The organism is Paenibacillus sp. SYP-B3998, from assembly GCF_010820665.1.
In the GTDB taxonomy this organism is placed as follows: Bacteria; Bacillota; Bacilli; order Paenibacillales; family NBRC-103111; genus Paenibacillus_E.
The window spans coordinates 115,343-172,060 of sequence record NZ_JAAIKC010000009.1 but is presented as its reverse complement, the minus strand read 5'-3'; the positions used below and the strand labels follow the sequence as shown (position 1 = coordinate 172,060).

General features: G+C 45.2%; 62 protein-coding genes, 1 tRNA gene and 1 other annotated feature (2 of these 64 only partly in view). Of the genes, 24 read left to right on the top strand and 39 right to left on the bottom strand.

Annotation, left to right across the window (positions count from 1 at the left end; genetic code table 11):
• Positions 1–122 carry the 3' portion of a mechanosensitive ion channel protein MscL gene (locus GK047_RS21015; RefSeq protein ID WP_163951359.1) on the top strand. Its footprint begins 40 nt before the window's first position, so the window shows 122 of its 162 coding nt (coding positions 41–162); its start codon lies off the left edge, out of view; it ends in the stop codon at positions 120–122.
• Positions 123–178: 56 nt separating this feature from the next.
• Here GK047_RS21015 and GK047_RS21010 read toward each other — a convergent pair whose 3' ends face one another.
• The 7 genes from GK047_RS21010 to GK047_RS20980 form a co-directional block, all read right to left on the bottom strand.
• Complete coding sequence (locus GK047_RS21010; protein ID WP_163951354.1) at positions 179–856, bottom strand: glycoside hydrolase family 73 protein; 678 nt, start codon at positions 854–856, stop codon at positions 179–181.
• A gap of 162 nt (positions 857–1,018) precedes the next feature.
• On the bottom strand, positions 1,019–1,192 hold the full coding sequence (locus tag GK047_RS21005; RefSeq protein ID WP_163951352.1) for a hypothetical protein: 174 nt from the start codon (positions 1,190–1,192) through the stop codon (positions 1,019–1,021).
• A complete protein-coding gene (locus GK047_RS21000; protein ID WP_163951348.1) occupies positions 1,182–1,556 on the bottom strand; it encodes a hypothetical protein in 375 nt (124 codons plus the stop codon). The genes GK047_RS21005 and GK047_RS21000 overlap by 11 nt, the downstream gene beginning before the upstream one ends.
• A gap of 6 nt (positions 1,557–1,562) precedes the next feature.
• Entirely contained in the window at positions 1,563–2,954 is a 1,392-nt protein-coding gene (gene fumC / locus GK047_RS20995; protein WP_163951346.1) for a class II fumarate hydratase, read from the bottom strand.
• A 47-nt stretch (positions 2,955–3,001) separates the two neighbouring features.
• Positions 3,002–5,119, bottom strand: coding sequence for a sensor domain-containing protein (locus GK047_RS20990; RefSeq protein ID WP_163951343.1), 2,118 nt, complete (start codon positions 5,117–5,119; stop codon positions 3,002–3,004).
• 237 nt (positions 5,120–5,356) lie between these two features.
• The gene (locus GK047_RS20985; RefSeq protein WP_163951340.1) at positions 5,357–5,716 is read right to left on the bottom strand and encodes a HesB/IscA family protein; all 360 of its coding nucleotides are present in this window, start codon (positions 5,714–5,716) and stop codon (positions 5,357–5,359) included.
• Positions 5,717–5,835: 119 nt separating this feature from the next.
• The gene (locus GK047_RS20980) at positions 5,836–6,015 is read right to left on the bottom strand and encodes a Spo0E family sporulation regulatory protein-aspartic acid phosphatase (RefSeq protein WP_346010369.1); all 180 of its coding nucleotides are present in this window, start codon (positions 6,013–6,015) and stop codon (positions 5,836–5,838) included.
• A 338-nt stretch (positions 6,016–6,353) separates the two neighbouring features.
• Between GK047_RS20980 and mqnE the strand changes: the two genes are divergently transcribed.
• Complete coding sequence (gene mqnE / locus GK047_RS20975; RefSeq protein ID WP_163951336.1) at positions 6,354–7,454, top strand: aminofutalosine synthase MqnE; 1,101 nt, start codon at positions 6,354–6,356, stop codon at positions 7,452–7,454.
• 45 nt (positions 7,455–7,499) lie between these two features.
• The gene (locus tag GK047_RS20970) at positions 7,500–8,564 is read left to right on the top strand and encodes an NAD(P)/FAD-dependent oxidoreductase (RefSeq protein ID WP_163951333.1); all 1,065 of its coding nucleotides are present in this window, start codon (positions 7,500–7,502) and stop codon (positions 8,562–8,564) included.
• Between the two features lie 13 nt (positions 8,565–8,577).
• Here GK047_RS20970 and GK047_RS20965 read toward each other — a convergent pair whose 3' ends face one another.
• Positions 8,578–8,832, bottom strand: a complete 255-nt coding sequence (locus tag GK047_RS20965) for a YuzB family protein (protein WP_163951330.1) — start codon at positions 8,830–8,832, stop codon at positions 8,578–8,580.
• 98 nt (positions 8,833–8,930) lie between these two features.
• Here GK047_RS20965 and GK047_RS20960 point away from each other — a divergent pair, with 98 nt between their 5' ends.
• A complete protein-coding gene (locus GK047_RS20960) occupies positions 8,931–9,176 on the top strand; it encodes a NifU family protein (RefSeq protein WP_163951327.1) in 246 nt (81 codons plus the stop codon).
• Between the two features lie 82 nt (positions 9,177–9,258).
• Here the strand turns inward: GK047_RS20960 and GK047_RS20955 are convergent, their stop codons facing one another.
• The 6 genes from GK047_RS20955 to GK047_RS20930 form a co-directional block, all read right to left on the bottom strand.
• Positions 9,259–10,068: an SDR family oxidoreductase gene (locus tag GK047_RS20955; protein ID WP_163951325.1), complete on the bottom strand. Its 810-nt coding sequence runs from the start codon at positions 10,066–10,068 to the stop codon at positions 9,259–9,261.
• Positions 10,069–10,075: 7 nt separating this feature from the next.
• Positions 10,076–10,786, bottom strand: coding sequence for a Cthe_2314 family HEPN domain-containing protein (locus tag GK047_RS20950; RefSeq protein WP_163951322.1), 711 nt, complete (start codon positions 10,784–10,786; stop codon positions 10,076–10,078).
• A gap of 32 nt (positions 10,787–10,818) precedes the next feature.
• Complete coding sequence (locus tag GK047_RS20945) at positions 10,819–11,058, bottom strand: hypothetical protein (RefSeq protein WP_163951319.1); 240 nt, start codon at positions 11,056–11,058, stop codon at positions 10,819–10,821.
• 54 nt (positions 11,059–11,112) lie between these two features.
• Positions 11,113–12,876, bottom strand: a complete 1,764-nt coding sequence (locus GK047_RS20940) for a UbiD family decarboxylase (RefSeq protein ID WP_163951316.1) — start codon at positions 12,874–12,876, stop codon at positions 11,113–11,115.
• A 129-nt stretch (positions 12,877–13,005) separates the two neighbouring features.
• Positions 13,006–13,908 (bottom strand): COX15/CtaA family protein, encoded by a 903-nt coding sequence (locus GK047_RS20935; RefSeq protein WP_163951311.1) that lies wholly within the window; start codon positions 13,906–13,908, stop codon positions 13,006–13,008.
• Between the two features lie 189 nt (positions 13,909–14,097).
• Positions 14,098–14,442: a thioredoxin family protein gene (locus GK047_RS20930; protein ID WP_163951309.1), complete on the bottom strand. Its 345-nt coding sequence runs from the start codon at positions 14,440–14,442 to the stop codon at positions 14,098–14,100.
• A gap of 167 nt (positions 14,443–14,609) precedes the next feature.
• Between GK047_RS20930 and GK047_RS20925 the strand changes: the two genes are divergently transcribed.
• From GK047_RS20925 to GK047_RS20915, 3 genes are all read left to right on the top strand, one after another.
• Positions 14,610–15,449, top strand: a complete 840-nt coding sequence (locus tag GK047_RS20925; protein WP_163951307.1) for an SPFH domain-containing protein — start codon at positions 14,610–14,612, stop codon at positions 15,447–15,449.
• 13 nt (positions 15,450–15,462) lie between these two features.
• A complete protein-coding gene (locus tag GK047_RS20920; RefSeq protein ID WP_163951303.1) occupies positions 15,463–15,702 on the top strand; it encodes a type II toxin-antitoxin system antitoxin in 240 nt (79 codons plus the stop codon).
• Between the two features lie 171 nt (positions 15,703–15,873).
• A complete protein-coding gene (locus tag GK047_RS20915) occupies positions 15,874–17,187 on the top strand; it encodes a DUF2515 family protein (RefSeq protein WP_163951300.1) in 1,314 nt (437 codons plus the stop codon).
• Here the strand turns inward: GK047_RS20915 and GK047_RS20910 are convergent.
• From GK047_RS20910 to GK047_RS20865, 10 genes are all read right to left on the bottom strand, one after another.
• Positions 17,184–18,872 (bottom strand): putative polysaccharide biosynthesis protein, encoded by a 1,689-nt coding sequence (locus GK047_RS20910; protein ID WP_163951297.1) that lies wholly within the window; start codon positions 18,870–18,872, stop codon positions 17,184–17,186. The two genes, GK047_RS20915 and GK047_RS20910, sit on opposite strands and share 4 nt — an antisense overlap.
• Before the next feature lie 20 nt (positions 18,873–18,892).
• Entirely contained in the window at positions 18,893–19,612 is a 720-nt protein-coding gene (locus GK047_RS20905; protein WP_163951294.1) for a ThuA domain-containing protein, read from the bottom strand.
• A gap of 56 nt (positions 19,613–19,668) precedes the next feature.
• On the bottom strand, positions 19,669–20,154 hold the full coding sequence (locus tag GK047_RS20900; protein WP_163951291.1) for a DUF456 domain-containing protein: 486 nt from the start codon (positions 20,152–20,154) through the stop codon (positions 19,669–19,671).
• Positions 20,155–20,190: 36 nt separating this feature from the next.
• Positions 20,191–20,946 (bottom strand): Cof-type HAD-IIB family hydrolase, encoded by a 756-nt coding sequence (locus GK047_RS20895; RefSeq protein ID WP_163951289.1) that lies wholly within the window; start codon positions 20,944–20,946, stop codon positions 20,191–20,193.
• A 13-nt stretch (positions 20,947–20,959) separates the two neighbouring features.
• The gene (gene asnB / locus GK047_RS20890; protein ID WP_163951286.1) at positions 20,960–22,834 is read right to left on the bottom strand and encodes an asparagine synthase (glutamine-hydrolyzing); all 1,875 of its coding nucleotides are present in this window, start codon (positions 22,832–22,834) and stop codon (positions 20,960–20,962) included.
• 341 nt (positions 22,835–23,175) lie between these two features.
• On the bottom strand, positions 23,176–25,245 hold the full coding sequence (locus tag GK047_RS20885) for a peptidoglycan D,D-transpeptidase FtsI family protein (RefSeq protein WP_163951283.1): 2,070 nt from the start codon (positions 25,243–25,245) through the stop codon (positions 23,176–23,178).
• An 18-nt stretch (positions 25,246–25,263) separates the two neighbouring features.
• Positions 25,264–25,986, bottom strand: coding sequence for an HAD-IA family hydrolase (locus tag GK047_RS20880; RefSeq protein WP_163951280.1), 723 nt, complete (start codon positions 25,984–25,986; stop codon positions 25,264–25,266).
• Positions 25,987–26,107: 121 nt separating this feature from the next.
• Positions 26,108–27,256, bottom strand: coding sequence for a transglutaminase domain-containing protein (locus tag GK047_RS20875; protein WP_163951277.1), 1,149 nt, complete (start codon positions 27,254–27,256; stop codon positions 26,108–26,110).
• A gap of 10 nt (positions 27,257–27,266) precedes the next feature.
• On the bottom strand, positions 27,267–27,731 hold the full coding sequence (locus GK047_RS20870; protein WP_240344073.1) for a hypothetical protein: 465 nt from the start codon (positions 27,729–27,731) through the stop codon (positions 27,267–27,269).
• Positions 27,732–27,754: 23 nt separating this feature from the next.
• Positions 27,755–27,910, bottom strand: coding sequence for a hypothetical protein (locus tag GK047_RS20865; protein ID WP_163951271.1), 156 nt, complete (start codon positions 27,908–27,910; stop codon positions 27,755–27,757).
• Between the two features lie 109 nt (positions 27,911–28,019).
• On the opposite strand from GK047_RS20865, the gene GK047_RS20860 reads away from it, so the two are divergent.
• On the top strand, positions 28,020–29,186 hold the full coding sequence (locus GK047_RS20860; RefSeq protein ID WP_163951268.1) for an MFS transporter: 1,167 nt from the start codon (positions 28,020–28,022) through the stop codon (positions 29,184–29,186).
• A gap of 175 nt (positions 29,187–29,361) precedes the next feature.
• Positions 29,362–29,715 carry a toprim domain-containing protein gene (locus GK047_RS20855; RefSeq protein ID WP_163951264.1) on the top strand — a complete coding sequence of 118 codons (354 nt, stop codon included), beginning with the start codon at positions 29,362–29,364 and terminating at the stop codon, positions 29,713–29,715.
• A 25-nt stretch (positions 29,716–29,740) separates the two neighbouring features.
• Here GK047_RS20855 and GK047_RS20850 read toward each other — a convergent pair whose 3' ends face one another.
• Together GK047_RS20850 and cyoE are read right to left on the bottom strand one after the other, a co-directional pair.
• Positions 29,741–30,376: an SCO family protein gene (locus GK047_RS20850; RefSeq protein WP_163951262.1), complete on the bottom strand. Its 636-nt coding sequence runs from the start codon at positions 30,374–30,376 to the stop codon at positions 29,741–29,743.
• A gap of 80 nt (positions 30,377–30,456) precedes the next feature.
• A complete protein-coding gene (cyoE, locus tag GK047_RS20845) occupies positions 30,457–31,419 on the bottom strand; it encodes a heme o synthase (RefSeq protein WP_163951259.1) in 963 nt (320 codons plus the stop codon).
• A gap of 524 nt (positions 31,420–31,943) precedes the next feature.
• Here cyoE and GK047_RS20840 point away from each other — a divergent pair.
• The 3 genes from GK047_RS20840 (at position 31,944) to gerQ (ending at position 33,462) form a co-directional block, all read left to right on the top strand.
• Positions 31,944–32,633: a response regulator transcription factor gene (locus tag GK047_RS20840; RefSeq protein WP_163951256.1), complete on the top strand. Its 690-nt coding sequence runs from the start codon at positions 31,944–31,946 to the stop codon at positions 32,631–32,633.
• A gap of 133 nt (positions 32,634–32,766) precedes the next feature.
• Positions 32,767–32,892, top strand: a complete 126-nt coding sequence (locus tag GK047_RS20835; RefSeq protein WP_481856028.1) for a hypothetical protein — start codon at positions 32,767–32,769, stop codon at positions 32,890–32,892.
• A 123-nt stretch (positions 32,893–33,015) separates the two neighbouring features.
• Positions 33,016–33,462, top strand: a complete 447-nt coding sequence (gene gerQ / locus GK047_RS20830; protein WP_163951252.1) for a spore coat protein GerQ — start codon at positions 33,016–33,018, stop codon at positions 33,460–33,462.
• 59 nt (positions 33,463–33,521) lie between these two features.
• On the opposite strand, the gene GK047_RS20825 is transcribed toward gerQ, so the two are convergent.
• Positions 33,522–33,809 carry a hypothetical protein gene (locus GK047_RS20825; protein WP_163951249.1) on the bottom strand — a complete coding sequence of 96 codons (288 nt, stop codon included), beginning with the start codon at positions 33,807–33,809 and terminating at the stop codon, positions 33,522–33,524.
• A 106-nt stretch (positions 33,810–33,915) separates the two neighbouring features.
• Between GK047_RS20825 and GK047_RS20820 the strand changes: the two genes are divergently transcribed.
• A complete protein-coding gene (locus GK047_RS20820; RefSeq protein ID WP_163951245.1) occupies positions 33,916–34,899 on the top strand; it encodes a metal-dependent hydrolase in 984 nt (327 codons plus the stop codon).
• A gap of 109 nt (positions 34,900–35,008) precedes the next feature.
• On the opposite strand, the gene GK047_RS20815 is transcribed toward GK047_RS20820, so the two are convergent.
• Positions 35,009–35,242, bottom strand: coding sequence for an alpha/beta-type small acid-soluble spore protein (locus GK047_RS20815; protein WP_163951242.1), 234 nt, complete (start codon positions 35,240–35,242; stop codon positions 35,009–35,011).
• A 151-nt stretch (positions 35,243–35,393) separates the two neighbouring features.
• Here GK047_RS20815 and GK047_RS20810 point away from each other — a divergent pair, with 151 nt between their 5' ends.
• Both GK047_RS20810 and bshA read left to right on the top strand, forming a co-directional pair.
• On the top strand, positions 35,394–35,579 hold the full coding sequence (locus tag GK047_RS20810) for a DUF5325 family protein (RefSeq protein ID WP_163951240.1): 186 nt from the start codon (positions 35,394–35,396) through the stop codon (positions 35,577–35,579).
• 161 nt (positions 35,580–35,740) lie between these two features.
• Positions 35,741–36,898 (top strand): N-acetyl-alpha-D-glucosaminyl L-malate synthase BshA, encoded by a 1,158-nt coding sequence (bshA, locus tag GK047_RS20805; protein WP_163951237.1) that lies wholly within the window; start codon positions 35,741–35,743, stop codon positions 36,896–36,898.
• A 73-nt stretch (positions 36,899–36,971) separates the two neighbouring features.
• Here bshA and trpS read toward each other — a convergent pair whose 3' ends face one another.
• Positions 36,972–37,952, bottom strand: coding sequence for a tryptophan--tRNA ligase (trpS, locus tag GK047_RS20800; protein ID WP_163951234.1), 981 nt, complete (start codon positions 37,950–37,952; stop codon positions 36,972–36,974).
• A gap of 84 nt (positions 37,953–38,036) precedes the next feature.
• Positions 38,037–38,312, bottom strand: a binding site (T-box leader).
• 119 nt (positions 38,313–38,431) lie between these two features.
• Between trpS and GK047_RS20795 the strand changes: the two genes are divergently transcribed.
• Positions 38,432–39,598 (top strand): permease, encoded by a 1,167-nt coding sequence (locus GK047_RS20795; RefSeq protein ID WP_240344072.1) that lies wholly within the window; start codon positions 38,432–38,434, stop codon positions 39,596–39,598.
• A 58-nt stretch (positions 39,599–39,656) separates the two neighbouring features.
• Here the strand turns inward: GK047_RS20795 and ilvD are convergent, their stop codons facing one another.
• The 6 genes from ilvD to GK047_RS20765 form a co-directional block, all read right to left on the bottom strand.
• Positions 39,657–41,342, bottom strand: coding sequence for a dihydroxy-acid dehydratase (ilvD, locus tag GK047_RS20790; protein ID WP_163951231.1), 1,686 nt, complete (start codon positions 41,340–41,342; stop codon positions 39,657–39,659).
• A gap of 187 nt (positions 41,343–41,529) precedes the next feature.
• Complete coding sequence (locus GK047_RS20785) at positions 41,530–42,516, bottom strand: ABC transporter permease (RefSeq protein ID WP_163951228.1); 987 nt, start codon at positions 42,514–42,516, stop codon at positions 41,530–41,532.
• 1 nt (position 42,517) lies between these two features.
• Complete coding sequence (locus GK047_RS20780; protein ID WP_163951225.1) at positions 42,518–44,026, bottom strand: sugar ABC transporter ATP-binding protein; 1,509 nt, start codon at positions 44,024–44,026, stop codon at positions 42,518–42,520.
• A gap of 65 nt (positions 44,027–44,091) precedes the next feature.
• Complete coding sequence (locus tag GK047_RS20775; RefSeq protein WP_163951222.1) at positions 44,092–45,201, bottom strand: sugar ABC transporter substrate-binding protein; 1,110 nt, start codon at positions 45,199–45,201, stop codon at positions 44,092–44,094.
• 147 nt (positions 45,202–45,348) lie between these two features.
• The gene (gene rnhA, locus GK047_RS20770; protein ID WP_163951219.1) at positions 45,349–45,993 is read right to left on the bottom strand and encodes a ribonuclease H; all 645 of its coding nucleotides are present in this window, start codon (positions 45,991–45,993) and stop codon (positions 45,349–45,351) included.
• A gap of 2 nt (positions 45,994–45,995) precedes the next feature.
• Positions 45,996–46,493, bottom strand: coding sequence for a hypothetical protein (locus GK047_RS20765; protein WP_163951217.1), 498 nt, complete (start codon positions 46,491–46,493; stop codon positions 45,996–45,998).
• A gap of 156 nt (positions 46,494–46,649) precedes the next feature.
• Here GK047_RS20765 and GK047_RS20760 point away from each other — a divergent pair, with 156 nt between their 5' ends.
• Positions 46,650–46,877: an alpha/beta-type small acid-soluble spore protein gene (locus tag GK047_RS20760; RefSeq protein WP_163951215.1), complete on the top strand. Its 228-nt coding sequence runs from the start codon at positions 46,650–46,652 to the stop codon at positions 46,875–46,877.
• A gap of 146 nt (positions 46,878–47,023) precedes the next feature.
• Here the strand turns inward: GK047_RS20760 and GK047_RS20755 are convergent, their stop codons facing one another.
• Positions 47,024–48,022, bottom strand: a complete 999-nt coding sequence (locus GK047_RS20755) for an ABC transporter substrate-binding protein (RefSeq protein ID WP_163951214.1) — start codon at positions 48,020–48,022, stop codon at positions 47,024–47,026.
• A gap of 205 nt (positions 48,023–48,227) precedes the next feature.
• Here GK047_RS20755 and GK047_RS20750 point away from each other — a divergent pair, with 205 nt between their 5' ends.
• From GK047_RS20750 to GK047_RS20735, 4 genes are all read left to right on the top strand, one after another.
• Positions 48,228–49,247, top strand: a complete 1,020-nt coding sequence (locus tag GK047_RS20750) for a FecCD family ABC transporter permease (RefSeq protein ID WP_240344071.1) — start codon at positions 48,228–48,230, stop codon at positions 49,245–49,247.
• Positions 49,244–50,293 carry a FecCD family ABC transporter permease gene (locus GK047_RS20745; protein ID WP_163951212.1) on the top strand — a complete coding sequence of 350 codons (1,050 nt, stop codon included), beginning with the start codon at positions 49,244–49,246 and terminating at the stop codon, positions 50,291–50,293. The genes GK047_RS20750 and GK047_RS20745 overlap by 4 nt, the downstream gene beginning before the upstream one ends.
• A gap of 32 nt (positions 50,294–50,325) precedes the next feature.
• Complete coding sequence (locus GK047_RS20740; protein ID WP_163951210.1) at positions 50,326–51,135, top strand: ABC transporter ATP-binding protein; 810 nt, start codon at positions 50,326–50,328, stop codon at positions 51,133–51,135.
• A gap of 146 nt (positions 51,136–51,281) precedes the next feature.
• The gene (locus GK047_RS20735; RefSeq protein WP_163951209.1) at positions 51,282–52,085 is read left to right on the top strand and encodes a Calx-beta domain-containing protein; all 804 of its coding nucleotides are present in this window, start codon (positions 51,282–51,284) and stop codon (positions 52,083–52,085) included.
• A 55-nt stretch (positions 52,086–52,140) separates the two neighbouring features.
• On the opposite strand, the gene GK047_RS20730 is transcribed toward GK047_RS20735, so the two are convergent.
• Positions 52,141–52,212 (bottom strand) — tRNA-Lys (locus tag GK047_RS20730).
• A 279-nt stretch (positions 52,213–52,491) separates the two neighbouring features.
• Between GK047_RS20730 and GK047_RS20725 the strand changes: the two genes are divergently transcribed.
• A complete protein-coding gene (locus GK047_RS20725; protein ID WP_163951207.1) occupies positions 52,492–52,839 on the top strand; it encodes a hypothetical protein in 348 nt (115 codons plus the stop codon).
• A 269-nt stretch (positions 52,840–53,108) separates the two neighbouring features.
• Here GK047_RS20725 and GK047_RS20720 read toward each other — a convergent pair whose 3' ends face one another.
• Together GK047_RS20720 and GK047_RS20715 are read right to left on the bottom strand one after the other, a co-directional pair.
• Positions 53,109–55,067 carry a fibronectin type III domain-containing protein gene (locus GK047_RS20720; protein WP_163951206.1) on the bottom strand — a complete coding sequence of 653 codons (1,959 nt, stop codon included), beginning with the start codon at positions 55,065–55,067 and terminating at the stop codon, positions 53,109–53,111.
• Positions 55,068–55,260: 193 nt separating this feature from the next.
• Complete coding sequence (locus GK047_RS20715; protein WP_163951205.1) at positions 55,261–55,629, bottom strand: O-methyltransferase; 369 nt, start codon at positions 55,627–55,629, stop codon at positions 55,261–55,263.
• 301 nt (positions 55,630–55,930) lie between these two features.
• Here GK047_RS20715 and GK047_RS30420 point away from each other — a divergent pair, with 301 nt between their 5' ends.
• Together GK047_RS30420 and GK047_RS20710 are read left to right on the top strand one after the other, a co-directional pair.
• On the top strand, positions 55,931–56,104 hold the full coding sequence (locus GK047_RS30420; RefSeq protein WP_346010368.1) for a hypothetical protein: 174 nt from the start codon (positions 55,931–55,933) through the stop codon (positions 56,102–56,104).
• 8 nt (positions 56,105–56,112) lie between these two features.
• Positions 56,113–56,718: the 5' portion of a methyl-accepting chemotaxis protein gene (locus GK047_RS20710; protein WP_346010367.1), read on the top strand. 453 nt of this gene lie beyond the right edge of the window; 606 of the gene's 1,059 nt are visible here — the first part of the coding sequence; its start codon is at positions 56,113–56,115; the stop codon falls past the right edge of the window.

Sequence of the window (56,718 nt, the reverse complement as noted above, 5' to 3'; positions counted from 1 at the left end):
AAACAATTAAACCTCGCAAAAATCGCTTAAAAGAGATTTATGCTTATATGCTCGAGCAGAGCAAACTAATGAAGGTTAAATACGGTGAGAACGTCAAAATTAAAGGCCGCATGGTGTATTAAGGGAATCCCCTCACCTGTGGCCTTTTTTTTCTTTGACTGCTCAGCAGCCAACTAAGCTAAACAATGCCTTTACGATGGAGGACCGTAAGCAGCCTATAGAAATCATGACTGCCCCCAGACGGCGTATCGATAAGGCCAGCTGAAGCTGCAGCGTCCACGGCCGCTTGAGCCCATTGTGGAATCGTATCAAGCGATGTCATCCTCTCTAATGCTGAAACCTGCTTCTGTAAGGCTTCAACTTGCTTCTGCAGCTCCTCCAGCATGTGAATAACCTCCTCGTCATATCGTTTTAATTGATATATCTGAATCATCCTGCTTAACTTGGTGGCATATGCTGGGTCTGTGGCATACCCGCTGCTCTGCAGCGCGGCTGCTTGGGAATCAGGATCGGCTGCCTGTCTTACACTTGAATAACGAGACGATTGGAAAAGCAAATCTTGATCCCGAAAGCCAGCCTCTATCGTCGGATAAGCGCGAAAATCACCCGGCACCTTATCGTAGCGAGCTCCATTCACAACTTCCCAGGTTGTCCTTGAGACCCAATCCCCGTTCCAGTAAGGGGTAAGCTTGCCGCTTCCCACTTTGTACCCAACTAAGTTGTTCCACGCATTCACATTGCCGCCCGTTTCGAGTATCGCTTGAGCAATTCGGACAGAAGGATAGATCGAGGAACCGTTCAGACGCAATTTAACCGCAATTGGCACTAGCAATTCAATAAACTGTTGTCTTGTCATCTATCACCCTCCCTTCTGATCTCTTCTACTATCTTATTCTCTAACTATTAAAAGCGTGTGCTTTTCCATTGGAAATCCGCCGAAAGGTCTGAATATAGCAAAAAAACCCAACCTGTATCATAGAAGATACAGATTAGGATTTTCAGTAGAAAATATGCCTTGTTAAGCTTTACGCTTCATCTCGTAGCTGTTAGCATCCTGCAGCATGAAGTCTCTCAGCTTCTGATCAGCCAAATCATGGCTCAACCGCATGATGTCCTCTATCTCCTGGATCGACAAAGGATGTGCTTCATCTGTTACCTGCTGCTTCGAGCAACTCAGGATTTCATATAACATGCCCAATGTGCTTCACCCATTCTTCCTCAACGAATTCATAATCGACAGCCAACATACCGCTGGTATGTAGCGTTGTAGGTAAAGGCAAGCCCGCCTCTTCTTCAATGAGGCCCTTGCAATTGAACCTGATTTTAAACGAGGAAAAACCGAGCGCCACAGCTTTATTTCTCAAAAATTCACGAACAGCATCAAGCAATTTCTCATATTGTTCCCGAGACTCCACTTCAAGTAAGAATAAATCGACAAGCAACACTAGTTCTCTCTGCACAGTTGTAATTTGCCCGACAGCCGCCCATGGCTCCAGATAACCTTGCTCTAACTGAAAACCATATAAATTATCAGATATACGAATCGCATTCCACATGTCTCATCAATCCCCCTTCGGTTCTATCATAAGTTCAGGACGAACTAAGCGATCAAACTGCTCTTCGGTCAATAGATTGCTTCTCAGAGCAGCTTCCTTTAACGTAATGCCTTCTTTGTGAGCGAGCTTAGCAACCGCAGCAGCGTTATCGTACCCGATATGCGGGTTTAGCGCTGTGACAAGCATAAGAGAACGTTCCAAATGTTCCCGGATAACAGTGAGATTCGGCTCAATTCCGACCGCGCAATGGGTATTAAATGAGTTGATGCTATCCGTGAGCAGTCGTGCGGATTGCAAGAAATTATAAATAATCACAGGCTTGAACACGTTCAACTCGAAATTACCTTGGCTAGCGGCAAAGCCAATCGTTGCGTCATTGCCCATAACCTGACAGACCACCATCGTCAGCGCTTCACTCTGTGTCGGGTTCACTTTACCCGGCATGATGGAACTGCCCGGCTCGTTCGCAGGAATGATCAACTCACCAATTCCACTGCGCGGCCCGCTGGATAGCCATCTAACATCGTTGGCAATCTTCATCAGATCGGCCGCCAATGCTTTGAAGGCCCCATGTACATACACAAGCTCGTCATGGCTCGTCAGCGCGTGGAACTTATTCGATGCGCTAATAAAGGAGGACCCTGTTAGCTTGCTAATCTCGTGGGCTACACGATCACCGAACTCAGGATGCGCGTTAATCCCCGTTCCGACCGCAGTCCCGCCGATAGCCAACTCTCTGAGCGATTTGGCACTCTGACGAATCATGGCTCCAGATTTATCTAACATGCGGACCCAACCGCTGATCTCCTGCCCTAGTGTTATTGGCGTTGCATCCTGTAAATGTGTTCGTCCAATTTTGATGATATCAGCGAAGCTTTCGCACTTCTCACGAAACGTGCGCTGGAGCTCTCCAATGGCTGGCAGCAATTCTTCTTCAACTGCAAGTAATGCAGCTACGTGCATCGCCGTAGGGAACGTATCATTGGAGCTCTGCGAACGATTCACATCATCGTTGGGATGAATGCGCAGATCGCTACCCTGCTTCTCCAACAGTTGGTTACCGCGATTGGCGATCACCTCATTCACGTTCATGTTCGACTGTGTGCCGCTGCCCGTCTGCCATACAACGAGCGGGAAATGCTCGTCCAGCTCTCCTCTAATAATTTCATCCGCAGCAGCTTCAATGGCCTGCGCTTTCTCCGGCAATAATTTGCCTAAATGATGATTAACCGTCGCCGCACTTTTTTTCAAAATGCCGAATGCTTTAATAAGCGCTATTGGCATTCTCTCGGCGCCGATCTGAAAATTAACGAAACTTCGTTGGGTCTGTGCAGCCCACAATTTATCAGCAGGTACTTGAACTTCCCCTAATGTATCTCTTTCAATGCGATAAGCCATCTTCAGCCTCCATCATCTTTTTCCAATTGAAGTATTTGCTTCCTCCTCTATAATAAATGAGAATGATTATCAATGTCAATTGAATAAATGACTATAGCTGCATAGAATTCCTTTTCGATTTGCCATGCTGGTTTTGGCTTACTGTACCAATAGCCTTGAATATCGTCGCAACCCAACTGTTGAAGCATCATTAGCTGATTCTCTGTCTCAACCCCTTCTGCAATGATCGTCAAGTGTAAGCTTTTCGCCAGCGCGATAACAGCTTTAACAATGTAATAATCTTCTTCGCGTTCGGTCATCTCACGAATAAAAGATCGGTCGATCTTCAGCTTGTCGATCGGATACTTTCGAAGATAGCTCAAAGAGCTATAGCCCGTGCCAAAATCGTCAATCGCGATCTGGATCCCAACTTGCTTAAGAGCGTCTAGCTTTTTTTGTACAAAATCAAATCGATACATCGCTATGCTCTCAGTGATTTCCAACTCCAAAAAATTCGGGTCCATGCCGGATTCTTTCAGAGCAGATACGATCATCTCTTGCAGCCCCTCATGTTGGAATTGGCTGGCTGAGAGATTAACCGCTATATGGACGGGAGGGTAGCCCTTCTTTTTCCAAGCCATGTGCTGGAGACAGGAAGAACGCAAAATCCACTCTCCTATTGAAATAATTAAACCTGTTTCTTCTGCTAGCGGGATAAAATCCACTGGCGAGATCATCCCTAATTCCGGATGCTTCCAACGAATCAACGCTTCCATACCAGAAAGCTGCCCGTTCTTAGCGCTTATTTGCGGCTGATAATGAATTTCCAACTCGCCCCGTTCCAATGCTTTCCTCAATTCACTTTCAAGCAGCATTTTATGATGAACATGTTCATTCAGTTCGGGCTTATAAAATTGAAAGTTGTTACGTCCCTTCTCTTTGGCACGATACATTGCCAAATCGGCATGGCGAATCATCGTTTCGGCATCGACACCATCCTGCGGATATAAGCTGATCCCAATACTCGGGGTGATATGTAGATCATGGCCCTCTAAAGAAAAAGCAGGTGTCAAACATTCGAAAATCCGTTGTGCCATTCCCGTAATTTGCCGTGCAGACGATCTACGAACAATAAATGTGAATTCGTCCCCGCCAAGACGGGATATCGTGTCCGTTTCATCCTGAAGAAGCAAGAGCCGTTCAGAAATGTTTTGCAGCAGCTTATCACCCACGGAATGCCCCAACGTATCGTTAATCCATTTAAAACGATCTAAATCCATAAAAATAACCGCAACTGTCGAAGCCTCTTCATCTGCAGCCTTGATCGCATCCTGCAAACGTTCCTGAAACATTCGACGGTTCGGTAAATTTGTTAAAGTATCATGATAAGCTAGATAATGGTTCATGATTTCGGTTCGCTTCCGATTCGATATGTCCTTAGCTATAGCATATACGCCTATGATTTGGCCGTTAACGACAATAGGTAATATTGTGACATGCAAATCTATGAGACTGTCGCTCCGATGGATAGCCTTCATTTCAAAGTTTTGCGGCTTTCCTTTGCAAGCAAGAAAGAATCTTTTCTGTGCCTTCACTAAATCATCAACCGCAATAAACTTCATGATGTTATGGCCTTGTATGCTTTCTGAAGAATGACCAGCCAGCTTCTCCAACGCGGGGTTCACTTTTAATACCGAGCCTCGGAGATCGATCCAGCACACGATATCAGGGTTATGCTCAAATAACGATTTGTATCGTTGTTCACTAACCTCTAGCCTCTGCTCAGCCCACTTACGCTTTGTAATATCATGCGATACGATAAGCGAACCAACTTGTCCATGGCCTTCCGTATAAATAGGACTTCCATTTACGAGTTGAATAGAGGCTTGGTTTTTTTTAACATAAATCCAAATCTCTTCATTATGAACCTGCTCACCCCGTAAAATCTTCTGGAGGGGCGCCTCCCCATTGGCAATAGGCGTCTGCCCATCTGCATGCAATAATTGTTGCTGATTGGAAAAAGCATGAACTAAGCCTGATTTATCGGCAGCTGAATTGTAATAAAGCAGAGTGCCTTCCTGGTCGTACACCGTTATACTTTCCTGCATATTGTCCAAAATGGCATTCATAATGAGGTTGGCAAACACCCCTCCTTCTTGTAAGAGAGGGTTCAATTCTTTATCCATATGTGACCACCTTAGATGTCGTTCCTGTTTGTCCCCCTATTATATTGATAATGATTCTCATTGTCAATATTTGCAAGATGCACGCCCACATTAGCTGTCGATAAACTAACCTATTTTCCTATTCACACCAGAAAAATAAACAAAAACCCTTTGAACTTGTGAAATTGAATCACACCTAAGTTCAAAAGGTTTTATTAAAAAAAATCTAAAAATAGCTAGTATGGAGCAAACACATTCTCAATCCTCACAAGGTTGAGCCAAGCCCTCTTCTTCCTTATGCTTGAACGACTGACCGCAACCACAGGAAGCAACAGCATTCGGGTTGTTAATGGAGAAGCCTCCGCCCATGCCCGCGTCTGTGTAGTCAATCTCAACGCCGTATAAATATTTGGAGCTATCTTCGTCCACAACGACCTTCAGGCCGTGAATGGTCAATATTTTATCGTCATCCTTCTGATCATCGTCGAAGCCCATACCGTAAGAAAAGCCGCTGCAACCTCCGGCCTTTACGCCTAGACGCAGAAACAAGTTTGGTGATTCTTCAGAAGCCAACAGCTCCTTGATTTTATCGCAAGCCGATTCACTAATCGTAATCATAAGGAAATCCCTCCTCAAAGTTCTCCGTATGGGAAAACTCCATCTTAAGTGCAAATAACACTTACTATTAGTATACCCCTAATCATCTCATAGCTCAAGGGCAGTCACATAGCCTTGCATTATTGCCTGCGGTTGATTTCATAAAATTGCAAAAGCAGCTGATCTAGCTGTCTGCTGCATTGCTGCACGGCAGGATGAAGAAATCCGTGAACATTGCCTAATAAAATCATCTTGCCACGCAACTGTTCAATCTCTATGTTCAATTGTTCCTGAGGTTCGGTCACAAATATAGGTAGCACGATTTAATCACCTTTTAGTCCTACGGAATCACATTGGAATAGTATACAGGAAATTGGCAATATTGGGAATATGTTTTACTAGATTCTGTCATCGATTTCTGGAATTGTGTCGAATGTCGATTTATCGTCGTGTATATATTGCCCCTCCCAACGCGTAGGTTTATAATAGGATGGATTGCTTGCGCGTTTTTTATCAAACAGGTGTGAATTCCTGAACCGAAATGGATCACTGGTACGCGAGCGACTCACACCACATGACGTATTCATTCCTTATTTTATCGAATTCGTCGATTTTTTGAGTTTAACTTAAACTTTTTCAACTTAAGGAGGAAGTAATCATGAGTTTTGTGATCACAGACCCAGACAAACGAATGGCTGAAATTGCCGATAAGGTTGAAAATGGTCAGCGTCTGTCTCTTGAGGATGGTCTGTTCTTGTATGAATCGAACGATTTGCTAACCATCGGTCAATTGGCGAACAAAGTAAATACGCGAATGAACGGAAACAAAGTTTATTTTGTGCAAAATATGAGTTTGTATTTTACTAACGTTTGTGAGGAGCACTGTGCCTTCTGTCATTTCCGCCGCGATGAGGGCGAAGAGGGTTCGTATACGCTCACTCCAAGTCAGATGCTAGAATATGTCGCTGAGAATTATCATCCGGAGATTCGTGAGTTTCATATCAGTCAGGGACACAATCCGCATTTGCCTTTCGAATATTACGTAGACTGCATCCGTCAGCTCAAACAAGCATACCCGGACGTTACGATTAAAGCTCATACCGCTGCTGAAATTGAATTTTTCTCTCGTATTAGCGGACTGAGCTTTCGAGATGTACTGAAAACACTCATGGACGCGGGTCTTTCTACTCTCCCAGGCGGAGGAGCGGAGATTCTGACGGAGCGTTACCGGTCTAAGATGAAAGTGGAAAAAGCATCGTCCGAAGAATGGCTGGACGTGCACCGGAGTGCCCATCAACTCGGTATGAAAACACATGCAACGATGTTGTATGGTTCCATCGAAACAATGGAAGAACGGATCCGCCATATGATACTACTGCGCGAATTGCAGGACGAGACAGGCGGTTTTCTTGTGTTCATCCCAAATTCAATTCAGCCAGCTAGCAAGAACGCTGGGCTCAAACGCCGGGTTCCGGCTTTCGATGAGTTGAAAACCATTGCGATCAGTCGCTTAATGTTGGATAATTTCCCACATATCAAGGCTTATTTCATTAACATCGGCACGAAGCTGACGCAATTGTCTTTCACCTTCGGCGCATCAGACGCTCACGGCACGATCATCAAAGAGAAGATCTCTCATGCAGCCGGGGCGCTCTCACCTGAAGGGTTAACTCGCGATGAGTTGGTCTGGTTGATCAATGGCGCAGGACGCACGCCTGTTGAACGAGACACTTTTTATAATGAAATTAAGGTTTATTAGTCATACTATATATAGAGATCAAGATCAGAAGGGATTTTGAGTGTAATGAAAAAGTTTGTCATTCTTGGAGGAGGTTATGGCGGTTTGACCATAGCCTTAAACATGCTGGAAAAGGATTTGCCTGAAGATACGATGCTAGTGCTAGTGGATCGGAGCCCTTTTCAAGGGTTAAAGACAGAGTACTATGCCTTGGCTTCAGGCACAATTGCTGAGACTCACATTCGTGTTGCTTACCCCGTTGACCCACGTTTAGAGCTTACGTATGGCGAGGTTACCGAGGTAGACCTGCCTAACAAGCAGATTTTATTTGCAGATAAAGAACCCCTTACTTACGATTGGTTAGCCATCGGTTTGGGCTGCGTGGATAGTTATCACGGTATTGTTGGAGCCGAAGAATATTCTCATAGCATACAAACGCTCTCCCAAACTCGTGCTACTTATCAACGTGTGAATGATATCGCACCTTACGGCCAAATTTCCATCATTGGAGGCGGCTTAAGTGGCGTCGAAATGGCCGCTGAACTGCGTGAAAGCCGCCCTGATTTGAATATCAGGCTGATTGACCGCGGCCCAAGCCTGCTTTCATCCTTTCCCAGCAACCTTCAGCAGTACGTGCGCGATTGGATGGTCGAACATCATATCGAGTTGCGTCCACAAGTCTCTCTTGTCCGTCTAGATGGAGGAGAGCTTTACAATCAAGAGGAGATTATCAAAACGGATGTCACCATCTGGACAGCGGGAATTCAGCCTACGCCTATCGTACAAGCATTGAATGTGCCCAAAGATAAACAAGGGCGCATCCTGCTCAATGAATTCCATCAAATTCCTGATTACCCGGAAGTCTATGTCGTTGGTGATTGCGCTTCACTGCCGTTCTCTCCAAGCGCACAAGCGGCTCAAGCACAAGGCAAGCAGATTGCCGAAGCTATGCAGTCTATCTGGAAGGGTGAAACCCCTCGCCTCGGTAAAATCAAGCTAAGAGGAACTCTGGGTTCCCTCGGCAAGAAAAGCGGCTTCGGCATCATGGGCAAACGCACGTTGATGACGGGCAAAATTGCTCGTGCCATTAAAAGTGGCGTGCTTTGGAAATCCAAACGCCACTTCGGATAGAATTTTTTAAAACTCAGTCGCCAAAAAGATCATACATAGCTTCAATTTCCTTGATTTTCTCAAGGATGCGCGCTAGAAGATGATCAGCGCTTTCGGCTGCTAGGATTTCACCATTTAATAACGCGAAGGGTTCCATATAGCACTGGCCGCAATTCCCGAGACAGCCGTATTCGATAACGTCAAAGTCGGGATTCTGCTCCAAGTTTTTCATTACTTTATCCGTTCCATGATGCATATTACTGGCACAAAATTCGATAATTGGTCTCATGATAAAAATTCCACCTTATGATCTATAGTTTCACGTTGAAAACCATTTTCATTTATTAAGTATTGTACTATAATAATAAAAGAAAGGAGATGAATCAAATGACTGAAAAAACGAAAGAAGTAATTTATGATGAAGTCCTTGAGGTTTTGGATAAACTCCGTCCTTTTCTACAACGCGATGGCGGTGACGTCGATCTTGTTGATGTGGAAGATGGTATCGTTAAGCTGAAACTTATGGGTGCCTGTGGCAGTTGCCCAAGCTCGACAATCACGCTTAAAGCTGGTATCGAGAGAGCGTTGGTTGAAGAAGTAGAAGGCATAATCGAGGTCGTTCAAGTATTCTAAGACGACTATATCATAAGAAGGAGCTTACCATGCGGTAAGCTCTTTTTGCTATACTTTTATATAGTTTGGCTATTATTACATACTAGGATTCTACTGAATACTCGTGTTTGCGTTGTTTAAGCACAGGTAAAGGTTGAATCGGGTCCAGACCGCCAGAAATATCCATAATATTTCCCGTTATGAAGTCTGATTCAGGCATGCATAAAAAGGCAATAACTCTGGCCACATCCTCGCCTGTGCCTGGCCGCCCTATCGGCGTTTCCCCATCTGCTTCCAGACGCGCCTCTTCTATCGTGCGTTCCTTATTCATGCCACGTATGTCGCCTGGGCAGATCATGTTAACCGTGATGCCATTACTGGCTTCTTCCTCAGCAAGCGTCTTGGTAAAAGAGACTAAACCAACCTTGGCAGCTGCATATACAGCACGATGTGTCCACCCTCTCGCTTCAGCTGCCTTCCCGAAGCCAAAGTGAATAATGCGCCCCCATCGTCTTTCTCTCATCATCGGCAGTACCAGATGATCAAGTTCCATAACACCTAGTAAATTACCGCGTGTTAAATACTCTATTTCATCAATCTGATAATCGGCAAAAAAACGCCTTTCTCTAAAAAAAGGACCGGCATTATTGACAAGAATATCAATCATTCCTAGCTTCGAGGTTGTCTCTTCCACCATTCGGATGATGTCCTCGCGCTTGGCTACATCGCCTTGAACAGCTATACTTCGCACACCGAGCTGCTCCAGCTGCCGTACAAGTTCGCTAGCTTCCTTTTCGCTGTTGACATAATTGACAGCCACATGACAGCCTTTATTCGCAAGCGTAATCGCGGTCATTTTCCCTAAACCTTTGGCACTGCCTGTAATCAGAACCGTTCGGTTTTTCAAATCCATGCTCCTTTTACCCCTTTGCGTTCTTCGCCGTAATATAACTAAAGGCTACTGTTAACGTTCGGCACGCCATGTCAAATCCCTGCTGCAAATCAGCAACATTCATCTTTACATTTTCAACGTGGATGCGTTCACCAGGTACAGGTTCTTTTTGCATCAGATCATCCAGCATTTCTGCATTAATATAGTGAATCTCCATATTACGTTGATTCCGAAGCCGATCGAGAGCAGATTTATAGTCCATTTTAAGATTATAGAGCTGAAGCTCAAGCGAGCTGTGAATGTGATGTTCATGCATTCGACGCAGTACGGTAAAGTAAGAAAAGCGCGACTTAACGGTTTCCGTTTTCATTTCAAACAGATCGTTCATGAACGTTCCTAGCTTATCCAAAATTGAAAACAAACGAATAAAAGCATTTTTATAAAAATAAACGAAGCGGTGATACGCTTCTATCTCAGCAGGATTCATTTCCTCCAGAAACGCTTTATTTATGTGCTGCGCGTAACGTTCGCAACAGTATTTGCTTTGCTCAAGCTCGTCGAGAGCATCAAGAAAGCCTTTGCTCCAGATGGCCAATCGATGCTGCTTCTTATATTCTGACGCGGGGTGGCTGCGGCCAGTCGCTTCCAATGATGCGATATATGCTCTCACTGCATGGCCTGCTTCCAGAAGGTGACCGCTATCCGTTCGCTTTGGTTCGTTAAACAGAAATCGCAACATGAGCGCACCCCCTTTTTTTGAAACATGGTTAATTACTGCTGGATAGTTGATCCACTTAGCGCAATGGCTTTTGTCGTTCGCGCGCGGTCTCGATGTACCCAATACATCGCACATAGAACGCCTATCCCCAGATGCATGGATAGAACGAAATCGATTGAATCCTCAAACGCGATATAAGGCTTACGTGTTCGTGAGCAATAATAGAAATAAGTATAGACCCACAGAATGCGAATCATACTTGCCATCAAGGCCAGATTGATTCCCCAAAGCATATAGACGGGAACAAATCCCTCTATGCGGATATAGCTTGCTTATGCCATCCGAACTCATGCAAAGTATTCCTTCCAACGTGTATCGACAAGTTCTACGATATCCTCCCGCGGGAAGAGTTCATCTGGATAACCTGGCTTCATCCGAGCATCAATAACGATCGGAAGTTCGTATGAAATATGATGACGGCTTACATTCGACTGGGCATACATATCCGTCGCTGGATTAAAGCGTGTAAACACCGTCCATAGGAATTTAGTTTGGTCATGGGCAATTGCGCTAGCGTCGTCAACTAGAATGACGAGTGGCCACTGCGTCAAACGGCTAGCCGCATTCGCAAGCAACCGCTGCGGCAGCTCCGGTTCAGCCGCATAGGCTGCGCCAGATACAAGCAGACAACCGCCGCAATAGACAGCAATATCCTGAATCTCAGGCAGCTCGCCTGCTGTGTAGGCTCTTGGTAATTCACGCACGGAATCACCGGTACCGAGCAGCACCGCTTTACTGCCGTGGTTGAGCTTGCCCCCTGTATAGTCAAGCGTATCATGCGATGTTTTATTGAAGATGAACAGATCACGCGCTGGGTCAAAACGTTCCAGTACGGTTTCAAGCAGTTGTGTAAAATTCGCCAACACAACGGGTTGGTCGGTCAGGACAAGGAACTTGGTCAGTGAGAGCTGGCCTTCGCCAAGTATACGGAACGCCGTTCCCAAAGCTTCACGGCTGTAGCTTTCGCGGACGACGGCAGCAGCAAGCGGGTGAAACCCGGTCTCTGCATACGTCCATAAGTCTTTTACCCCTGGCATGGCCATAGGAAACGCAGGCTCAAGCAGTCTTTGCAAAAACTCGCCAAGGAAGTAATCCTCTTGGCGAGGCTTGCCTACGATTGTCGCAGGATAAATCGCATCTTTTCGATGCCACACATGATTCACGTTGAAAACGGGGAAGTCATGGACAAGCGAATAGTAGCCAAAGTGGTCTCCGAATGGCCCTTCTGGGCGTTTGAGATGCGGAGGTACGGAACCGCAGATCGCGAACTCTGCCTCGGCGACGAGGCGATGCCCGCCATGGGGATTATCCACCATAGGGAGCTTCTTTCCAAGAATGAGCGATGCGAGCATAAGCTCAGGCAGGTGTTCGGGTACCGGCGCAATCGCCGAAGCGATGAGCGCGGGCGGGCCCCCGAGGAACACCGTGACAGGAAGCGCCTGATTGCGTTTCTCGGCTTCGTGGTAGTGGAAGCCTCCGCCTTTATGTATTTGCCAATGCATGCCGGTTGTGTTGTCATCATACACTTGCATGCGGTACATGCCTAGATTATGGTGACCCCCATCCGGATGCTCCGTGTACACGAGAGGCAATGTGACGAATGGACCGCCGTCTTCCTGCCAGCTCGTTAGAACTGGCAGTCCTGCAAGTGGGTTTTCTTGCTTTAAGCCCCCGAGAATAGGGGCTTGACTTGGTTGGATTCGCTTTGTTCCGACCTTCAGCAGATCGAGAATAAGCTCACGCTCACCCCAAAGCGCTTTAGGCGTAGGCGGGAGCAGTGTGCTTGTCGCATTGACAACCGCTTTCATGAATAGCTCCGGCTTCGGACCGAAGGCCAGATCCACGCGGCGGGTCGTTCCAAACAAGTTCGAGACAACGGGAAACGAGCTGCCTTTAACGTTCGTGAACAGCAGTGCAGGACCTTGCTCATCAATGACACGTCTGTGAATTTCCGCAAGCTCCAAATTCGGATCAACTGGAGCCGATATTTCAATCACCTGATTTTCCTTACGTAGGATTTCAAGAAAATCTCTTAAATTCGTTGGTACCATCTACGTTCCACCTCTGCTAAAAAGAATAAGGGTCTAAATAAGGAAATAGCCTTCTGCTAGAAGGCTCTCCTATCCGCTGTGCACTTCTTCGCCAACCGCGCTTAGGGAGCTGACACGGCACGAAGGGCATTAGGCTTTGCGGTCATATAACGTTAGTATGCATAAATAACATAAGAATCCAAACATGCAAGCAACAATCATGGCATGAATCATTGCTGTAAATAAATAGGCCACTTCATTTCCCATCGACCAGGTCACAATCGCCCCGCTAACAATTTGAACAAGAACAAGAATGAGCGACCACTTGCTTCCAAAAACCAATTTGTCTGAAGCGTTATATTGACGTTTGGCCTGCAAATAGAGCAGCAAAATGAAGAAAAACAACAGTAAGGCAGCTATACGGTGCGCAAATACAATGCCTGTTGCTCCAGTCAATTCAGGAATGACTTCCCCATTGCATAGAGGCCAGCCCGAACATCCCCCCGAGGAAACCGTGTGACGAACGAAGGCGCCTAGATACACAACTACGTAACTGTACACCGCTGTCCCCCATACCAGTACCTTGAAACCCGTGCGAATCTGACGATCCGAATGCTGATACTGCCCCCATGGTGTAAAGGTGATTGCAAGAAGCAGCGCAAAAGCGAAAGCAAGTAATGAAAGTCCAAAGTGAAGCGCCAGCACGAGTGAGGATTGTGGCCATACAACCGCCAACGCGCCCATTGCTGCTTGAATAAGTGTCATAACAACGGTTCCTGTAACGAACCATTTGGCATCTTTGCGTTTTACATAACGAAACACAAGAAAAAACGTGGCAATAAGAATGATCGTTACAATGCCCACGACTAATCGATGACTGTATTCGATAAAGGAGGAAATCGTGTGTGCTGGCACAAATTTACCGTTACACAGCGGCCACTCATCTCCACAGCCTCTGCCCGCGTCAGCCTTTGTCACGAGCGCACCCATTGCCAGGATAAGAAACATCCCGAAAGCCGAAAGATTTGCTAATCTTGGTATCCATTTTTGCATGTTTGCACCTACTTTTATGTCATGACTTCTGTATCAATTTGTCGAAATGGTTCTTTCCGTTTCAATTATAGCCGTAAATGGGGGGCAAATCCATTCGCAAATGTTACAAAGCTCCGAAACCGCAACTAACCTGGCGAAGAACGAAAAAGTGGCCCCAAAGGAGCCACTTTTTCGCAACAATTTTGCCACTTATTGAGCAAGTGCGCCGGACACTTCGATAGCCCTGTCCAGGAATTGCTCGATTTCTTCTTTCGTCTTGCGCAGCTTACTTACGAAGCGCACCAGTTCTTTGCCTTCACGGAAAGCAATGAAGCTGGGAATGCCCAGAATATTCAATTGTTCGCACAGATCTGGCACTTCATCACGGTCCAGTTCAATGAATGTAAGGCGGTCTTTATACTCTTTTTCCAAATCCGGCATAAAAGGCTCGATATAATGACAATCTTTACACCATGTCGCTTTGAACACCGCTACAGTCATTAGCGATTGTGAAATTTGCTCTTCAAACTCTTTTTCATTCGATACTTTGCGCATGTCTAACACCTCACTGCTAGGGAATTTATTCACTTATAGCATGCCCGAAATAAGGTGTCAAGGTTTGTAAAAGAAAAACCTATGTTCCCTCAACCTATTTACAGTAAAAGTAAAAAGTGATATCATATGAATATCAAAACAATATACATGAATGGAGTGTTGGTTTTATGAAGGAAACGAAAGCTTGGTCAATAAACGGATTTCTTGGTTTGTTTTTATTTATTATAGGTGCTGGACTAGGCGCTTTTCTGCTCACTCAGGAACTCATTGTTCCCGGTGTTATTCTAATCGTGCTTGGTTTCGTGTTTATTTCAGTCATAACAGCTGTTCAACCAAATGAAGCTTCTGTTATTACTTTTTTCGGCAGCTACTTAGGTACGATTCGGAAAAGTGGTCTTTGGTTAATCGTTCCTTTTTCCAGCCGCCGGAAAATATCCCTTCGCATCCGTAATTTTAACAGTGTAAAACTGAAAGTTAATGATGTGGAAGGCAATCCGATTGAAATTGCAGCTGTTGTCGTTTTTAAAGTTGTCGACACGTATAAAGCGCTGTTTGACGTGGATAGTTACGAAAAATTCGTTGAGATTCAAAGCGAGACCGCTTTACGTCACGTTGCAAGCAAATACCCGTATGACCGCTATGAGGGGGAAGGGTACTCCCTGCGAGGCAATGCCGATGAAGTAGCCTCCGAGCTCAGCATTGAGCTGCAGCATCGACTCGCTGTTGCTGGGGTTGAGGTGATTGAATCTCGCCTCACCCATCTCGCGTACTCAACGGAGATTGCCAGCTCCATGCTCCAACGTCAGCAAGCATCGGCTATATTGGCTGCCCGTCAGACCATAGTTGAAGGTGCTGTCGGCATGGTGCAAATGGCTATTGCCAAGCTTGAAGCTGAGGGCCTTCAGTTGGATGAAGAAAAGAAAGCGGCGATGATTAACAATCTGCTTGTTGCGATTGTATCTGACCGCTCAGCGAGCCCGGTCATCAATACCGGTACGCTGTACTAACGGGACTCTTACTATGGCACCAAAGAAAAACTTTCCCCTGCGACTTGATCCCAAGCTCTATGAAGCACTGGAGCAATGGGCTGGGGATGAATTCCGCAGCGTAAATGGTCATATCGAGTATTTGCTTCGGGAATCGCTTCAACGCGCTGGTCGGCTGCCTAAGGCTGTTTTAACAGGCAGTACACCCGAAACGCCCCCATCTGAAGGATCTGAAGGACTTGAATCTCCCAAACACTCCGATTCATCAGATTGATTAATAAGCCATGCAAATAAACATCTCTACAGATTAATCCTCTGTGAGATGTTTTTTCGTTTGTGGATGTACAGCCATAAAAAGCTTCCTCCTCACATACCTGTAAGTGAATAAGCAAACACTAGTTGGAAACGAGGATTTAACAAATCTGGAAACAGGAGGGGCCAAGGGATGACTAACGTCAAAACCAGGGGAACAGGAAGCTTCCGACGTATCCTCGGTAAAATAGGTCAGCTTCCACATGCATTGCTCCAGCTATTTAAACACCAGTCTGCCTCACTCGTCGATTTTACAAAAGTAACCGATTCATTCAAACCGATACCTCTACCAGCTGAAACCATTCGGCGATTGGAGCAAAGCTGGATTCAGCAGCTTCAGCTGCAGCAAGTGGGGATCGCAAGTTCTCCACTCACTTCAGAAGAAAAGCTGCTCCTACAGCAGATTCAAGAAAAAACAAAACGTGAGAATCGGAACAACGTTACGCGCACCAAAGCTTACTGGTCTTCCTACCTAGTAAATCCAGAGCTGCATTGGGCATTACTAGCTCATATGGTTTCACGTAATGGTGGTTGGTGCATGACCGATCTTCAAGGAGACATGCTGCCCCACTTGATGAACGAGGAGCAAAAGGAGCATGTATTTGCTTTTCTAGAACGAGCCAACGGTCTTATTTTCAAGGATGCCTACTCTCAGCTTCTCCTTTATGCAGAAAGTAAGAAAAGAAAGCGAAGCTTGTTTCATTTGCTGCCTTTTCTTGGTGTTTCCGCTTGGATGGAGCCGGTATGGCTTGATTTTTGGACACAGCGGGAGTCGGCTGCGCTCACGATTTCACTTATTATAAATGAGCAAAATTATATAGAGAAACGCATTGTGCAGAATCATCACTACCAAACGAGCGTCCTGCATACGCCGCTTTTCAAAACGCAAGCCTGGCTTCAGCTTAACCAAGTCTGCTTTCCCTTTGGCTCATCTTCTGTTGCTCCCACAGATCCTAACCATGACATGGCATCCCCTTCTCTGCCTCTTGCCGGGCTTATTCTAGAAAACTTCGCAGATTTAACCGAGCGGATCGCGTTTGGAAAAAGCTTATATGCCATTTTATTTGGCATTCCGGCTGTTTTTCAAGGGGTGGTAAGCTTCGCAGAAGCCACTCCTCATACGGGGTCCCGCTCAGACTATTGGCCGCATCTGTATGCGCCCATACGAAAAGCCCCTCCTGAGGTAAAGTATCAGGAGAGGCTTCATGGTTGTGTATTGAAGAAAGACGCTGCCCCGTTCTATAGCCCTCCGCTCGATCAGGCCTGGCCTGATCGAAACTTGGCCTCTGTAGAGCCCGGGGACTGGTTCGTTGATGTTAAGAAACCACTGCTGCATATGCGGCCGATCGCCGTGCCGATCCCCTTCGACCTAACGAACGAAGCCTGCGTCGCGTTAAATAAAATCGAACTCGGCATTCTCGCCTTACAGACAATTAAGCTTCCTTAAGAGCGACCCAGCAATCGGCCTGCTTTGGCAATTAGCTTCTGCAGCGGCGCCGGGAAGTTCTTGACGTCTTCCTTCGTTACGACACGAGTTAGCATCAACATCAAAGGATATAACGCAGCTGTGAAACCACAAACGAGCACAGCATTGACACCTTCATTAAGACGATACCAAGCAAATGGATGTACGTAGGCGTGCGTAAGCCTTTCAACGGTTAGACCAAGTACGATAATAACGATAACAGAACAGAGAAGTCCGATGAATCGGCGTCCTAGTATCGTGAATTCCACTTCTTTACGTAATACGCGCAAATTTAGCCATGACATGACAAGGAAACAAAGGCCAGTTGCAGCGATAATACCGTAAATGCCAAACCATTGGCTTAGCAGGAAGCTTCCCGCTAGCTTAACTGCTATCCCTACAGCCACATGAACCATTAAGGGCTTCATGCGCCCCATTCCCATGAGAACAGCACCGGAGGTCTGCATGATAATTTGAAACATCGCACCTAGCGTAAGCAGAGCGATCATGTTAGGTCCATGGCTTAAGCCATAGGCTGAATCCTCATGTCCGAACAAGAAGAAGTCCAACGGGCGAGCTGCGATACTGATTGTCAGGACTGCAGGAAGCCCGGATAAAATAGCCAACTGAAGCACTCTCGTGGTCTGAGTGCCCACCTGCTTCAAATCCTTGCGAGAATAAGCGGCGGAAATGATCGGAACGACAGATTGGCTCAGCGCGATCGCGAGAATGATCGGGATGCCCGCCAATGACTGTGCTCGTCCACCGATAATACCGACAAGTCCTTTCGCTTCCAAAGCGCCAATACTTCCTTCTAATAATCGAATGATAATGGATGTATCAATAGCATAGACGAGTGTCACCGCCACGGAGAAGACAACAATAGGAATCGAAAGTTTCAGAAGACTTTTATAAATATCTTTATAGCTTGTCAGCACAGGAGCGGTGTCCCCTGTCCCAGTAGCTGCTGTTTCCTCTGTGACTGCCCGTGAAACTCTTTCACTAGCTGACAGCGCGTCCTTACGTTTAAGCTTTAAGGCATAAACAACCATGATCGCAAGCGCGGCAGCTCCGCCAATAACGCCTCCGAAGGATGCTCCGGCAACCCCCCAGCCCAAGCTGATGTTTAACAAGAAATAAGCCAAAGCAATGGAAGTAATGAGCCTGAATACTTGTTCTACCACTTGCGAGATCCCATTAGGCATCATATTGCGTCTACCTTGGAAATACCCCCGCATGATGGCAATGAGCGGGAACAATAACATCGCAGGAGCAATTGCTCGTGTAGCTAATGTAGCGTCTGGCCCCCCATGCGAAATCGTTTCCGCATAGAGCGGAGCAAATACATAGAGCAGTGATGTCATCACGACACCAGCCACGACTGCGAACCAAATCGAGGCGCGATAGATGCGTTCGGCTTCCTCATGTCGGCCAAGGGCATATTTTTCCGACACCATTTTACTTAATGCGCTTGGTATACCGGCTGTTGCTACTACGAGTAATATGGAATATAAGTTAAATGCAATCGTATAGCTTCCCATTCCTTCTTCATGGAGCAATTGCACCAGCGGAATTCGCTGAAAAACGCCGAGAAACCGCGCTATAAGCGCGGCCACGGTTAGAATGAGGGTTCCTTTTACCAGAGAATCTTTCGTTTCTTTCGTCAACGTCCGTTCCTTCTCTCTTCTTACACTTTAATCTGTTCCAATGGCTTGTGATTGCCGTAATAATGGCGAACCCCATGGATAGGCGCAGCCCATTTGACGCCGTTGGAAATTACTTTGAGCACATTTTTGTTATAGTAGGTTGGGTGGGTTTCATGACCGGGCCGGAAATAAAATACTTTCCCATTCCCACGATGATAGGTGCAGCCACTGCGAAATACTTCCCCGCCTTCGAACCAAGAAACAAAGATCAATTCGTCAGGAGCCGGTATGTCGAAGTGCTCGCCATACATTTCTTCATGCTCCAGTTCAAAATACTGATCTAATCCTTCAGCAATTGGATGGGCAGGATCAACGACCCAAATCCGTTCCTTCTCGTTTGCTTCCCGCCACTTTAAATCGCATGAGGTGCCCATCAGCTTCTTGAAAATTTTGGAGAAGTGACCCGAATGCAGCACAATGATACCCATCCCCTGCCACACTCTCATCTGTACACGATCCACGATTTCATCAGCGACTTTGTCATGGCCCATGTGCCCCCACCAAATAAGGACATCTGTTTGATCGAGCACCTCTTGCGTTAGTCCATGTTCAGGCTGATCCAGTGTAGCGGTACGAACTTCGAACTCAGAGCTGGCAATACCCTCGGCAATAGCAACATGAATCCCCTTAGGATAAATCTCTTGCACCTCTTTGTGTGTTTGTTCATGCAGATTTTCATTCCATACCGTAACACGTATCATAGCGAGAGCCTCCTTGTAGGTTGCTTACTAGGCTTGCCTTTAACGGTAACTTCTTTTTAGTGATAAAAGACCCAGATGAAGAAGAGGATGATCATAAGCAGCTGCAGCACGATTTTGACCACTAGACTGGAGAAAAATCCAAGTACGGAACCAATTCCGGCGCTGAACGCCTTTTTCCACTCCGTACCGATAATCAGTTCGCCAATCACAGCGCCCAAAAATGGGCCGATAATCAAGCCGAAAGCCGGAATAACGAAAGGGCCAATAATTAAGCCAATCGTGCTTCCAATTACAGATGCTTTGGAGCCTCCAAACTTTTTCACCCCTAGCGCGCTTACTGCGTAATCTGCCACGATAATAATGAGAACAATTATCGATTGGATGAGCCAAAACCAGATACCAAATGGTTCAAAACTAACCAGCCAACCATATAGGAAAAAAGCTCCGTAAATTGCCAATACACCCGGCAGCACAGGATAAACGGCACCAATCATACCTACCACAAATAATAGGATAACCAAAACCCAGCCTAAAACAACCATGTTCAGCATCTCCCTCCAAACATACAGATATGAATACTACGGTGTTAACAAATAGTCATGAATGACCTTAGCCACCGCATGCTCTTCGTTGGTAAGCGTTGTGAGGTCAGCAACTCGTTTAACTTCCTCTTGTGCATTTCCCATAGCGACTCCTAAGCCCGCAGCTCGAATCATCGAGATATCGTTCTCGCTATCACCCATAGCAATAACTTCGGACATCGTGATGTTAAGAAGCTGACACACGGCTTCCACTCCGCTTGCTTTGCTTACGCCCCGTGGATTCAACTCGATGTTGCACGGATGCGAATTCGTTATTTCAAGAATGCCCCAACCTGCTACCGTTGTTCGAATCAACGCCAGTTTTTCGAGATTTTCGGTGTAGTAGCCGAATTTCAACCAATTTAGATGATCAATGTCCATAGACTCGCTCTCACGGTTGAAAATACCTTCCACAGCGTAGGCCCACCACCACGAGTCATGCTCCAACGCTAACGCGTGCAAACGATGTACCGTTTCCGCTTCAAGCAGCGTACGGCTAAGCAGCTTGTCTGGCGATTCCCACACCTCGCTGCCGTTCACGGCAACGATGGGGGTGCAAAGCCCTAGCTCCTTCACGTAAGGCATAGCGCTCTGCACACCGCGTCCTGTGGACATAATAACCGTCTTTCCTGCTTTCAGCGCGGCAAGAATCGCTTCGCGATTCTCTTCAGAGATTCGTTTTTCCTCGTTCAATAGGGTCCCGTCCATGTCCAGTGCAATCAATTTAAATGAGCTCGAATCCATGGATTCCATCCCCTGTCTCTCCTTAGTATGCTGCGAGAATTTTCTTCGGCAGCTCTTCCATAAACGTCACATGCCATAGGGCGAATACATAGATCGTCCAGATCCGACGGGCATAATCACCTTGCCCATTACGATGCTTCTGCAGCATTCGTTCAACCGCAGCGGTATTAATGTAATCTTCAATCCCGCTTGACTTGATTTGTTCCACAAGCATGTCCCCCATCGGGCCCTGCATCCATTCACGCAGAGGCACAGGAAAGCCAAGCTTAGGACGATTCAAGATGAAGTCAGGAATGATCCCTTCCATCGCCTTACGGAAAATATACTTCGTCGTGCCGTTTGCGATCCGGTATTTCGCCGGAATTCGACGAGCAACGTCGAATAGCTTGGTGTCCAAGAAAGGGACACGTAATTCTAACGAATGGGCCATCGTCATCTTGTCCGCTTTCATCAAAATATCGCCAGGCATCCATAGATTCATATCAATATACTGCATCCGACTGACGGGATCGAGATGTCTTGTCTTGTTATAGTAATCGCTCGCGATTTGCAGCGGATTTTTGTAAGCGCGCAGCATCTCGCTATCGAGACGCAGCACCTCAGCCTTCATATCCTCGGAGAAGATTTTGGCGTTTCCGATGAAACGCTCCTCAAGCGGCGTCGTACCTCGCAGCAGGTAGTTGCGCCCTTTCATTCCGCTTGGCAGCATTCTTGCGAAGCTGTTCAGCATGCGCTGGACCGAGAGCGGCAGCCGCGAAATGGGGCCGAGTGACATTGGCTCGCGATAGATCCGATAGCCGCCGAACAACTCGTCCGCACCTTCGCCGGACAACACCACTGTCACGTGCTCGCGTGCGAGCTGCGCGACATGATAAAGCGCAATGGCTGAAGGATCGGCGACCGGCTCATCCTGATGCCAGATCGCCTTCGGCATCGTATCGAAGAAATCATTGCGGGTGATGATTTTGTCATAATGCTCGGTGCCTAGCGCTGCCGCCGTTTGCGCCGCAATCGGCGTTTCGTTGTTGGCTCCTTCGAAGCCAACAGAGAACGTGCGGATCGGTTCGATGTTGCGCATGTGCGTGGCAATCGCCGTAGAATCGATGCCGCTGGACAAGAAGCAACCGCGTTCCACATCACTAACCATATGATGCTCTACCGAATCTTTCAATGTTTCGCGAATTTGTTCGACGTACTCGTCGAATGGACGTTCTTCCGGTTCAAACATCGGGTCCCAATACTTATGTATGGACATCTCACCATCAAAGCTCACTTTCACATAATGAGCGGGAGGCAGCTTATAAATGCCGTGAAACATCGTATTCGGTTCAGGCACATATTGAAAGGATAAGTAGTTCAGCAAGCTGTCCGTATGGATTAACCGGTTCATACCATCCGCAGCCAACAGACTCTTGATTTCTGAGCCGAACAAGAACTGGCGGTCATTGACATGATAATAAAACGGCTTAATGCCGAAATGGTCTCTCGCTCCGAACAGCTGCTTTTTCTTTTTGTCCCAAATCACGAAGCCGAACATCCCTCGTAAATATTTGACGCATTCCTCTCCGTACTCCTCGTAGAGATGTACAATCACTTCCGTATCGCTATGCGTGCGGAAGTGATGCCCACGATCTTGGAGCATTCCGCGTAAAGATTTATAGTTATAAATTTCGCCATTAAAAATGATCCAAACCGAATCATCTTCATTCGCTAAGGGCTGATGCCCTTCTTGGATGTCGATAATCGACAACCTACGGAAACCGAGACCAATTCGATTATCTGTCCAGAAGCCGGAATCATTCGGTCCTCGGTGATGAATGACATTCGTCATTTGTTCTAACATCGCAATTGTTGGTTCTCTATCTTCAAAATACATAACACCCGTAATACCACACATGGTGAAACTCACTCCTCCGCGCCATCATCAATCTATCAGTTGGACTTTCGATACATTAGTATACCATATCAGATGTCCATACTGGAAATGCGATGCATACGAGGATTCAACCGATTCCTATAGAAAAATAAAGGTAATGATGAGTCTTCTCAGCGATGCTGATAGGCGAATTCTTTTCATAACGCGCTCACCGCCTTTCCTTTGCGCACAAAAGTTTGCCTAGAGCAACTTTTAGGGTAAATCGCTTTTAATTGCCATATTTTAGCATATGCCTAACCCTAGCTTGACGTTCCTAAATAAAAAAAGAGCCTGCCTCAGCAAGCTCTCTTTATCTAATCGGTTTACCAAGGCTTTTTCCCTCCGCCTGCCTTGGTCAATACGCCATCATTAGCAGCATCATAGGCCTGGAAGATTTTGGCCGCGATCGGAGAAGCTCCATAGCGTCCAAAACCGCCTTCCGGCACTACGACTGCAATAGCCAATTTCGGATTCTCAACTGGCGCGAATGCAACAAACACAGCATTATCAATCGTTCCGCCTGAGACTGCTTGCGTGGACGTCCCTGTTTTCCGTGCAACATTATAAGGCAATTCTTCAATGCCTTCCGCACCACTCTTCATTCCGTGGATTATCGTGTTCCAATCCGCCTTCGCGAATAAAGCTGAATTATCATCAAGGACTTCCGGTTCCACTTTTTTGACAAGCGCTCCCTCGTAGCTTTGGATTTCGTCAACAAATAGGGGTTTCATTCTTTTGCCGCGGCTAGCCAGTGTTGCCGTGAATTGCGCTAGCTGCAGCGTCGTCGTCTTCTCATTTTGCCCCCAAGAAGCATATACCATCGCAGATTGGTAACTATCCTTCTTCGCATTTTTAATAAAATCGTTACCACCAACATACTCTCCTGGTAGGCCGCTCCCTGTCTTGACACCAATACCGAATTTGGCTAAATATTCAGCCCATTTATCCGTAACGGCTGGATTTTCTCCGCCATATTTCGAATAAAAGGGAAGGCCAACCATCGCAGACATATACGTATTTGATGAATGCTCGATGGCAGAGTCCGCATACAACGTACCATAAGCCGCCTTGCCTGAGTTTGTAATCGTACTTGCGCTGCCCGTTTTCCCGAAGCTAAAAGAACCATTATCATTGTAGGGATCTCTTGATGAGAACAATTTCTCTGTCAATCCAATCAGAACCGACAACGGTTTGATCGTGGAGCCCATGAACACAATAGAAGATGGGTGTTTAGGCCGCTCCTTATCCGTGTATTTCGGATATGCCGTTGTTATCGAACCGTTGGAGATATAAGAACCGATTTCATCTAGAGTGGCTTGAGAAATACCCCCGGTCCAGTCATTTGAGTTGTAGTCAGGAAAGTTCGCCATCGTTACTACACGGCCTGTTTCTACTTCCATTGCAACTGCGTAACCTGCTTGCGCGTTAGATCCATATTTAATAAATGAGTCATTCCTTGCATAGGAGGAGTGCAGGAAGTCAAGCTGATCCTTAATCGCTTTTTCTGCGGTTTTTTGAATATCTTTATTGATTGTCAGATACAAATTATTTCCTTTGATCGGAGCCGTCACCTTGGCTCTTCCGATAATTTTCATCGCGGCATTGACAGGATATTCTTTCGACCCGTTTGTACCCCTAAGTTCGTCCTGATACATCCGCTCAATCCCATCAAACCCGACATTTTCGCTATCCAGGTACCCCTTGCTGTTCGGATTATCTTTATACATGTCTTTGGCTCGTTCAGTTGAATAAGGTTTGAGGTACCCAATTAATTGAGGTGCAATCGTGCTTGGGATCGTACTTGCATCGTCCATCTCATAGGTGCGAATACTTTCTTCCGTCACTTCCAACCACTTGAAATCGTCGCGATGCTCCAACAAAATCGCAATTTCTTCCTTGGACAGATCAGATTTAATTCGACGTGGTACCCAATAATAGCTCGGGTCTTTGACCTTTTTCTTATCAATATCATAACCTAAGTCCATCGCAAGTACGATTTCGGCTGGCGTCGGTTTCTTGGAATCCGGCTTTCCGTACTTGTCAAACAACTCTTTTAACTTATAAGCTAAGCCAATCACTTCGTCTTCTTTCTTGGATTGCGACGGCTCAATTCGGAAAAATAACGACTGTACAGGAATCGTGTACGCGATCGGTGAACGGGCTGAATCATAAATATTGCCGCGAATCGGAGCGATCTTCGTCGTTTGATTCGTATTTGTATTCTCTGCTGCTTTCAGATCTTTCGCTTGCACGAATTGAAGAATGGCCAACCGTACGATCAAAATGGAAAATAGCACAAAGGTTAAAAAGAAAAAAATATTGATCCGAAATGAAAAGTGTCGCTTTTTGGTAATTTCATTTTTCTTCGGATCATCCATCATGGACGACTTCATCGGTTCTCAATTCCTTTCTCAGCCTTTTACCTGGTTGTCGAACAATTCCAGTAAAGAGTGTATGCCTTCTCCCGTGTGATAAGAATACCGAAGAATCCGAACCGCATCGATACCCACTTGATTTGGAGCCCATATATCGTTCGTCTCATGATCACCTATATAAAGAATGTTCTCTGGTTTTAGTTCTGCCTGATTCAATGCTAACTGAAAAATAGCCGGGTCCGGCTTCTCCAAGCCGACTTCCGTTGACACAATAACCGGTTCAAAATAGTGTAGTATACCTTTGCTTTCAAGAATCGTTTTGAGTGTCGGGGCAAAGTTGCTGACGATTCCCATCCTAAAGCCCATACGTTGCAAGCGCTCTAAGCATGGTTTCACATCATCAAACAGCTCGTAATATTCAGGTGCTGTATAGATGTCATAAAGCTCATGACAGCAAGCATGAATCTCGCTTTCCGTCCATTCTTCGTGAATCCCCAATTTATGCAGGACATATTTATATAGATTCACCCAAAATTCACGATCTGAGTCAGGGGTGCATGCTTCGAACGAATCTTGCTTATTTACATAGTAAAATAGACGAAATGCTTCTGTAAAAAGTTCACTAATATGAGTCTCGTCCCTGTCCAAATAACGCAATTGCAAATATTGCTTCAAAATGGTTTGAGCAGCCGGAATGGTAAGCAAGGTGTCCCCTGCATCAAAATAAATCATTTGGTATTGTTGAAGTGGTTTACGCATAAATTCTCCCTCATATCATTAAACTGCCTATTTCAGTTTACCACATTTACTAAGGAAGAAAAAAGAAGCCATCTCCTTTTCTCGTCCAAGGAATGACTTCTATAGGTGAAGCTGATCTTTCTCATGCTTCTTTAATATGCGTTTGATCAAAGTTAGGGGGATTGAACCAATTACCTCCGCTCGCCACCCACGTTGAATCCAGCGGTACCCAACGGTCAGTCTCCTTCAAATACACTTCGTTCCACGCATGAGGTCCATAGCTGCCTTGGCCATCATAACCAAGCCCAGTCACGACCTTCACATCAAGACCAGCCGATCTGGCCATGAGGGCATACAAACGGGAGTAGTCAATACATACACCTTTGTGCGAATTAAACGTATCCTCAGGTGTTTGCTCCTTCCAAATTCGTTGTTCCTCATAAAGCTTCACCTTATCCCAGTCATACTGAACCCTGGTTCCGACCCATTTATACAACAATTCGGCCTTCTCTTCGTCCGTTTTACCTCTTGCAGTCACTTCTAAGGCAGCATCCGAAATATTTTCTGGAATTTTGGCATCCAGAACCTCATATTTCCGTTGGAGAATATTCGTGAATTCCTGCTCTACTGCCCGTGTAAACACAGGCGCTTTATCGGCAATAAAATCACCGGTAAACGGTGAAATCACTTCTTTAGCCCCTTTTTGATACAGCTGTGATGATTCAATATAAGGTGTAACTAAGGAATGAGGAAACAGCGTCACATAAATAAATAATATAGCGATAAACATAAGAGCTCTGGCAAATCCCGCAATAGAACCAATCATTCCACCAGTTATAGAGCTAATAAACGAGCGATTCCGAGGCTCATTCACGCTGCGTCTAGCCAGCCAATGACCAACCCAAGGATCAGACAAGAGATTAAGCACATGCTTGACGATCATATAACCCAATAGAAATACAACACCGAACCGCAATAGCGGAAAATCTCTAATACTTGTCATACACGTAAAGTAGAGCTGCTTCATCAACCCAATATCGCCGATCGGGATTTGCAAGTTTTGTCCCTTCAACCAGGTTTGAATCAGAGGTGAAATCAACAAAACACCACGCCATGCTAAAAACATTGAGAGGATTACAATGATAGCTTCTACCAACATCGAGATGAGGCGCTTGGCTGAACCAGATCCTCCTTGAAAAAAACCCTGGATAATCGAGCCTGCAAACGTAAGTACGATCACGATCGATATGAGATTGAATGAAAGACCTTGCGTCCAAGTCATATCCGTCATGATTCTCCTCCTAAGACTTAGCGCTCTTTTGAGCTTGTTCAATAAATGCGTTAATAGCTGCGGTTGCGTTCATCTTGAAGGTTTTACCCAAAAAGGTTACTTGCACTTCATCCGTTCCGGCTTTACCCTCTACCTTCAAACTCTTCGTTGTAATGAGGAAGGAGCCATCCGGATTCGCTTTGAACTGGGCATCCTTCGCTTCCGATGTTAAAGCGCTCAACGCTTTCTCCTTCACTTCATCGCCCACTTGCGTCACTACACTGGCACCTATATCTTGCAGTTTATCCTTATAATTGGCCCCATATAATACTAATGCCCCTACAATCACAAGGATAAGAATCCATTTTACAACCGTTTTCACGATTCCGATGACAATAAAAAGCACAATGACAGCTGCTACAATTAAATACCAACGATCTTGAGCAAAAGAAATCCATTGATCCAAAATTAAACGCCCTCCTAATAAAAAGTTCATTCCTATCATACTACATGGACTCGTTATTCTTCATCTCTTTTTTTCCTTAATTGTGCGAGCTTATTTTGGATTTCCTCGGTTTTATCCAGTTGCCCTCTCGTTTTGCGAAATGATTGTCTTAAACGAAAAACAAGGAATACAGCAACAGCTGTCAGCAGCATGATGACATAAGCGTCCAACTTTTGGCCTCCTAACTTTAATTGTGTCATTTATACGGAAAGGTCATAACCGCAGGACGAGCAGCGTACATCTTAAGAAGAGACAAGACTATAAGGTAGGCGGTGAGACATGCGAACAGCGATCTGGTTGTACTTGTTTATGTTTGTCGCTTTTTTTGATTTACACGCACAATATCCCATTTTATCCCCCTTTGCCTTATCTCTAGGCGCAGCACCTTCATTTATCGGCTTGATTATGGGGGTGTATTCCATTACCCATCTGCCAGGAAATCTGATCGCAGGATATGGCGTGGACAAATACGGCAGCAAATTTTTCATTGTCTTCAGCCTGATTGTAGCAGGGATTATCCTGCTTTTTCAATCTAACGTCAAAGATCCATGGCATTTGCTGTATATTCGCTCCATTAGCGGGTTCGTGTTGGCCTTCCTATCGCCAGCCTGCTTATCCTTATTGGCCCGAATTGCCCGTGACCGCGTTCATCAAAGCAAGCTTATGACAGGCAATGGCCTAGTGCATACGTTGGCTTCTGTCGTTTCACCTGCCGCTGGCGCTCTATTGGTTGCCAAAATTGGCTTCAGTACCGCCTTCTCCGTACTTGGTTGGATCCTCATCGTGACAGGCATTCTTGCTATATTCGGCGTAAAAGAGAATCGGAGCCTGGAACACACCTTGGACAAATCAGCGTTGCTAGATCACCATGGTCATGCCATCTTAGGCGGAGAACTCGAATCGACCTCAGCTTTCTCCATTCCCTGGTTGTTCTTTCTCATCCCAGTTGCCCTTTCCTGCTCGCAGGGTATTCTATTTTTCGAACTCCCTCTCATGCAAGCAGCGCGCGGCTCTATTTTAACCTCTGGTGTATTTTTCACCTTAGTCAGCCTTGGTGCGCTCTTAACAATCAGCTTATGGTTTTTAAATAAAATCTCTCCCTTTATTCGCACCGTCGGCGGCAGCTTATCACTCGCAATTGTTTTCTTCGGTCTAGCAATCAATTGGCCAATTCCCCTATCCGTATCGCTCTTCATGATTGGGATGGCCAAGGGAATCATTTTCCCTTCCTTAGCTGCGCTTCTTGCAAGTATTACAAGCAGTAATCGTTACGGTCGCGTATTTTCTCTGCTCTCCATTTCATATTCCATTGGAGCCTTTTTCGGTCCTATGTTGGCTGGACAGCTGCGAGATCATATCTCTTCCTACTTCATCGCTTTTTTCATCTTAATGTTAGCACTTTCGTTACTACCCCTGCGTACATTTAAAGTTCCTGTGACGATTTAAACATAACATGAATCATAAACGGCTTGAGTCTTTCAAGCCGTTTTTAGCGCTGTCAATGTATGTCATTTCCCGGGAAATCACGGTTGTATGCGATACTCCTTCGTCGAATAATAGCTTGGAACACTCGTTAAAAGTGGTTATACTACAAAAAAAGAACTTGAAACGAGGGGTTCGCATGTCGATTGTCATTATTGTAGAAGGAAAAAACGACAAAAGCCGTTTAAAGCGCGTCATCCAAGAGCAAATCACGATTCTATGCACGTTCGGCACTCCGAGTTCAACAACACTTGAAGATTTGAGAAAGAAGGTAGGAGACAAACAAGTCTATTTATTTACGGACAACGACGCTTCTGGCAAAAAAATCCGCGGTCTCCTATGCGATACCTTCCCTGATGCCGAACAAATTTATACGCGAAAAGGATATGCAGGAGTTGAAGGCACACCCGAGGAATATCTCATTCAGCAATTAGAAAAAGCAGGACTGGAAGCGTATATCATATACCCTGCTCCAGACCCTGCTTTTGAATAAATATTTAAATTCGATTTAAAGACGCTTACTTTCCTTTGGATAACGTAACCACATCTTTAACAATATGGTCTACATCAAGCTCCGGATTACCTGCATCGTAGTAATTTCGGAGCATCCCTTTAGGATCTACTAGTAAAATAGCGTTGGAATGCGAGAAGTTCCCGTCCTTCTCTTTAATAACCATAATGCCAAAGTCCTCAGCAAGCTTATGAATCTTAGCTTCATCACCTCGTAAGAAAGTCCATCCGCCTGGAACCGGCTTCGACTCGAAACGGCTGCCAAATTCCTTGAGAACTTCCGGCGTATCACGCGTAGGATCAACCGAGATAGAAACAATCTCTGCTTTAGTGCCAAGCAATCCTTTTTGCTGCAAAGAATCCTGCACTTTAGAAAGCAAGAATGAAGTCGGCATGCATACATCCGGACAGAAGGAATAGAAGAAATAAACAAGTCTTACCTTTCCATCCATATCTTTAGAAGAAACAGCTTTACCGTCTAGATCCTGCAATTGAAAAGAAGGAGCTTGCTTCATCGCCTTCAATCGCTCATCCGGCGCTCCGTCTGTAAACCACAGCTTATAGGCAAATGAAGCAATCATAGCAATCAAGATAGCTCCAATTGCAAGCTTAAACCAATTTTTTTGAAAAAAAGTACTCATCATTAACTCCCTCGCTTTATGTATATAATGACGTTAAAAGAAAATCCCATGTCGCCATGGGATTCGCAAGATGCAACAATGATTTAGCTAATCCTCATGGTATCAATCACCATCAGGATCGAAAGAAGCGTTAAATAAATAATAGAGTAAAGAAATATCCGTTTGGCCCATACTACTTCAGCCTCGCCCGTAGCCTGAAAACCCTTGACACTCATGTAAGCCCAGATCAAACCCAAAATCGTCGAACCGAACAAGAATAAATAGCCCACATAACCGAAAGCAGTCAGCATCACCGTTACGGGAACTAACAAAACAATGTAGCGAATCATGCTAATTTTGGTGATATATGAACCTTTCACAACGGGAAGCAATGGGAACCCTGCAGCACGATACTCTTCCATGCGGCGAATACCGAGTGCCCAAAAGTGAGGCGGCTGCCATAGAAACAGAAAGGCGAAGAGCAGAAGACCTCCCACATCAATGGTTCCGCTAACCGCGACATATCCAATAAGTGGTGGTGTCGCACCGGAGAATGCACCTACGAACGTACTCCATACGGAGGTTCTTTTGAACCAAGCAGTATAGAGCCATACATAAAGGAACAATCCAATAAGTCCTACGAGCGCCGCCAGCGGAGAATTCGCTCCGAAGTACAAGACCGCTAAACCGATCACTCCAAGTGTAATTCCGTACCTAAGAACGACATTCGCGCTCATTCTCCCGCTAGGAAGAGCTCTATTCTTCGTACGTTCCATCTTGGCGTCCATTTCACGGTCTAAGTAGTTATTAAGTACCGTACCGCCTGCCATCACGAGCGCTATGCCCAGCATGGTTATAATAAGATGCGTCCAAGTCACTTGCCAATGGGCTGCTACCCAATAACCGGCAAATGCCGTCATTAAGTTCGAATAAATAATACCTGGTTTAACCAAGCGATAAAAGTCTTTCAACGTCACTGGCTCTACCGAATCCGTACTATTCTCTACTAATTCCGATGCTTTTGGCGAAGCGCTCGAAGCGGATTCGTAGCTAATTTGATTTTCCAAGTAATTGCCCTCCTGTATGTCTTACTTCCGAGCAAATCGAATTGATGAACATTCTCATCATACCAACCCAAACACCGTTTGACAATGAAGTCCAGCTAGTTGTCATCATATTGTCGATTCTCCTACCAGTATGCGTGGAAAATGATCTCCCCATTCGATCCCATACAAAAAGGAGCCCAAGGCTTGTCAAATGATCCTATTATTTACTCACCCTTAATGGGGTTAAAGATAATAGCCTGCGGCGTATGTCATTCCAGACTGTCGCTAGCATGTCGCAGGCTCCCGCGCATACGTTCCCAAAACTGTAACAACTAAACCATACTTGCCCGTAGACATAAGGGGGTTGGACATGACATTTAAGCGATCGAGCAAGTTCGAAATCTTCTTAATTGTATGATTTATCATTTGGCTTGTTAAAACTGGACGTCACAAAATGGATAATGATAACATGAGTACATTAGGATCGAATTGCGTCTGGCATACCCGAGCACCGAACCTTTTGAAGGAAAAGGAGGGAGACGTTTATGTCTAAAATTTTGATTATTGAAGATGATTTAAGCATTGGCGAAATGATGGCCATTTATTTGTATGAAGATGGGTATGAAGTGAAGCGAGCGGAGAACGGAAGGCAAGGAGAACAGCTCTTTCATGAATTTATCCCCGATATGATCGTGCTTGATATTATGCTTCCTGACGTTGATGGTATACAGCTTTGCAGCTTCTTCCGAAGTGTTTCTACTGTTCCTATTCTCATGATTTCAGCAAAAAGTGAAGTTTCCGACCGCGTTAAAGGGTTGCAAACAGGTGCAGATGATTATTTATGTAAACCATTTTCCATGCGGGAGCTCGCTGCGAGAGTACAGGCCTTATTAAGGCGTTCACAATCATTTCCTCCCTCCCAAATCGCCTCAACTGTCCAAACCCAGCAAATGGTTAGGCTGGATCTCGAGAAAAGATGCCTATTCGTTCATAACAAAGTTATTGAAACGACGTTCTCTGAGTTTGAGATCATGAAGCTGCTCTGGCAAAATCAAGGCCGCGTGTATAGCCGAGAAGAGCTGTTAAATCGCGTACGTGGATTTGATACCTACGTAACGGAGCGCGCCATCGATGTTCATATCGCCAACCTGCGCAAAAAAATTGAAGCTGACCCAAAAGAGCCGAAATATATTAAAACGGTTTGGGGAGTCGGCTATAAATTCCTGCCTATGTAAGCTCCTTCGGGAGCTTTTTTTCTTTCCCAAAAAAGCATTCGAAAACAGTCACCAAATAGGCGCCAGCACAATATGATGATTATGAAAATGGCCCATCAGCTCTAACCTGAAGAGAAGGGAGTGAAACAAAGCGATGGCGGTCATCAGGGCAATTTCGGAGGATAAGAACATTCTGGCCCGTCTGCTCCGAGCCGAAGATGAGGGTGATGGCGAGAGATGGGTATGTTACTCGTCGGCAACGTCGGAGTTAAGCTTATGATATTTCAGACCGACTGGCGCCTATCAAGACTCATGGAAACATTAGGCTGATTGCTGAAAAAAGAATTAAAAAATGCAAACAAAGATAGCTTTCCGACTGAAAGCTTAGGGAGGATTTACAATCATGATGAATAACCCTTACAGAATTGGGAATCAAGCACCTTACGGCTATCCATACCCTTCTTATCCGGCTCCAACCCCGATTACCAATAAAATGGTACCAACGACACCAACCGGCACTTATTTGCCATCAACAGGACCATCGATGCAACCAGGAGCCAACGTTCCAGGTCAGCTTCCCATTGAGGAATCCTACATTGAAAACATTCTCCGTCTGAATCTTGGTAAAATGGCAACGATCTATATGACCTATGAGAATAATTCCCAATGGAACGCCAAAATCTTTAAAGGAAAATTGGAAGCTGCTGGACGCGATCACATCATTATTAGTGACCCTACAACTGGCATGCGTTACTTATTGCTCATGGTTAACCTCGATTACATCACTTTTGATGAAGAGCTCCAGTACTTACCTTCATTTGCATCTGGCCAGATTCCCATTCCCAGATAAGTGCAACATAACCAAAAGCCGCGGCTCAAGTTTCACTTGAGCCGCGGCTTTTTGTCTTCCTACACTTGTTTGAAGTGCCACATATGAAGCTTGCCTAGCCCTCCTGTGATCCACTGCCCCCAAGAGGCTTTCCCCACTGATGTACTTGCCTCTTGCAAGCGCTCATCTTTCATTTGTTCATATTCCTCATAAGTAACCCCATCCCAAATTTCAACGAAAAGTCCAGGCTGATCTGTCCCTTCCAACAGTTCCAGACGCCCTTCCCTGCTCTGAAGTTCCCGCATATAGATGAGATAAGAATCCCGCCCTTCAGGTTTTATGGCATACTCCACAAAAACTTTGAACATTTTTAGATCTCCCTCTGATTTATTTTTTGCTCTAAAATGGTAAACTAGACATAATACTTACAAAGAAAGTTTTCAACAAAGAAAACACAGCTTAGGAGGAACCCCATTGGACACAGGCACACATCTTGTTATTGGATTAGGGTTAGCAGGACTGTCGCAAATCGACCCCGTCATTGCCGTAGATTCAACAGTAACAACCGCTGTTTTCATCGGAACTGTTATTGGTTCTCAAATTCCTGATGTGGACGGGCTGCTACGCTTCAAGGGGAATGCGACTTACATTCGCAATCATCGCGGTCGCTCTCACTCATTGCCTGCCTTACTTCTCTGGACGCTGCTCATTACGGGTGCACTTTCTCTCTTCTTCCATGCGCTACCGCTTCTGCATGTAGGCATGTGGGTCGCTATCGCCGTTTGCTTTCACGTCTTCACAGACTGCTTCAACACCTATGGGACACAAGCCGCAAGGCCATTTACGGAGAAATGGGTGTCATGGAACATTATACACATCTTCGACCCTTTTATCTTTATCAGTCATCTCGCTGCGATTTTCATGTGGTCGTTTCATGTTGCAAGTCCGAAACACATCTTCCCCACGTTGTACATCATTATTGCGCTTTATTACATTTGGCGCTCTCTAGACCATTATATACTTGAAAAGGGACTCTATCGTAAAGACCCCACCTATCAACCCGGCGATAAATATACGCTCATCGTAACCTTCAATCTGTACGTCTGGAACGTCGTCAAACGTAGAACGGATGGCAGCTACCAGCTAGGGGAAATGCGCAACTTAAAATTAAAATGGATCGACACTGTCAAAAACGAAAGCCATCCGGCGATTGAGGCCTCCAAGAACCATGAGGATATTCAAGCTCTGCTCTACTTCTCTTCCTATGCTTGCGCAGAAATCAAAGAGCATCGTTGGGGCTATGAAGTCAGATGGGCTGACGTCAGGTACCGTCATCGTAAACAGTATCCTTTCGTCGCTGTTCTCTTGATGGATCACAATTATCAAACGCTCGATTCTTATGTAGGTTGGGTTAACGATTCTCGTCTGGAGAAAAAACTGCGAGTCGATTTATACTAAAGAAAATGACGCGTTGTCAAGCTAACGCGTCATTTTTTCTATTCTATACATTGAAGGAACTACAAAAGCCCAGAGGAATCATCCCCTGGGCTTATAGGTTTACATCAAATTAACGGAGATTCCCTTGGCCACCTGCTAATGTTTGCTCGGCGATTTGCACCAAGCGACGAGTAATGTTACCACCGATTGCGCCGGTGTCACGAGTCGCCATGTAACCATAGTAACCGTCTTGAGGAATTTGGATGCCCAGTTCTTGAGCAACCTCATATTTCAATTGATCTAAAGCTTGAGTGGCTTGTGGAACTACCAGCGTGTTACTACTACGAGATTGTCCTGTACCCATAAGGATCAGACTCCTTTCAGTCAGCTATAATCTTTGATGTATTTGCAAGCTTGCAAAGATAGTATGTGGAGGAAATGAAATTATATGCACAGCGATAAAAAAAGTTTAAAATAAGAAGAATACGTTTAATTGAAGAAAGCAGGTGACATTCTTGAGCAAACCGCTCGCACTTCTATTCGCTGTTATCGGCACCTTGTTATTAGCTGGCATCAGCTTATTCATCGCCCTAAGACAGCCTTGGATGATTCTCCTATTCACAGTCATTTCTTTAGGATTTATCGGATATGGCTTCGTCGTTAAGGCCAAGCTGCGAAAAAGGAACAATCAGAACCGTTGACACAGGCTTGACTAGAAAGCTATACTTTTCACATGACTAGCTAGAGAACCTGGTACAGAAGAAAGTAGTTGTCTTTCCGCACTACTTTTTTTCATCGTATTTATTACCAAAATGAAAATATATTATTTTAGAAATAGTTTTAATAATTTGTAAACCACGAGGTGAATCCGTTGCTAAAAATCGGAATTTCCTGTTACCCGACACTTGGCGGATCCGGAGTTGTGGCTACAGAGCTTGGGAAAATGCTTGCCGAAAGAGGTCATGAGGTCCATTTCATTACGGATCGGATGCCCTTTCGACTTGGCCAATTTCATCCCAACATTTTTTTCCATGAAGTCGAAGTTAGTGATTATTATGTGTTTCGTTACCCCCCCTACGATCTAGCGCTTGCCAACAAGTTGGCCCAAGTCGCCAAGCAAGAGAACTTGGACCTCTTGCATGTCCACTATGCAGTACCGCACGCCATATGTGCTTATTTAGCCAAGCAAATGGTGGGTCAGCATCTGAAGGTCGTTACAACACTGCATGGCACAGATATTACGATCTTAGGCCATGATCCTTCACTGCGCGATTTGATCCGCATGGCCATTCATGAGAGCGATGCCGTGACCGCTGTCTCCCAAGACTTAATCACGGAAACCTATGAAGTGCTGTCTGTAGAAAAACCGATCGAATTAGTCTACAACTTCGTCGATCCCCGCGACTACATAGCGCCCGCGAATCCGCAGCTGCGCGCTCAATTCGCTCAGCCTCATGAGAAAATTATGCTGCATATGTCAAATTTCCGACCCGTCAAACGGATCTGTGACGTGATTGATATTTTCGCTGACGTCAATGTTCAAATGCCTTCTCACCTCATCTTTGTTGGAGAAGGCCCTGAACTGGCCAAAACGGTCAACCGCGTGAAAGAACTCGGGCTGACGAACCGAGTCCACTACCTTGGCAAGCAAAATAACGTCGCCGAAGTGATCGGGCTCGCCGATTTGCTTCTGCTTCCCTCAGAGAAAGAAAGCTTTGGCTTAGTCGCTCTTGAAGCCATGGCTGCTGGCGTTCCTACGATTGGTTCCGACGCAGGCGGTATTCCTGAGGTCGTTAAGCATGGCATCGATGGATTTCTCGCTCCTGTTGGCGATACGAAGCTAATGGCCGCGTACGCCATTCAGCTTTTAAGCAATCCGCAGCTTTACAGCGAGTTCTCCCTAGCTGGCATGCAGCGCGCCCGCTCGCAATTCTCTGCGGCTACTATTGTCGAGCAGTATGAAAATATTTATTACAAAGTTGCACAAACCGACCAAATGAAAACATCCGTCAATTTGTGAATCGTGACCTACTAACGCAAAAGGAGCGCAAACAGCTTATCCAACTGTTCACGCTCCTTTTATTGTCACTCTATTACAAAACGAAACCCATCCGTTTCTTCACTTCAAGTAACGTTTGATTTGCAATCTCAGCAGCTTCTTGCGCGCCTTTTTTCAGCACATCATGAATCTCGCCTGAGCTTCGAATCTCACGGTAACGTATTTGGATCGGCTCCAACACGGCAACAAGGTGCTCTGCTAAATCCTTTTTAAATGGCCCATAACCTTGGCCTTCATATTTTGCTTCAATCTCGGCAATGCTCATATCCGCAAAATGTGAGTAGATGCTCATCAAATTACTGACTTCGCGCTTGTTCTGCGGATCATATTGCACTTCGCGCCCAGAGTCCGTCACCGCGCGGCTGAGCTTCTTGCGAATAACGTCCGGCTCGTCAAGCATCCCTATGAAGCTTGCTGCGTTCGGGCTGCTCTTGCTCATTTTCTTCGAAGCATCGTCAAGAGACATAATTCGCGCTCCGATCTCAGGCGTGTAAGGCTGAGGCATTGTGAACATTTCGCCAAATCGATTGTTAAACCGATTCGCCAAATCACGCGTGAGCTCTAAATGCTGCTTCTGGTCATCCCCAACTGGAATCAGATCAGCGTTGTACAACAAGATGTCAGCTGCCATCAGAGATGGGTACGTAAACAAACCTGCACCTACGGATTCTTTTCCTTCGGATTTGTCTTTGAACTGTGTCATCCGCTCTAGCTCGCCCATGTTGGTTAAGGTCGTCATGATCCATCCAAGCTCGGCATGAGCGTGCACGTGAGATTGTAGGAAAATGGATGCTTTATTCGGATCCAAGCCTGCTGCTACATAGAGGGCCGCTGCGGATTCTGTTTGTTCTCGCAGCGCTGCCGGCTCCTGAGGAACTGTAATGGCGTGCATATCCACGACCATAAAAAAACATTGATGTAAGTGCTGAAGCTTCACGTAGTTGCGCAAAGCGCCAATATAGTTACCAATCGTCAGTTGGCCGCTAGACTGCATGCCTGATAATACTCTTTTCATCTTGGTATCCTCCTATATAATCATCTACTTTAAATACGAACAAGCCGTTTCGGCATATTCAGAAAACACAAAAAGCCTCTCTCCGCAAGGGACGAGAAACCGTGGTACCACCCTAATTTGCCTCTAATATGCAAGATTACATGCACAAAAGCGACCTTCAGACTCCGATAACGGGGAGCTGCCGTTTAGCATACTTGGACAGAAGAGGATCACTAATCCGGCCTAGGTCCGGTAACCTTCATCTGCGTTCAGCCTCAAGCTCAAGGATCCATTCAACTTGTTCGTTTCACCGGTTCACACCATCCACCGGCTCTCTGAGAAAGGGGACTCAAGTTTACTTGTTCCTGTCATCACTTACTGATTTTCTATCATTATACACCCTCCCCTTGCAATGTCAATAAAGCAAGTTGTCCTATCCTACACTCTTGCCACATAGGATAGAAACAGATTAAATCCTTGGGACAAAGGGGTAATGCAAATTGGCTTCAACTTTATATCGGTGGAGCGTTCCTGTCACCACTGCCCTATGTGTGCTTTTGTTAATCTTAATCCTGACAACGAGACAACTTCCTGACCTTACCTTACTCGCTCATGAATTCATGCTTATATTTCATTCATTTATGGGCATCTTCCTCGACGCTCTTCCCTTCATGCTGCTCGGTATTGTCCTATCCACCGTCGTAGAAAACTACATTCCCGAGGCATTCATTCGCCGTATGACGCCAAAGCATCCGCTTGGAGGCGTACTATTCGCTTGCCTGCTCGGCATCATGTTCCCACTCTGTGAATGTGGGATGATCCCATTTGTTCGCCGTCTAATGAAGAAAGGAATGCCTATCTATATTGCCGTCATCTTCATTCTTGTCGGGCCAATCCTCAATCCGATTGTATTCGCATCAACCTACATGGCCTTTCGCAGCTCGCCATCGATGGCTTACTCCCGTATGGGTCTCACCTTCGCAGTTGCCCTTGTAATCGGCTTTGCGCTAACCCGCTTTTTAAAGAGCAACCCTCTGCGTCACGCCGCACAGAACCACGCGGCGGATTCCCATCGCGATCACACTCCAGCGCTGCACAAGAACGCTCACAACGGCATTGACCGACACGACGATGAGCATCACCATGTCCACGACAGCCACGATCTTGACCAAAATAATAATTACCGTCATGTACACAATCACGACTATGTACATGACCATGACCATGACCACGTTCATCATGGTCATAGCCATAGTGGCGGACGCTTATCCATTATGCTTAGTCATGGAACCTCCGAATTGGTTGAAATGGGAAAATATTTAATGCTTGGCGCTTTACTCACTGCGCTCATTCAAACCTTCGTTGCCAAAGACAGCCTAACCGCAATCGGTCAAGGTCCCTTTATATCTCATGTATTCATGATGGGCTTTGCCTACCTGCTCTCTCTCTGTTCGACAACGGATGCTTTTGTCGCTTCTTCCTTTACCACAACCTTTTCGTCAGGCTCCCTGCTTGCTTTTCTCGTATTCGGGCCGATGATTGATGTCAAAAGCACGTTAATGCTGCTTTCCGTTTTCAAAGCTCGCTTCGTGCTCGTTCTGTCTATTCTTGTAGCCGTTACCGTGCTGGCTGGTTCGCTGGTATTTAAGCACTTCTTTTTAACATAAAGAAGCCTTGCCAAGAAGCAGCATCTCCACTGCTTCCTTGCAAGGCCCTATACGCTAACTAGAATTTAAGAATTGCGCCTGCGCTAGCATTCGTTACCATTTTCGTGTAACGCGCCAAATATCCTGTTTGGATCTTCGGTTCAAAGCCAGTCCAGCTCTCACGGCGTTTAGCAAACTCTTCATCGCTGATTTGCAGCTCAATTTTGCGTCCGTCCATATCCACATCGATGATATCGCCATCTACAACGAAAGCTAATGGTCCGCCCTCAGCCGCTTCCGGAGACATATGACCGATAGAGATCCCGCGTGATGCCCCGGAGAAACGTCCGTCTGTAATCAGAGCTACTTTAGCTCCTAGTCCCATACCTACGATTTGTGAAGTTGGCGCTAGCATTTCTGGCATACCAGGTCCGCCCTTCGGACCTTCATAACGAATAACAACAACATGGCCTTCTTTGACCTTGCCATTAGCAATGCCATAGAGAGCTTCATCTTGCGAGTTGAAGCATATCGCTGGTCCAACGTGACGGCCGCCAACTGATTTATCAACCGCGCCAACCTTAACGATACTTCCCTCAGGAGCGAGGTTACCGAACAGAACAGCAAGCCCGCCTCTCTCACTATGCGGATTATCAATTGGACGTAGAACTTCATGATTCGTGATTTCACAGCCCGCAACATTCTCACGCAGCGTTTTGGCTGTTACTGTCATACGATCTCCGTCGAATGCGCCCGGCTTTTTGAGCAGTTCATTAATAATCGCACTCACACCGCCAGCCAAATGCACATCTTCAATGTGATAGTCAGACGCAGGGGCAATTTTCGCAAGGTGAGGAACACGCTCTGCTACTTCATTGATCCGTGCGATTGGGTATTCAATACCTGCTTCTGCAGCGATGGCCAAAGTATGAAGAACGGTATTCGTCGACCCGCCCATTGCCATATCCAGTGCAAACGCGTTGTCGATCGCTTCGATCGTTACGATATCACGAGGCTTAATGTCTTTCTCGATCAAAACCATTAGCTGCTTCGCGCAATCTTTTACAAATTGTTTACGCTCTTCAGCAACTGCGAGAATCGTACCATTCCCTGGCATTGCAAGACCAAGACCTTCAGCTAGACAGTTCATGGAATTCGCTGTAAACATACCGGAACATGATCCGCAGGTCGGACAACCGTACTGTTCCAACTCTTCTAAGCCTGCCTCGTCCAATTTACCAGCTTGGAACGCTCCAACGCCTTCGAATACGGAAGATAAAGAAATAGATTTACCATTTTTATCTTTACCGGCTTTCATCGGGCCGCCGCTCACTAACATCGTTGGGATGTTAACACGGAGAGCACCCATAATCATGCCTGGTGTAATTTTATCACAGTTAGGAATACAAATTAGGCCATCAAACCAGTGCGCGTTTACAACAGTTTCCAAGGAATCTGCAATAATTTCACGACTGGGCAGGGAATAACGCATACCGATATGTCCCATCGCGATACCATCGTCGACACCAATCGTATTGAACTCGAAAGGAACCCCGCCTGCTTCACGGATCGCTTCTTTAACCAGCTTGCCGAACTCCTGCAAGTGGACGTGGCCGGGAATAATGTCTATATAAGAGTTACAAACCGCAATAAATGGTTTGCCGAAATCTTCCTCTTTAACGCCGGCTGCACGCAACAAACTGCGATGCGGAGCGCGGTCGAATCCTTTTTTAATCATATCGCTACGCTGTTTTGGATTAGCCATTCTTGTTCCTCCTAAATTTCGTTTCTTTTCGCAAATAATGAATCTATCATACCACACTTTTTTTGTTTTATCTCCCTTTAGTGTGTTCCCGCGTCAACGTACCAAATATGTAAAGAAATACCACATGGAAGACCGTAGTTCAACGACTTCATGCGGTATCAGGTGGATAATCATTGATCAACAGCTATTACGCTTTCCGACGATTCAAATGAACGAACGTAATTGCCAATGCAAGCACTAACACCCCGCCTTTGACAATATCAAAGCCAAAATAAGGCACGTTCAACATCGTTAAACCATTGAGCAGCACGCCGATCAGCACAGCGCCAAAAAACGTACCAATCACATTCGGCTTGCCTGCGCCAAGCACGGAATAACCAACGAACACAGAAGCCACAGCTTCCATTAAAAGCGGAGCGCCAGCATCAATTTGACCTGAACCCACGCGTGAAGCATACAGAATGCCGCCAAATGCAGCGAAGATACCGGAAAGCACGTAGGCTGCTAAACGAATTTTGTTCACAGAAATCCCGGAGAGACGAGCCGCTTCACGATTGCCGCCTGTGATGTACAATTGCCGTCCCCAACGCGTATAGGTCAAGAAAATATGTACCGCAATCACAGCAACAATCATAAGAATAACCGGGACAGGCACACCCAGCAGCTTCCCTTGTCCAATCCAAAGAAATTCAGGCGTAAATTTCCCTTTCGCTACGGTTCCATCTTGAAATCTCATATTGTTATAAATAGAAAAGCCTTTCGTAAACGTCTTTTGAACGCCTCCGATGATGTACATGACTGCCAAAGTAGCCAACAAATCGGGGATTCGAATCCTTACGATAAGCAGAGCGTTTAAAAGTCCGATAACAGCTCCGATAAGAATAGGTACAATAATGACTAGAACAAGAGGCTGCTCGTACCAAACCATTAAGGCCGCTGCAGCAACGGTCGATAAGGAAACCGTCGAGCCTACGGATAAATCAAACCCATCAACAATCTGCGATAACGTGACGCCAATCGCCACGAACATGACGATTGAAATCGACCGCAGAATGTCGGCGATGTTATCATAGGTCATGAAATTCTCATTAATGATAGAAAATACAATAACAACAAGTGCAATCACAAACAACGCGCCATATTTAAACGAAAAGTCCAAGCTTTTTTCCTTCATGCTATTCTGCCTCCCCCGCGCTCGCATACGTTAAAATGAGATCCTGCGTTGCCTCCGCGCGGGAGAGCTCCTTCACAACAGAACCATAACTCATAATCAAAATCCGATCGGCAATTCCAATAATCTCATTCAATTCGCAAGATAAATAAATAATACCTTTACCTTCTGCTGCTAGCTGGCCGATGAGTCTGAATATATCGCTCTTCGCGCCAACATCGACACCCTTGGTCGGCTCGTCAAACATATATACATCCGCATTCGTCGGCAGCCATTTGCCGACAGCTACTTTCTGCTGATTGCCGCCACTGAGATGCTTCACGATCCGATTCGGATCATTTGGCTGCACGCCAAGCTGCTCCACCATTTTCGCCGCATGCGCACTTTCTGCGCCACGCCTCACAAAGCCGAGCGAGCTCAGCTTGCGCAATATCGGAAGCGACAGATTACGCTTCACGGTCTCCTCCACAAGAACGCCCTGCTTGCGGCGTTCCTCCGGCACAAGTGCGATGCCTGCGCGCACGGCATCTTCCGGCTGACGCAGCGCAAGCTTGCGCCCGGCGAGTACGATCTCGCCGCCGTCCGCGACGTCAGCGCCGAAGAGCAGCCGGCTGAGCTCGGTCTTACCGGCGCCGACCAATCCCACGACGCCGAGAATTTCACCTCGGCGCAGAGAGAAGCTGACACCGCGCACCTTGGTGCCGCGGCGCAGCCCTTTCACCTCGAGGAGCGTGCCCCCGATGGGCACATCGGCCTTAGGAAACTCCTCGGTGAAGGTTTTACCCAGCATCGCCTCGATGACTCCGGCGATGTCCATGTTCGCAGCCGCACGCGATAGCACGTGGCTGCCGTCACGCATCACTGTGATCCGATCGGAGATACGGAACACTTCCTGCAAGCGGTGGGAGATGAAAATGAGCCCTACTCCCTCTCGCTTCAGGCTGTCCATAATTTGGAACAACCGTTCAGATTCTTCTAAACTAAGCGGCGCTGTCGGCTCATCGAAAATAATAATCTTTGCCTTGTGCGCCATCGCTCTGGCAATCAGTACAAGCTGCTTCTGCGAAATACTCAGCTCATCAATCTTGCTGCGAACCGAGAAGGAAGCGCCGATCTTCGTAAGAATGGCCTCCGCTTCACGATGTAGCTTTCGCCAGCTGACCCAAGCTTCCCCTTGGACCAGCCTGTCCATCATGACATTTTCCGTAACCGTAAGCTCAGGCACTAACACCGTATCCACTTCCTGATAAACACAATAAATGCCCTGCGCCATAGCCTCTTTCGGTGTCCGTATGACAACAGGGAGACCACTAATCGATAGATGCCCCTCGTCATGGGTATAAGCGCCAGATACTATTTTCATCAAGGTGCTTTTCCCTGCTCCGTTAGCTCCCAGCAGCGCATGGATTTCTCCAGAATGAAGATCAAAGTCAACCTCCTTCAGCGCCTTCACGCCAGGAAACGATTTGGATATGCCCTGCATCTGTAGCAAAGGCGCATTGTTCACCGACATCTTGACACCTCATCTGTCAATCTGAAAGTCCCATCGCTTAAAGCCGATGGGACCCATGTTGACCGTTATTTTTTTTCTGCTGCTTTCAACCAGTCTGTGTAACCTTGTTGACTGCCGCCCCAACCTTTTACATACTCGCTTAGCTGTGTCGTATTCACTTGCTTGTCCTTCGGCAATTGATCTCTAGACACATAAACAGGATCTAGCACAACTTTCTCAGGTGTTTGATCACCGTGTAGTTTTTGATACAGATAACGAACTTGAACGCGTCCGATATCTTTTGGATCTACAGCAGCGGATGCTACCCAAGGGCTCTTCGGATCTTGCAGCAATTGCAAATCTTCATCGCTAAGGTCAATACCATAAACTTTGATTTCTGTACGTCCCGCTTGCTGGATTGCGCGAGCAGCGCCTTTAGCGAACTCATCCCAAGCTGTCCATACCGCTGTAATATCACCTTTATTCGGATATTTCTTCAGAATCGCTTCCATTTGCGTTTGCGTATCTAATGCAGGATCTTTCGCCGTTCCGAAAGCAGCCACTTCTTTAATATCTGGATATTTCTTTTGGAATGCTTGGTAAGCAAGTTGTCTACGCTCCATCGGTGCAAATCCGGCTACCCAAACTTTCACAATGTTTCCTTTGCCGCCAGCGTCTTTAGCCAACTGCTCCAATGTTGACTCTGCCATCTTCTGATCGCCTTGTTCCAAAGAGGTCACGCCTGGTACTGTTAAAATAGAATCGAAGCTAACGACCGGAATTTTCTTTTCCAACGCTTTCTTCACGCCAGCTTCCAAGGCTTCAGCCGTTCCATGATCGATAAGGATACCGTCGAACTTTTGGTTAATCGCCGCATCGAGGTTAGACGCCATTTTAGCCAAGTCCGTATCTGCAACGAATACAGTTACTTTCCCGCCAAGCTTCTCGACTTGCTCTTTCACGCCCTCCACATACTGAGAGGAAAATGTTCCTGTATTGAATTGCATGATGAGTGCAATTTTCTTTCCGCTTAAATCAGTTTTAGCAGCTTCAGTCGGCTTCGTGGATTCCCCCGCTTTCGCGCTTGCTGCAGGTGTCTGCGATGCGTTGTTGCTCTCTTTTTGTCCGCATGCTGCTAAAAAAGTTGCTACAAAGGCCAAAATAATAAACACACTTACTAACTTCGTCTTTCTCATGGTTACCCTCCCCAATCAAGTGCTAAACTAAAGTCCCATCTATTCTATCGGATTATTATACCCAGTCGTTTAGTAGGAATTATTATTCAGTATATTAGCATTAGTAGGATAACACGTCAATCACTTTTTAAATTTTTCGACTTTTTTCTACTTTCGCCCGAAATCAGCTTTGATTTCTCCCCATTTCTTCGTATCCCATTTCACAATTTTGTTTGTATAGGAGTTGGTTTTAAGCCACTTGATCGCACGATCCACAAGCAACCAAATCTCTTCTGTGGAAGCATCTCTCACCAGGTTCGTCGACACTTCTTTTTTCCGCAGCCAACTTAACGCAGTAACCGAATCCGTATAAATGGTTTTGTTGCTGCCCATCTTTTGCAGATACGCCAAGCCGTGGACGATGGCCAGAAACTCACCCAGATTATTCGTCCCTTTCGCTATAGGGCCTTGATAGAAAATGATTTCCCCAGTTCTCGTATCGACGCCTTTATATTCCACGATACCTGGATTACCTGAGCAGCCAACATCAACAGAAATACTATCATAATCTACTTCTGGTACGGCTTCAGAACCTGATGTTTTGCCCGTGGAACTGGACGTACTACTTTTTCCCGAGAAATCAAGCGACTTCTGCCAGCCTCTTTCTAGTGCCTTACGAGCCTCTGTCTCTGATTCATAGGATTTGAATCTCGCTTGCGGATATCCTTTGGTCTGCGCCTGACAATCTGCCCATGTACGATAGATCCCAGGTTGCTGTCCTACCCAAACTACATAAAATTTCGCTTGTGCCATCCTTACACGCTCCGTACTTGTTGTTTTATTTGATCAACCAACTCTGAGACAACGTTGACTGTATCGGCAAAATAGGGCCTATAATCGAGTCCCTCAATATATTGAAGAAAGGCTTGCCCAATTACAAGAATTTGTTTGCTGTAATCTATACTTGGAATGATATAGCTCTCCAACTCCCGATAGGTGTCGTTCCCACGCTCTTCCACATAGCTTAGCTCTACTTGCTTTGCGTCCAAGTGACGCACTGTGAATGAGAACCCACGACATTCAGGATCTCCGCAACCGCAAACAAAGAACGGCATCCGTTCCCATTGATCCGCAGGTGCGAAACGATTCGGCTTTGTATCGTGAAGCGCGCTGTATAGAAATGCTGGCAAGCCTACGTCCACACAAAGCGGTTCATCAACAACGATATTGCCCTCTACGGTCAGTTGCACATCTGCTTGAATAATTTGTAAATCTTTATCTAAAGACCAACCCTTTACGGATAGATCAAACATGCTTCCACCTCACCCTCCATTGTTCGATTTATTCATTATAGCAAAGAGAGATATCTCATGCCTTGAACACTACTGCAAGCGATCAAAATTTTCAATAATTCGATGAGTAGAATTTGTCAAAAAGTTTATACTACCTATTACTGGAGGTGATAACAGATGGCTACAGGACAATCTCGCAGCAGTAACTCCTTAGTTGTTCCACAAGCTACGGCGGCTCTAGATCAATTGAAATATGAAGTTGCTCAAGAATTGGGCATCCAAATTCCTCAGGATGGCTATTATGGCTACATGGCTACCCGTGATACCGGCGCAATCGGAGGTAACATCACTCGTCGTCTCGTCCAAATTGCTGAGCAGCAACTTGCTGGCAAATACAGCAGATAGCAGCTTTTCCCTATACTTAACTTACAAGGGCTTTCTCTTCAGCAGCAACTGCTTAGAGAAGGCCTTTCTATATTATGAGATGCGTATTCGTAAATGTTCAAAGCAAAAAGCCCCCGTTCTGAGGAACGAAGGGCCTAATCCATTGATTACGGCTTTACATCATAAATTTTGTAGAGATCATCAAGCATCAAATTTGCTGCTTTTACGCCCCCTGCTGTATTCCATGTAGCGTCATTCACTTTAATCAGCTTATTTTCTTTAACCACTTTGAGGTTTTTCCAAAGCGGATCGTTCATCCACTCTTGCTCTTGTTTTGTGCCTTTGCCATCTCCAAGTTCATACGTGAAATAAAACACTTTATCCGCAGCATCCAGTTCCGTTAAACGCTCTTTCGTAATGTCCTCGAACGATTTTTCATCACTTTTTGCATCGGAACGGACAATACCGATTTGTTTAAAAATAACGCCAGAAAACATATTACCATAATAGTATCTCGTTTTGCCGCCCATGAAACGAACAACAGCTGTTTTTTCTTTCAACTTATCGCCAGCTTTGCCTTTAAAATCTTCAATGCGCTTATCGAATGCAGCAATAATTTTATCGCCTTCCGCTTTCTTATTCACCACATCCGCATATAATTGGAAATTGCTTTTCCATTCGCCGCGTAAGGTTTCGGAGTAAACCGTTGGCGCAATTGCTTTTAACTGTTCATAAATTTTCTCATGACGCATTTTATTACCAATAATTAAATCAGGCTTTAAGGAGGCAATAAGCTCCAAGTTTGGCTGTGCTTCTCCGCCAACCACCTTTACACCCTGCATATCCGCTTTAATATGTTCAAACCACGGACTACCGTAGTACGACTCTACGGCACCAACAGGCTTAACTCCAAGTGCCAATAGCGCTTCAGTACCTTCGTTGGTCAAAATAACGACACGCTGCGGGTTCGCAGGCACGGTGGATTCACCCATGATATGCTTGATCGTGCGTGAACCTTCCGCTTTCGCCGATTCCTTAGGCGCTGCAGATGCAGATGGTTGGGCGCTTGGTTTCTCACCGCATGCAACCAAAACTAATGAAAATACTAACAAAACAGCAAGAAGCGTCCAGCCTCTTCCTAGCTTCAATTTCTTTGTTCCTGACATGTCTGTTCCTCCAAAGTTGTCTCGGTGTGTTGCACACCTTTTTATGTAGGCCATCAATGATAACGATTATCATTACCTTGTATAATACTTGAATGAAAAGGAGCCTGTCAACTATTCGTGATAATGATTCTCATATTCGTTGACATTCTGTCGTCCAACTATTTAATATTAGATGAGCATCTACAAGGGAAGCAGGCACCTATCTATGAGTTATTCGAAAAAAAGATCACTTCACCACTTCTATAGAACGATCGGACTACTAGCAGCTTGTTGCTGCCTTGGCTTAATGATGGTTGGCAGTGTGCGCTTTGGGCTCCACAATTACTCGTGGGAGCAAGTCATTACTACTTTTAAGCATTTTGATCAGTCCAACGACGCTATCATTATTCAATCCGTCAGAATCCCGAGAGCGCTAATTGCAGCACTAGTGGGAGGAAGTTTAGCTGTTGCTGGAGCACTCATGCAAGCAATAACCCGCAATCCACTTGCCTCGCCGAGTATATTCGGCATTAATTCAGGAGCTGCCTTTGCTATTGTTCTGTCCGTTAGTTTCTTCAATGTTACTAGCTTAACTGAATATGCTTGGATTGCTTTTGCAGGGGCAGCTGTCAGTTCAGCCCTTGTCTATGGTCTAGGATCATTAGGTCGCGATGGACTGACTCCAATGAAAATCACGCTCGCCGGTGCGGCCATGACCGCTTTTTTTGCAGCTTTAACACAAGGGATACTCCTCGGAAACGGCAAAGCTTTCGATCAAGTGCTGTACTGGCTCGTTGGCTCGGTTGAAGGACGTACAATGGCCATGCTGCAATCCGTTTTTCCTTATATGCTGCTTGCGTGGATTGGCGCTCTATTTCTTTCCCCTCATATGAATGTCCTTTCAATGGGCGAGGATGTGGCCAAAGGACTAGGACAACGAACTGTTTTTGTTAAATTTATTACGGCAGTCGTTATTGTTGTGCTTGCTGGCGGCTCTGTGGCTGTTGCCGGCCCTATCGTTTTCGTAGGCATTATCATCCCTCATATCGTCCGGTTTATCGTCGGTGTCGATTATCGGTGGGTCATCCCGTACTGCGCCATCTTAGGCGGCATCCTGCTAGTTGGTGCTGATATAGCCGCAAGGTTTATCATCATGCCCAAAGAAGTCCATGTCGGTGTAACAACCGCGATACTCGGAGTTCCCTTCTTCATCTATATTGCTCGTAAAGGGGGGCTACTGAAATGAATCATCCAAATCGTTATATAACAATACGAGGTAAAAATTTTTCCTATCTCATTAGTAAAAAAGCAATTGTTGTTTCTCTGTTCTTACTCTTAGCTGTCATTGTTGTCATGATACTTAGCACGGGGATTGGCAGTATTTACATCAAACCGACAGAGGTCGTTCGCGCCATTTTTGGATACGGAACGGATCCAAGTAACCTGATCGTTCGTTCTTTACGACTGCCTAGGGTGATCGTTGCCGTGTTAATCGGTGCTTCCCTTGGCGTTGCGGGTTCCATTTTGCAGGGCATCGTGCGCAATTCGCTCACTTCACCAGATACGATTGGCACAACAGGTGGAGCTACGCTTGGGGCTGTATCCTTTTTCTTTTTTTTCTCGGATAAAATCAGTATTCATTGGCTTCCTGTTGCCGCTATTGCCGGTGCATTCGGCGCCACTTTGTTCGTTTATACGCTATCCTGGAAGAACGGCATCACTCCGCTGCGGCTTGTTCTGATTGGGACGGGCTTCACAGCCGCAATGAGCTCGATTTCCTATCTGATGATGCTTTCTGGGCCAATCATTCTTGCGAATCAATCTTTAACGTTCATGACGGGAAGCATTTATGGCGTCTCGTGGGAGAAGGCCGTTTATCCGCTGCTGCCATGGGTTTCGCTATTAATCCCTGTTATTTTTCTGCTTGCGCGACATGTTACAATTCAATCATTAGGCGAAGATATCGCCCGCAGTGTGGGCAGCCATGTTCAACGTCAACGCTTCCTTTTAATTATGCTCAGCGTTGCTCTTGCAGGGGCCGCTGTTGCTTTTGGCGGAGCCATCAACTTTATCGGACTTATGGCGCCCCATATTGCCCGCAAATTGGTTGGCCCAAGCTTCGGTGCACTCGTTCCTGTCTCAGCCCTTACTGGATCTCTCTTATTGCTTTTAGCAGACCTAGTGGGGCGCTCACTATTTCATCCATTAGATATCCCGGCAGGTGTTTTCACAGCAGCGATCGGGGCACCTATCTTCATCTATTTACTCTATCGCAGTAGAAATCGCGGTTAACCTACAAGCTTTACAAAAAGGAGAGCACATTCATGATCAGCGACACGGCTCTGGAAGCACAATCGCTTCAGTTGACATATGGCGACAGCACCATCTTCAAAAGCTTAAATATCCGAATTCCAAAAGGGAAAATCACGGTATTCATTGGCAGTAACGGATGCGGCAAATCAACGCTGCTTCGTTCACTTGCTAGACTTTTGAAACCAAAATCAGGTACTATTCTACTGGATAGCTCAGAAATTGCCCAGCTATCAACCAAGGAAATAGCCAGACGTATGGCTATCCTTCCGCAAGGCCCTTCTGCTCCTGAAGGATTAACCGTGCTTCAACTTGTAAAGCAAGGCCGTTATCCTTACCAAAGCTGGCTGCAGCAGTGGTCCGCTGAAGACGAGAATAAAGTCCAACATGCTCTCCAGTTAACGAATATGCTCCCTTACGCGGATCGAAGCGTAGATTCCTTATCTGGTGGACAGCGCCAAAGAGCTTGGATTGCCATGACACTAGCGCAAGATACGAACACGATTCTGTTGGATGAGCCTACCACCTACTTAGATTTGACGCATCAAGTTGATGTACTTGACTTATTATTCGATTTAAACCAGAACGAACAGCGTACGATCGTGATGGTGCTCCACGATATTAATCTCGCTTGCCGTTACGCGCATCATATCGTCGCGATCAAAGATGGTTCTGCTTATGCCGAAGGCCCTCCAGAAGAGATCGTGAACGAGGCCTTCATTCAAAATGTATTTGATATGAAGTCTCGTGTTATCCTTGATCCTATCTTCGGCACACCCATGTGCATTCCATACGGCAAGGGACGCACACTGTCCCTCGTATAAAATAAAGCATCCCGCAGTCATGTTCTGAACTGCGGGATGCTTTTTTCGAATAAATTTTATCGCCCAATTTATGTAAACCATGTTATGATATAAGCGTGATACAAAAAGTATCAAAACAGTGAATTTTGAAGGAGAGGATCGCTATTTTGAGGAATTTCATTCAGAACCTGATCGGCATCCTGTTGGTAGGATTTTTGTCGTTTCCGCTAACTATATCAGCCTATGCAGCAGATGGACATTCTGCCGTTTATTTAAATTGCGAACATACACGAAGCGATGGAAATGATACCGCCGCAACAGTTGCATCCCCACACCTGCCATGGTTCCCTAATTTAGTAATTACTCCCTCCGAAATTACATCAACGAGCATTAAATTAACTTGGGACGCTGCACAAACTGAGGGCGATTCCAGAGTAGCACTCTATGAAGTCCATAAAGTTGAAACGAACTGTTCCGATACAAGTGTTCCTGTACCAAATGACGATGACGTCATTACTTATGTCGCGAACAATCTATCTCCGAATACTTCTTATAAATTCTACATCGTTGCAATGGATTACGACAGTAATTATTCAGTTATTAACCCTTCCATAACTGTGAAAACAAACCAATTACCAGGGCCATCAGGTAAGCTGAATTTTGATTCCAAATTGCAGTTCGTCAACGAACACTCGGGAACAGCAACGGTTAGTGTGATTCGTTCTAGCAGCGACAACGTCGCAACTGTTAAATATACGACAATCAATAGATCTGCTATCGCAGGTGAGGATTTTATTGCCAAACAGGGTGTGTTGACATTCGCGAAGGGCGACACACGTAAAACGATTCAAGTACAGCTAATTAATGACGCAAGGAAAGAACGTCTAGAGACGTTCTCCTTGAAATTATTCAATTCGGATGCAATTGGAACCGATAATGAGACCACTTTCATCATTAGGGATGATGACTAGGATATAAAAAAATCCCCTTACACGAAACCTATGCAAGGGGATTGCTATTTTAGTATAGGCCCGGTGGGGGTCGAACCCACAACCTACCGGTTAAGAGCCGGTTGCTCTGCCATTGAGCTACGGACCTGCGTATGACCGTTAAAATATTGTAACACATTGGCTTATTTGGGTCAATGTTAAATCTTATCAAAAGAAAATCCCTTTTAAAATGATAACAAATGAATTTTTTGTCATAATTTACATCTAAACGACGAAACTTTAAATTGAAATATATACAATCTATTCTTCATAATGGTATATTTATGAAAGGGATTACATAAACAAAGAAAGTGCTGGCCAGCGTTCTGCCTACTAACACGACTCATTCCCTTTTATTTCAATTAATTGGACGAGAGGATGAATTATTGTGAGAAAAAGAGCGATTACTATTCTTTTACTTTGTTTAGCTATTTTTAGTGTACTCCCCCTAGCAACAGCGTCAGCATCTACAAGCAGTGTTCAAATTCATGGCCAAGGAACTCTTCACTTTTCTGGCAACCTTTACGGAGGAACTCCTGGCTTATATGGACCAGAAGGTAGCTTCAAAGTAACAAATTCAAGTGGACAAGTTGTTTTCTCTGATTACAGAGCAACGAGTTCTTCACCAGGATATTTCTCCTTTTCAGTACCGAATTTGCCTTTAGATACTTACACCATTACAGGTAAAGGTGAAACGCCTAATACATCAGTTACGTTTTACCAACCGTCATTCTAATATTTCTCTAACACACGTTTCCTTTGAGGGTATCTCTTAGAAACGAAAGTAATAAAGCCTTAGGAGAGTTTCAGCCCCTGAGGCTTTTTACTGTGTGGAATTATTGGTTTTAGTGGTTATCACACCTGTTTAGTCGTCTCATTATCAAGACTTATAATCCAAACGCTATCAATCATGTACTCGCACTATTTAACAAAAATATAGTTCGTAATGTAAGGCTAAAGAAAATCCCTATTGGCCTTAGCCAACAGGGATATAAAAACGTACATTTAGTTATTAGGCGTATAGTTTGCATTATTGATCATTTGATTAGCAATAAATACAAGGTCTTCGTCTTTTACATATTCGTCTCCAGCTTGGTTGGCATCATATTTGGATGGATCTGCGTTTGAAGCTAGCTCTCCAAAATAGTATGCATCAATCGATAGATCGAGCAGCGTGTACTCACCTGTTCTATTAACGTCCTTTACACCCTCAACGGTTACTGTGTCCTCAGAACAAGCTCCCTCAACTAAATCAAATTCTTTTTGCGTGTCTGCTATTCTACACTTAAGTGCATCCACTTTACCTGTTCCAGCAGCTTTCGCTTTGAATTTCAGTTTGAGGAATGTTTTTTCACCAGTAATACCAAAATTCTTTCCTTGGCTCGCAACGATGAATCGAAGTTCCCCATTTTGATCCGTTGGTTTGTTGTAGATTTTGTACCCAGGGACTTCTTCTACACCAACATAATCAAATAATTTATTATCATATTTCATTGTGAAATCTTCTGCATAAATATCTTTTGCATTTTTCAAGGCAATGTTTGACGTAAATTCTTGTCCAATTTTAACTTTCTCTTCGGCGATAATTACGTTTAAGGAGGTTATTGGTGATTGCGGTGTTGCCGATGCTTCATTTGAATTTCCGCTTTCTCCACCTGCATTAACTGCCGAGACGACATAATAGTAGGTTGTTCCGTTCGTTAATGCTGTATCGGTATAAGAAAGAGAAGTATAGACGTTATTTGCAACGGTAGTATACGGGCCACCAACAGTTGTAGACCGTTTAATGTTATATCCAGTAGCAGCAGGAACCATGTTCCACGACAATGATACTTCCGCATCTCCAGCCGTTGCCACCAATCCTGATGGATTTGCAGGTATCGGGACAACAGGGGTTGCGGATACTTCATTAGAATTGCCGCTTTCCCCGCCTGTATTAACTGCCGAGACCACATAATAGTAGGTTGTTCCGTTCGTTAATGCTGTATCTTTATAGGGAAGAGAAGTGTATACATTATTTGCAACGGTAGTATAAGGACCACCGACAGTTGTAGATCGTTTAATGTTATATCCAGTAGCACCTGAAACCATGTTCCACAAAAGTGAAACCTCTCTATCGCCGGCTATTGCTGTTAGTCCAGAAGGATTTGCAGGAAGTGGGGAAACTGGGGTTCCGTCAACGATTACTGATTTTATTGATTCAGCACCCTTCTTATCAACCGCTGATACTTGAAAACCATACCCTCTTCCATTGATCAATCCTGTAACATTGAAGCTATTTGTTGCTATCGGAGTTGTATTTAACTTAATACCATCTACATAGATGTTATATCCGCCAATATTAATTTCTGTATTGGCTGTCCAATTCAACTTCACTGAGCTATCCCCTGCGGTTGCTTTTAAGTTAGTCGGTGTACTAGGTGCTGCTGCAGCAATCCCCCCATACAAACCAATCTCTTCTACGGACACTACACCTCCAAAGGTTTGTGTCACCCTTACTTGATACATTTTGTAATCAGTGATATTCGGAATTTTAAATGATCTTTTTTCTCTTCTAGCCCAATTCGACACATTCGTTTGAGTATCCAGCACATCCCACGAAATCCCATTATCAGAACCCTCAAGAACCCAGGATTTAGGGGATTGACTTGTGTATGCTTCATGGTCTTTAGATGTAACTTCATATCTTGTAACAATTGATTTGGATGAACCAAAGTCATACCTGATCCATCCTGTAGCTTCTTTTGCAATCCAAGGGGCTGGTGCACCAGTTCTTTTATCGAATGCATACCAAGCTGCATAATCAGATGCATAGTACACACTACTCGCTGACACGGTTCCAGATGGTGACGTGTTCGAAGTCATTGCTGGTGTCAAATTTACTTCCTCAGCAAAAGCAACACTTTGTATAAACAACAGTGTTAAAAATAAAGTACTGAATAATAACTGAATGATCTTTTTCAATCCAATCTCTCCTTCATATGTCTAATCGACATTGATCATACATTTAATGTCATATTATGTCTAAACATATCATGGAATACTATCTATTATTTTGATTATAAGGAAATATAAAATTATTCTTCAATTTAAAAATGAAGACTCCTGATAAATTCAGGAGCCCACTTTTGTTATTTAAAATTAATAATTATAAGTGCTAAACCGTTCTTGCGAAATTAGCCATATTGTAGTTACTCTCAAACATTATACTTGCGGATAGCATATTTTGCTTAATTGTAAAATCAAACATCATTTCACCATGGGTCCAATTTTTCTTGTACTTAAGCGATTCGATAGCCATCTGTCGGAAGGATTGGTATTGTAACTCGGTTAAACCTTTAGTACTAATCTCTGGCAGCACTCCCCCCTTACTTTCCATCGGCAAATGTTTTATACCAAACTTACCAACTGTATTGTTACGAATGTGCATAAATACAGTACCAGAACTCACATGAGATAGCTCATGTTTAATCTCCCTAAATACCCAATCAATCTGTCTAGATAATGGAATTTGATCCAAATTCATTACTTCACTCCTCATTCTCATATTTTGTCATATTATGTAATATATGACTATAGGCCTATTATACTTTACTACTTATTAACATTCAACACAATTTTCCCGAAATTTTGAATATTTTTCCTGATAATTAAATAGGTATTTATATCTATCCCAAAGATGCACAAATTTAACTGAATATGTTGTCGAAATGTTGTAGAATGTTTCCAGCTTCAGTGTTATAATTTCAAACAGACACCTTAGATTCTTGCATAAATTTACAATTTTCGCAGAGGAGTCGGTTGGCCAAATGGGTAATTTATCGTCTATGTCGTTTAGAAAGAAATTACAGCTCGGTTGCTATGCGCTAATTGGATTGAATTCCGTATTTATGTTAATTGTTACGTTCGCGACAGATTGGAACCGCTTACTCGGTATTATTTTTCTATTGTTATTTTGGGGAGCAGCTATCCCTTCATCAAATGGTTTGAAGGGCAGTTAACAGAACCAGTGACCGAATTATCTAGAATTGCGCTTAACATTTCCAAAGGCGACTTCTCTCAAAAGGTAGCTGTTACATCCGACGATACATTGGGGCAACTTGGGCAGTCTTTTAACAAAATGATCGATAAGCTTCGTGACATTCTTAGGGATACCGGCTCGATTTCAAAGCAGGTATTTCAAACAAGCCGGGATATTTATACGAAAAATGAAAGCTTCCGAACCGTGCTTGAACAAGTTAGCATCTCTGCCCATGAACTGGCCTCAGGGGCGGGACAAATATCGGAAGAAGTGTCCGGAGTATCCATAACGACTAAAAACATAGAAAGTAAAGTCGTTACTTATTCAGGCTCAGCTAAAGAAATGAAAACTCGTTCTGATCAAATGATGGCCCTTGTGGAAAAAGGACGCACCTCGGTCGAGAGCCAAGGCGCTGGCATGAAAAGAAACGTAGAGGTCACTCAGCAAGTATCTGAAACGATTAATTTATTAGCTCAACAAGCCGCAGGAATTAGCAGCGTTACTCGCTCGATATCGGAAATTGCAGAACAAACGAACCTGCTCTCACTTAATGCTTCTATTGAGGCAGCACGTGCCGGTGAGCATGGTAGAGGC

What these genes read in the sequence shown, in the direction of transcription:
- GK047_RS20885 (WP_163951283.1), bottom strand. Translation starts at nt 25,245, where the DNA reads ATGAAGTCGTCCATGATGGATGATCCGAAGAAAAATGAAATTACCAAA.
- GK047_RS20895 (WP_163951289.1), bottom strand. Translation starts at nt 20,946, where the DNA reads ATGGAATCCATGGATTCGAGCTCATTTAAATTGATTGCACTGGACATG.
- gerQ (WP_163951252.1), top strand. Translation starts at nt 33,016, where the DNA reads ATGATGAATAACCCTTACAGAATTGGGAATCAAGCACCTTACGGCTAT.
- GK047_RS20920 (WP_163951303.1), top strand. Translation starts at nt 15,463, where the DNA reads ATGGCACCAAAGAAAAACTTTCCCCTGCGACTTGATCCCAAGCTCTAT.
- mqnE (WP_163951336.1), top strand. Translation starts at nt 6,354, where the DNA reads ATGAGTTTTGTGATCACAGACCCAGACAAACGAATGGCTGAAATTGCC.
- GK047_RS20760 (WP_163951215.1), top strand. Translation starts at nt 46,650, where the DNA reads ATGGCTACAGGACAATCTCGCAGCAGTAACTCCTTAGTTGTTCCACAA.
- GK047_RS20765 (WP_163951217.1), bottom strand. Translation starts at nt 46,493, where the DNA reads ATGTTTGATCTATCCGTAAAGGGTTGGTCTTTAGATAAAGATTTACAA.
- GK047_RS20785 (WP_163951228.1), bottom strand. Translation starts at nt 42,516, where the DNA reads ATGAAGGAAAAAAGCTTGGACTTTTCGTTTAAATATGGCGCGTTGTTT.
- GK047_RS21010 (WP_163951354.1), bottom strand. Translation starts at nt 856, where the DNA reads ATGACAAGACAACAGTTTATTGAATTGCTAGTGCCAATTGCGGTTAAA.
- GK047_RS20815 (WP_163951242.1), bottom strand. Translation starts at nt 35,242, where the DNA reads ATGGGTACAGGACAATCTCGTAGTAGTAACACGCTGGTAGTTCCACAA.
- GK047_RS20935 (WP_163951311.1), bottom strand. Translation starts at nt 13,908, where the DNA reads ATGCAAAAATGGATACCAAGATTAGCAAATCTTTCGGCTTTCGGGATG.
- asnB (WP_163951286.1), bottom strand. Translation starts at nt 22,834, where the DNA reads ATGTGTGGTATTACGGGTGTTATGTATTTTGAAGATAGAGAACCAACA.
- GK047_RS20915 (WP_163951300.1), top strand. Translation starts at nt 15,874, where the DNA reads ATGACTAACGTCAAAACCAGGGGAACAGGAAGCTTCCGACGTATCCTC.
- GK047_RS20855 (WP_163951264.1), top strand. Translation starts at nt 29,362, where the DNA reads ATGTCGATTGTCATTATTGTAGAAGGAAAAAACGACAAAAGCCGTTTA.
- GK047_RS30420 (WP_346010368.1), top strand. Translation starts at nt 55,931, where the DNA reads ATGTCGTTTAGAAAGAAATTACAGCTCGGTTGCTATGCGCTAATTGGA.
- rnhA (WP_163951219.1), bottom strand. Translation starts at nt 45,993, where the DNA reads ATGGCACAAGCGAAATTTTATGTAGTTTGGGTAGGACAGCAACCTGGG.
- GK047_RS20840 (WP_163951256.1), top strand. Translation starts at nt 31,944, where the DNA reads ATGTCTAAAATTTTGATTATTGAAGATGATTTAAGCATTGGCGAAATG.
- GK047_RS20925 (WP_163951307.1), top strand. Translation starts at nt 14,610, where the DNA reads ATGAAGGAAACGAAAGCTTGGTCAATAAACGGATTTCTTGGTTTGTTT.
- GK047_RS20750 (WP_240344071.1), top strand. Translation starts at nt 48,228, where the DNA reads ATGAGTTATTCGAAAAAAAGATCACTTCACCACTTCTATAGAACGATC.
- GK047_RS20900 (WP_163951291.1), bottom strand. Translation starts at nt 20,154, where the DNA reads ATGGTTGTTTTAGGCTGGGTTTTGGTTATCCTATTATTTGTGGTAGGT.
- GK047_RS20755 (WP_163951214.1), bottom strand. Translation starts at nt 48,022, where the DNA reads ATGTCAGGAACAAAGAAATTGAAGCTAGGAAGAGGCTGGACGCTTCTT.
- GK047_RS20965 (WP_163951330.1), bottom strand. Translation starts at nt 8,832, where the DNA reads ATGAGACCAATTATCGAATTTTGTGCCAGTAATATGCATCATGGAACG.
- GK047_RS20970 (WP_163951333.1), top strand. Translation starts at nt 7,500, where the DNA reads ATGAAAAAGTTTGTCATTCTTGGAGGAGGTTATGGCGGTTTGACCATA.
- GK047_RS20835 (WP_481856028.1), top strand. Translation starts at nt 32,767, where the DNA reads ATGGCGGTCATCAGGGCAATTTCGGAGGATAAGAACATTCTGGCCCGT.
- GK047_RS20950 (WP_163951322.1), bottom strand. Translation starts at nt 10,786, where the DNA reads ATGTTGCGATTTCTGTTTAACGAACCAAAGCGAACGGATAGCGGTCAC.
- GK047_RS20875 (WP_163951277.1), bottom strand. Translation starts at nt 27,256, where the DNA reads ATGACGGATATGACTTGGACGCAAGGTCTTTCATTCAATCTCATATCG.
- GK047_RS20955 (WP_163951325.1), bottom strand. Translation starts at nt 10,068, where the DNA reads ATGGATTTGAAAAACCGAACGGTTCTGATTACAGGCAGTGCCAAAGGT.
- GK047_RS20825 (WP_163951249.1), bottom strand. Translation starts at nt 33,809, where the DNA reads ATGTTCAAAGTTTTTGTGGAGTATGCCATAAAACCTGAAGGGCGGGAT.
- GK047_RS20880 (WP_163951280.1), bottom strand. Translation starts at nt 25,986, where the DNA reads ATGCGTAAACCACTTCAACAATACCAAATGATTTATTTTGATGCAGGG.
- GK047_RS20780 (WP_163951225.1), bottom strand. Translation starts at nt 44,026, where the DNA reads ATGTCGGTGAACAATGCGCCTTTGCTACAGATGCAGGGCATATCCAAA.
- GK047_RS20740 (WP_163951210.1), top strand. Translation starts at nt 50,326, where the DNA reads ATGATCAGCGACACGGCTCTGGAAGCACAATCGCTTCAGTTGACATAT.
- ilvD (WP_163951231.1), bottom strand. Translation starts at nt 41,342, where the DNA reads ATGGCTAATCCAAAACAGCGTAGCGATATGATTAAAAAAGGATTCGAC.
- GK047_RS20945 (WP_163951319.1), bottom strand. Translation starts at nt 11,058, where the DNA reads ATGCTTTGGGGAATCAATCTGGCCTTGATGGCAAGTATGATTCGCATT.
- GK047_RS20905 (WP_163951294.1), bottom strand. Translation starts at nt 19,612, where the DNA reads ATGATACGTGTTACGGTATGGAATGAAAATCTGCATGAACAAACACAC.
- GK047_RS20960 (WP_163951327.1), top strand. Translation starts at nt 8,931, where the DNA reads ATGACTGAAAAAACGAAAGAAGTAATTTATGATGAAGTCCTTGAGGTT.
- GK047_RS20850 (WP_163951262.1), bottom strand. Translation starts at nt 30,376, where the DNA reads ATGATGAGTACTTTTTTTCAAAAAAATTGGTTTAAGCTTGCAATTGGA.
- GK047_RS20870 (WP_240344073.1), bottom strand. Translation starts at nt 27,731, where the DNA reads ATGAACTTTTTATTAGGAGGGCGTTTAATTTTGGATCAATGGATTTCT.
- GK047_RS20860 (WP_163951268.1), top strand. Translation starts at nt 28,020, where the DNA reads ATGCGAACAGCGATCTGGTTGTACTTGTTTATGTTTGTCGCTTTTTTT.
- GK047_RS20990 (WP_163951343.1), bottom strand. Translation starts at nt 5,119, where the DNA reads ATGGATAAAGAATTGAACCCTCTCTTACAAGAAGGAGGGGTGTTTGCC.
- GK047_RS20715 (WP_163951205.1), bottom strand. Translation starts at nt 55,629, where the DNA reads ATGAATTTGGATCAAATTCCATTATCTAGACAGATTGATTGGGTATTT.
- fumC (WP_163951346.1), bottom strand. Translation starts at nt 2,954, where the DNA reads ATGGCTTATCGCATTGAAAGAGATACATTAGGGGAAGTTCAAGTACCT.
- GK047_RS20745 (WP_163951212.1), top strand. Translation starts at nt 49,244, where the DNA reads ATGAATCATCCAAATCGTTATATAACAATACGAGGTAAAAATTTTTCC.
- GK047_RS20930 (WP_163951309.1), bottom strand. Translation starts at nt 14,442, where the DNA reads ATGCGCAAAGTATCGAATGAAAAAGAGTTTGAAGAGCAAATTTCACAA.
- GK047_RS20940 (WP_163951316.1), bottom strand. Translation starts at nt 12,876, where the DNA reads ATGGTACCAACGAATTTAAGAGATTTTCTTGAAATCCTACGTAAGGAA.
- trpS (WP_163951234.1), bottom strand. Translation starts at nt 37,952, where the DNA reads ATGAAAAGAGTATTATCAGGCATGCAGTCTAGCGGCCAACTGACGATT.
- GK047_RS20985 (WP_163951340.1), bottom strand. Translation starts at nt 5,716, where the DNA reads ATGATTACGATTAGTGAATCGGCTTGCGATAAAATCAAGGAGCTGTTG.
- GK047_RS20775 (WP_163951222.1), bottom strand. Translation starts at nt 45,201, where the DNA reads ATGAGAAAGACGAAGTTAGTAAGTGTGTTTATTATTTTGGCCTTTGTA.
- GK047_RS21000 (WP_163951348.1), bottom strand. Translation starts at nt 1,556, where the DNA reads ATGTGGAATGCGATTCGTATATCTGATAATTTATATGGTTTTCAGTTA.
- GK047_RS21005 (WP_163951352.1), bottom strand. Translation starts at nt 1,192, where the DNA reads ATGTTATATGAAATCCTGAGTTGCTCGAAGCAGCAGGTAACAGATGAA.